The sequence below is a fragment of the Corynebacterium sp. ACRPS genome (assembly GCF_022346005.1).
Taxonomy (GTDB): domain Bacteria; phylum Actinomycetota; class Actinomycetes; order Mycobacteriales; family Mycobacteriaceae; genus Corynebacterium.
The window spans coordinates 1-45,192 of record NZ_JAKRMY010000017.1; the positions used below are offsets into that span (position 1 = coordinate 1).

Sequence of the window (45,192 nt, forward strand, 5' to 3'; positions counted from 1 at the left end):
GAGACAGCTTCCCCCACCGTCCCCCAGACGTCGTGGCCCAGGGACTCGTCGATGCGGCGCTGTTGCTGGCTCGTTAGCCCCTCCAGATCCAATTCGCGGGCTGGGCGCAGCGGCGCGAATTCCCCGGTGGACTGGGCCATGACCTTTGCATAGGACTCCGGCAGCAAAAGGTCCCGCGCTTGGTCCGCGGTATCGGCCACGGCGATATTGAGGGAGGAGATGATAGGTGGGGCATCGGCAAGCGCATGCTCGCGGTAGAGCCGCGCCGCCTTTTCCTGCATTTCTACGGGCCCGCCCAGGATGACACCCAATCCCAGCCGCGCGGCCACCCTGACCGACCGGAAGCCGGCGAGGATATAGATGGGCGTGCCCGCATACTCGGGCCGCACCGTCACCGCCGCCTCTCCGCGCAGGTAGCGCAACAGGGCCTCGACCTCGTTCTCGAACTGCGGCTTGAGCTCCAGCGGATCGCCCTGGCGCAGCGCCTTGCGCACTGGCGCCGTAAAGCCCACCGAGGAGCCCAACCCAATATCGATCCTGCCGGGGTACAGCGCCTCCAAGAGGTTAATCTGTTCCGCGACTAGAAACGGCGGGTGGTTGAGCACCATAATTCCTGCGGTACCCACGCGAATGCGCTGCGTGCGCGCCGCCACGTGCGAAGCCAACATGCCCGGCTGGCCCGCTGGGATGCCCGGCACCCCGTGGTGCTCGGCGAGGAAAAACCTGCGAAAACCCAGCCGCTCCACATGCTGCGCATGCTCGGCTATCCCATCGAGTCTGCCTGCCGCCCCGCGGTCCAAAATAGAAAAGCGCATGGCCACCACTGTAGCCATGCGCCTAAAAATTGTGCGGATTATTGATTAGCGTCCGCGTTGCCCTTGGACCATTCCTCCCAGGGCATATTCCAATCGCCCAAGCCGTCCAAGGGGTTAAGCGTCCCACCATAAGTATTGATTACGTGGACGATATCGCCGCGCTTGACGGTGTTCTGGAACCACTGCGCGGCCTCTGGCGTGACGTTGATGCAGCCGTGAGAGGTATTGGAATTACCCTGCGCCCACACGGACCACGGTGCGGAGTGCACGTAAATGCCGGAATAGGACATCTGGGTAGCCCAGTCCACCTCGGTGCTGTAGCCGCCCGCATCGTGCGCAAGCCCGAAGGTCTCAGAATCCATCAGCAGCGACTGGTGCTGATCGCCAATGACATAGCGCCCATTCGGGGTGTCATATTGATAATCGCGACCCAGCGATACCGGAATGGTGCGCAAGAGCTCCTTGTTCTTGTAGACCTTCATGGTCTTGGTGGCATTATCCACCAGCGTGACGGTGCGATCCCCGATGGTGAAATCCGTCCCGGTATTTTCCCCGCCGTAGATGCCGCCACCGAGGTCCTTGCCGTATTGATCGACCTTGACCTCAACCTTGGTGCCCGGCTCCCAATACTCCTTGGGGCGCCAGCGCACCTCTTGGTTATTCACCCAGTAGAACGCGCCTTCCACCTCTGGGTTGGTCTTAACCGTAATCGTGTCCTCTGCCGCCTTGCGGTCGGTGATATAGGTGCCGAAATTGACGCCGATAACCTGGCCCACACCCACCTCAGAGCCGGGGATAGGCGTCATCGCCACCTGGGCGACGCCCGCCGCCTGGGAGGTGGAAAAGCTCAGGTTCTTCTTATTGCCATCCTTGTCAGTGGCCACGATGGAATAAGTGTGGTTATAGCCAAGATCCTCCGCCGTAGTCCACTTCTTGCCGTCCTCAGAGAGTTTTTCTTCAACTTCCACGCCCAGCTCATTGGTCATGGTCACGCTCTTGAGCTCGGTGGTGGATTCCACGGTGACGGGCTTGGATGGATCGACGTCTTCTGCCCCATCCTTCACGGAGGCCGAAAGCTTCGACTTTTCTTTCTGCTCAGACTTCTCTGCTGAGCTCGAGGTAGATTCCTGGTCCCCCGAGCGGTTTTCAGCGGCGGAATTAACGGAGCACGAGGCTACTACCAGGGAAATGCACGCAATGCTCGCAGCAGCAATGCGGCGGGGTTTAGGGAGGGAAATAATCACTAAGTAGACCTTAGAAATACAGTAGTTCTTTCAAGACCAATCCAGACTATCGCCTTGCCACCCCAAATACCAGAAACAAGCGCACCATTATCCAAACTGTTATATTCCCCCAGAAATGTACTATGAGCTGGCGATTTTACAGTTTTTCAACCGGAGTGCTAAAGTTTCTACTCGTTGCACAGAGAGCCACACGGCAGGACGTCGACACTGCGCCATTAGCTCAATTGGCAGAGCAACTGACTCTTAATCAGTGGGTTCGGGGTTCGATTCCCTGATGGCGCACAACAGCAAAATCGCGAGGCAAGTACCTCGCGATTTTTTCGTTTTCAAAGCTAGCAGTTCAAGGCTAGCAAAAAGGCCGAGCATCTCGCTCGGCCTTTGCTTATTTCACGCGTTGGGGCGCGACGACGGGAACACCGCGGTGCTCCACGATGTCCGCCTCTACCCCATAAACACTTTCCACCAGTTCGCGCGTGAGCACGTCTCCAGGCGTGCCCTGGGCACGAATACGGCCGGATTTGAGTACCACCAGCTGGTCACACATGCGCGCGGCCAGGTTGATGTCATGGATGGCCACCAGCCCCAGGCTGCCTTCGCGCCTAGCCTTCTCGCGCACCTCCTCGAGGACGAAGAACTGGCGATGCAGGTCGAGCGCGGACGTCGGCTCGTCCAAGAGCATCAGGCCGGGATTTCCCACCAGCATCTGCGCCACGGCGACGAGCTGACGCTGGCCGCCAGATAGCTCGTTGAGGTAGCGCGAGGCAATGGCGTCCAGCCCCATCGCGTTCAGCACCTCGCCGGTGCGGGTAATAGGGTCCTCGCACGCTTCCCGACGCGCCGCGATCAGCACCGTCTCAAACGCCCGCAGCGCCGCGGTGCTGGGCAAATCCTGCGGGACGTAGCCAATCAGCTGGCGGCGGCGCTTGCCCCGCGGGCTTTCTCCTTCCACCAGGAAATCCACCTCGCCCTTGTACCCGCGGTGCACGCCGGCAAGGGACTTGATCAGCGTGGTTTTACCGGACGCGTTGGGACCTAAGAGGCCGACCAGTTGACCGCCTTGCAGCGTATCCACGTCTACCGCTTCGAGCACGGTGTGCTTGCCGTAGGCCGCGCTTATACCGCGCAGGGTAAGTTCTACGTCCACAGCGCCCTCCTTCGAGTCATCACGATGGCGATAAAGAACGGCACGCCCAAAAGCGAGGTCACGATGCCAATCGGAATGGCCAGACCCGGCTTAATCATCAGACTCGCCGCGTGCGCCGCGCACATCACGGCCGCACCGGCGGCCATGGAGGCGGGCACGAAATAGCGCTGGTCCTCGCCCACCAGCATACGAGCGATGTGCGGGCCCACGAGGCCGATAAAGCCGATGATGCCGGCGAAGGCCACCGTCGTTGCCGCCACGAGGGAGACCACGATGAGCACCACCACGCGTAGCCGCGCGGTATTAATGCCCATGGCGGCAGCGCGGGCATCGCCAAGCCGCAAGGCCGTAAGCCGCCACGACAGCGCCCACAAAATGGGCAGGGCAACCAGCAGCACACCCGCCAGCACGCCGTTGGCGGCCCAGTTCGCACGCGTGAGCGACCCCATGGACCAAAAGACGATCTGCTGGAGCGCCTCGGCCGAAGACTGGTACTGGATAAGCGCGAGCATGGCCTGGAAGAAAAAGACCAAACCAATGCCCAGCAGCACCATGGTCTCCGCTTTCGCACCCCGGATAATGGCCGCCACGACGATGATCGCCGTCGCCACCGCCGCAGACAACCACGCCACCAGCGCCAGGTTGAACTGCGGCTGGGTTAGCAGCTGCCACTTGAGCACGATGGAACTAGCGCCGCCGAAGGCCGCCGCGGCGGAAATACCGAGGGTAAACGGCTCCGCCAGCGGGTTATTCAAGATGGTCTGCATCTCCGCGCCGGCCAGCGAGAGGCTGACGCCGATGAGCAGGGCCATAACGGCCATCGGCAAGCGCAGCTTCCACAGCACCGTATGCGTCTGGTCATCCAGGCTCGAGGGATTCACGATGCCCCTGATGACCTCGCCGGGGCTGATGTCGATGGCGCCGACGAAGTTGCTGACCACAAACGCCACCGCCGCAATGAGGCACAGGCCCGCGACGATGCTGATGCGCTGCCAGGTGAGCTTCTTGTGTTGCTGCGTAAGGGCAGCTACCTCCGCACTCACCATTAATTCGTGCTAAAGAAGGTTCCCTCGCCAGCAACCGGCGAGTACTTTTCTTGCGCTTGCATCCACTGCTTGTCGATGTCCATATCCTCATACGCCTCCGGGTTGATCCATTCCGCGATCTGCAGCAGCGCCAGGTAGTTGAACGGCGAGTTGTAGAACTGGTGCCACATGCTGTGCAGTTTGTGTTCCTTGACCGCGCGCAGGTTCTCAAAACCGGGCTGGTGGCTCGGCAGCTTGGTAACGCTCGACTCCGCCTCATCTTCACCGATGCCATAGCCCACCGCGGCGTAGCCCACGGGGTTGCCCTCATCGTCTTTCATTTCGGACCAATCGCCGCCGGTGGCAATCACCATGTCTGGGTCAGTCTCGAGGACCTTTTCTGGGGTCAGGGCACCGGATTCGCCTGGGATGATGCCGTCGGCCACGTTTTCGCCGCCGGCGACGTTGACCAGCTGCGAGATATTGGAGTCATTCCACGAGCCACAGCAGTCCGAGACACCGGCCGCGCGCCAAACGAAGGTCTTGGGCTTGTCCTTTACCTTGTCCGCACGCTCCTTGACCAGGTCCACGGTTTCTTGCCACTCTTCGTTGAATTCCTTGGCGCGCTCTTCTTTACCGAAGATCTCACCGAAAATATCCATGGACTTGGTGGTGTTTTCCAGCGGCTTGGCGCGGAAATCGGTCACGGCGTACTTGAGGCCTGCCTGATCCATCTTCTCTGTCAGGCCTGCCTCTTGCGAGGCGTCGTACTGGTCCTTGGACAACACGATGAGGTCTGGATCCAAGCTCACCAGGTTTTCCACGGTGACATCGCCCTTGGTGAACCCGCCGATTTCCGGCAATTCATTGACCTTGGGCAGCTTTTCTTCCAAGACGTTGTAGTAGTCCGGCACGTTCTTCTTCAGGTCGGATCCGATGCCTACGACCTTATCCAGCGGATCCTCGGTATTGAGGATGCCGGTGGCGAAGATGGAGCGGCCCTCGCCTAACAGGACGCGCTCGGGGGCCTTGTCGAGTTCTACGTCGCGGCCCGCGAGGTCGGTGAAGGACAGGGCAGCATCGTCGCTGCCGCCGCCGTTGTTGGTTGTTTCTTCGTCGGTGCTGCAGCCTACAAGTGCGGTGGCGGAGGCCGCCACCACGGCCATTACCTTGGGGAATCTATATGCCATCTTGAGTCCTTGGTTAGTCGGATTCCTCGAATTGAGGATAAGTGCGAGCTTATCCTAGCTTAACCAAGTAAGGTGAACCAAACCTAAACTACCTCCTCGGCGATTGCGTAATCTTCCGGCTCACCCTTGGGCACCTCAGTGCCGTCCGCCATGGTACGGTCCTCCAATTCGCCGTCCGGATCCACGATGGCGATATCGAAACCAGCCTCGCGGATGCGCCGGAGGCCTTCCTTCAGCATGCGCCGGCCCATCCGGTTGGATCCGGTGATATGGGATAGCTCCAGCACCACCGTGCCCTCACCAAATTCGCATTCGGTGAGCTGATGCAAGATGGTCTCCGCCGCGTTGAAGTTGATAAGGCCCTGCAGGAAGATCACCGTGAGGTCGTCCTCGGTCTCCATCCTGCGCACGGGGTGCACGCCGTAGCGCTCATCCGTGGACATCAAGTGCAGCCCCATATCCTTCGACAGCAAGGTCAAGGCATCCACTCCGCGGACGGAATTGCCCTCCTTATTAAGCCGCGGCGAGAAGGTCGCGACCCCCAATTGGCCGGGCAGGGTTCCCAGCAGGCCGCCCGAAACGCCGGATTTCGCTGGGATTCCGACCTCGGCCATCCATCGCCCAGCGCCGTCGTACATGCCCGCAGAGCTCATGACAGAAAGCGTCAGGCGGCAGACATCGGCATCGAGGATCTTCTCCCCCGTCACCGGCTGCGTGCCACCATTGGCCAAGGTGGCAGACATCACGGCGAGGTCGCGCACCGTGACCTTAATCGAGCACTGCTCCACGTAGGTCGAAACCGCATCGTGGGCCTCGTCCTGGATGATGTCGTAATTGCGCAGCATGTGCGCCAAAGACAGGTTCCTATCAGAGACCTGCAGCTCGGAATCGCGCACCTTTTCATCGAGTTTCAGCTCGCGGCCCGCCAGCCGCGAAAAGTAGGTGCGCAGCTGTTCCACGCGCTCGGCCGGATCCGAATCCACGCCATTAATTAGCTGCGTTACCGCGATCGCGCCCGCATTAATCATCGGATTCACCGGCCGGTGATCATCGCGGTTGAGCGAAAGCTCATTGAAGGCCTCGCCGGACGGTTCCATGCCGACGATCTCGCGCACCGCATCCAAACCGAGCTCCTGCAGCGCTAGGGCATACGCAAAAGGCTTCGACACGGACTGCAGGGTGAATTCCACCTCAGCATCGCCGGCGGAATACACATGCCCCGTCGTGGTGCAGATGGCCACGCCGAGGTAGTCCGGTTCCGCCTTCGCGAGCTCGGGAATATAGTCCGCCACCGCGCCGCTGCGATTTCCTCGCACCCGAGTCAAAATTTCCTGCAAATAAAAAGGAATTGGAGTTTTCATCGCGACCTAGCATACGAAAAAAGCCCCCACGGCGCGCGTGGGGGTAAGGCGGGGAAAATTAGTGGCGCTCAGACAGCAGGCGCTGCAATTCCTTCAGGTCGCTCTTGCGGCGACGCGAGCGGAACACGGAAAAGGCAATCAGCCCAACGACGGCGGCGCCGACGCCACCGAGTACCAGCTGCACGTTGCGGTCCTGCAACTTTTCGGTGGCGGCATCCTTGGCGTCATCGACGAGGTTTTGCGGCTTGCTGCGATCCGCAATTTCATCCAGGGTGCTAGCCAGCTGGCGCCGGGTGCGTTCGATATCGCGTTGAATATCTTCAATATTGCGTGCCACGGAATTCTCCTCTTAGCTTAAGTTTCGCTCTTAACGAGCTTATCTTACCGTGCAGGGTCTCCACCGCGCAGGCTGGGGAGCACGTAAAGTGGGGTCCATGACTGAAACTCGTTTGAACGTAGGAGATACCGCCCCCGCTTTTTCGCTTGCCGATGCCACCGGCAACACCGTTTCCCTGTCCGATTACGCAGGCCAGCGCGTGCTGGTGTACTTCTACCCGCGCGCCAATACCCCAGGCTGCACCAAGGAAGCCTGCGATTTTCGCGATTCACTAGAAGAGCTCAATGAGCTCAATATCGCGGTGGTGGGCATCTCCCCCGATAAGCCCGAGGCGCTGGCGAAGTTCCGCGATGACCACGATCTCAACTTCCCGCTGCTTTCTGATCCAGATAAGTCCGTCATGACTGCGTATGGCGCCTTCGGGGAGAAGAAGAACTACGGCAAGGTGGTCCAGGGCGTTATCCGTTCTACCTTCCTCGTGGAGCCGGATGGCACCATCGGCCAGACCCACTACAACGTGAAGGCCACCGGGCACGTCGCGCGCGTGATGAAGGGCCTCGAGTAAGCCGGTGGAGGAAATCCTCGTCCCGCGGCGCCGGCCAGCGCAGGCGCGCAGCCGGGAGCGCTTTGCTCGCATCGTGCAGGCGGCGCGCGCCGTGCTTGTCGATGTCGGCTTTGAATCCTTCACCTTCGATGAAGTCGCCCACCGTGCTGGGGTCCCGATCGGCACGCTGTATCAGTTCTTTGCCAATAAATACGTGCTCATCTGCGAGCTCGACCGGCAAGATACTGCCACCAGCCTGGCCGAAATCGAGCGCTTTTCGCGCCTCGTGCCGGCCCCGCAGTGGCCGGATGTCTTGGATGAATTCATCGACCACTTGGCGCGGATGTGGCGCGAGGATCCTTCCCGGCGCGCCGTTTGGCACGCCATCCAATCCACCCCGGCGACACGGGCTACGGCCGCCGATACCGAGCTGCAGCTCTTGGAGCCGCTCGCCGAGATCCTCCGCCCGCTGGCCACCGAGCACAGCGATGCGCAACGCATTGAGCTGGCGCGCTTCCTTATCCACACCGTGGTTTCTCTGCTCAATTACGCTATTTCGGGCGAACCAGACAAGTTCGATTCCGTGGTCATGGAGCTAAAGCGCATGTTGATTTCGTATCTTTTTGCGGTGGCCGCGGGATAACTTTGTAGACGTTTATACAAGTTATCCACAGGTGGGCGCCGCGCCCGATTGGTACTGCGGTAGCGCGCGCCTAGATTTGCAGGCATGAACGCACTGCAGGCCTATGCCACCCAGATTTCCTCGGCGATGGATATCCTCGCCGAGGCCCACGGCATGCCTGAGAGCGACCTCATCGAGCTCGGATTGCCGGATGTCGAGGCCCGCGAGCTGCTCGCGCTGGCAGAGGTTTATTTCGGCACCACTTCCTTTAGCCGCAAGCAGCGCCTTGCCGCCGCGGGCGCGCGCCACCACGATTTGGTGACCCTGAAGCTCATCGAGAAGTACGCCACCCGTGCTGCCACCAAGCGCGCCGCGTGGAACCTGCGCGTAGAGCTGTGCCGGCAACACGGACCGGCCTCCGAGATTGCCCAGCTCGCTAAAAAACGCCTGCGCGAATGGCGCCCGCGCCGCCGGCCGCCGCGCGAGGGCGTACAACTCCTGCGCCGCCCGGATGGCCCGTGGACGATGCGCATTACTGCGCCCTCGTCCTTCCTCGCGGATCTCGATTCCGCCCTCGACCCCGATAACCCACTCGCATCCTTCCGCGAACTCCTCCGCGGCGAGGGCGCTGCCACGGTACAGACCACGACGAACGTGATTATCCCGCTCAACGCACTGGATCAAATACTGGAAGGCGATGGCGACGAGGTCACGCTTCGGCTCACCAACGGCTCGACCATTACCGGCGCGCAGCTCGTCGAGCGCACCTTTAGCGAACACGGGCTAGCCACGCTTATCCACCCAGTGAAGGGCCCGGTCAACCTGTATCGGACCTCGCGGTTCGCCTCGGAAAAACAGCGGCTGATGGCCGCCGCCGAAAACCCCACCTGCCCGTGGCCGCCGTGCAATCACCCGGCGGATAAGTCTCAAATCCACCACCTGCAGGCGTGGAAGCACGGCGGGATGACCAACGCGGACAACCTCACCGTGTGCTGCCCGTACCACAACGGGGTGAACCAAGACGATCCGAACGCCCCTCCCCTGCGCGGCCGCCTTGCCCGGGTAAACGGCAAGGTCCGCTGGGTCCGCTAGCGCTGCCTCATCGAGGTAGCGCTACTCGGCGTGCGCAAGCAACTCCGCACACACATCACCGGGAAAGAGCTCTCGGGTCATCCGGGCGAAGTCCTCCCGGCCCAGCGCTCCGGCCCCCTCCTGCACGCTGCCCCACAACCGGCAGCCCGTGACCGCAGGAAGCTCGTCCACGTTCAACCGCGTCGCCAGATCCGGCCTCGCGGGCAAACTGCCGCCGATAAGCCCCATCACGTTAATCCTGCGCCGCTGCGCCTCGCGGACGGTGAGCTCGGCGGCGTTGAGGCTGCCAAGACCGAGGGAGGTGACAATGAGGAGGTTGGTGGCGACATCGGCAAGCGTGTAGTCGTCTGCCAAACGCACCAGCAGGCCGCCGGCACCTTCCACCAGCACCACCCGGCCTGGTGCGTCCAACCCTGCGATCCAGTCCCAGAGTTCCTCTTTGCTCGGCGGAGTCATGCGGGCCCGGCGCGCCGAAAGGTTCGGTGCCAGCGGCTCGGGAACACGCACCATCTCCGTGACCTCGACCCCGGCCAGGGCCCGCACCGTCGCCGCATCGCCGCTATTGCCCGGCTCGCCGGTCTGCAGGGGCTTGGCATAGACGACCTCGCGCCCACTCTGGGCAAGGGCGCTGGCGAGCACCGCCGTGGCCACCGTCTTTCCCACGTCGGTATTGGTGCCGGTGACAAAGATAATCATCGCTTTCCTCCTCCTACCGCAGCGCGCACACCGCGGCAAATCTGCGCGACCTCGTCTTCGGTACTGATAAAAGGCGGCATGGTGTAGATAAGGCGGCCGAACGGGCGCAGCCACACGCCTTGGTCCACCGCCGCGTCCGTAGCACCTGACATATCGACGTCGCGCTCCATCTCCACCACGCCGATAGCCCCCAGCACCCGCACGTCCGCCACGCCCGGCTCGTCCTCTAGCCCGGAAAGCCCGGCGCGCAGCTGCTTCTCGATGCCCGCAACCTGCCCCCGCCACCTTCCCTCCAGGATCATGGAGGTCGCCTCGGCAGATACCGCGCAGGCCAGCGGGTTGGCCATAAAGGTCGGGCCGTGCATCAGCGCGCGTGGGTGCATACCCTCGGCAACCCGGGCGGTGGCGAGCGTGGCGGCCATCGTCATGAAACCGCCGGTCATCGCCTTACCCACGCACATGATATCCGGCACCACTCCCGCCGCCTGGGTGGTAAAGAGGTCCCCGGTGCGCCCAAAACCCGTGGCTATTTCATCCGCGATCAGCACGATTCCGTGGCGGTCGCAGATTTCGCGCGCCCCGCGCACCAGCTCGTGGTCGTGGAAGCGCATGCCGCCGGCGCCTTGGACGACGGGCTCGATGATCAAGGCTGCGACTTCGTTCGTAATGCAGCCTTCCAGCTCGCGTAGGTAATCCGCGCGCGCCTTCTCGCTCGCCCCGCGCGTGGGCGGTGCTGGGGCGAAAACCTGCTGCGCCAGGGTGCCGGTCCACATCGAGTGCATGCCGCCATCGGGATCGCACACGCTCATCGCGGCAAAGGTATCGCCGTGATAACCCGAGCGCCAGGTCAGCATCTTGGTGCGCTCCGGGTGGCCGATCCCCTGCTGGTATTGCAGAGCCATCTTGATGGCGACCTCTACCGAGACCGATCCCGAGTCCGCATAAAAGACCTGCGCGAAGTCGTGACACGTAAGCTCCATGAGATTGGCCGTCAGCCGCGCCGCCGGCTCGTGCGTGAGCCCGCCGAACATCACGTGGCTCATGCGATCGATCTGCTCCTTGGCGGCAGCGGTGAGCCGCGGATGGCTGTGGCCGTGGGCGGCGGCCCACCAGGAGGACATGGCGTCGATGAGGTGGGGGCCATCGGCAAGCGTGAGGTGGACTCCCGCAGCCGACTCCACGACGCGCGTGGGCGCGCCGGGCTCGGCGTAGGGGTGCCAGATGTGGTGGGCATCGATTGTAGCTATGTCGTTAGTAGAAATATCCACCAAATTAGATCTAGCACACACTGTCGGCCGCTATAGTCCTTTTTATGAAAGTTCTTGAACGGCGTTCAATTCGCCGCGTACCCGTGGTTTTGCCGGCGGTTGCGGGCATCGAAATGTGGGAGCGCTTCAGCTTTTATGGCATGCAAGCCATCCTCGCGTACTACCTCTACTCCACCTCCGGCGGGCTCGGCATGGAGCAAACGCAGGCCACCGCGCTCGTCGGCGCCTACGGCAGCCTGCTCTATCTTTTCACGTTTGTGGGCGGCTGGGTCAGCGACCGCCTCTTGGGCGCCGAGCGCACCTTGCTTACCGGCGCTGGGCTGTTGGTGTGCGGACACTTTGCCCTTTCGTTTATCCCCGGCACCGCTGGGCTCATCATCGGGCTCTTGCCGCTCGCGCTTGGCTCGGGGCTGCTCAAGACCGCCGCGATAACGATTCTGGGCGCCGCCTTCCCCGCCGAGGCCGGCGCGCGCGACGGGGCCTTTCAGATTTTCTACCTCGGCATCAATGTCGGCGCGCTTTTTGGCCCCATGTTGACAGGCTGGCTAGCCGAGGAATACGGCTACCACGCCGGATTCTTCGCCGCAGCGGTGCTCATGTGCTGCGGGTGTGCCACCTACGGCGCGCTGCGGAAAAAGATAGATGTGCCATCGCGCCCGCCTCACTCCACCCAGGCCCCAGGCAAGGCGGGGCTGGTCGCGCTGGCGGCGCTCCTAGCCGGCGTGCTGCTCATTATCACCGTTTCTCCAGCAACGCTGACGGTGCTGCTTCTTATCGCCACGGTGGCGGCCGCGGCGGGGCTTTTTGCCAGCATGCTGCGATCCCCGCAGATTAGCGCAGACGAGCGACGCCGCATCCTGGATTTTATTCCGCTTTTCGCTTGCTCAACGGCCTACTGGACCCTGCAACCGCAAATCTACGGAGTCCTCGCGGTCTACTCGGATCAGCGCCTCAACCGATCCATCGGGGGATTCGAAATCCCGCCGGCGTGGACGCAATCGCTCAACCCGCTATTCATCCTCCTGCTCTCGCTACCCTTGGCCGCGGGCATGACGCGCTGGGCCAACTCGCGGCGCGCGCTCATGGGTTGCGGCATCATCTTCGCCGGCGCAGGCATGTTCCTCCTACTGCCCTTTGTGGGAGGCGGGGAAAATTCCACGCCGTTCCTGGTGCTAGCGGGCACCATCTTGTTCATGTCGCTCGGCGAGCTCTTCATCGGCCCGGTGGGCATGGCCGCATCCGCCGCCCACGCCCCGCGGGCATATGCCACCCGCTTTTCCGCGCTGTACTTCCTCACCATGGCCATCGGCACCTCGCTGGCTGGTTCGATGTCGCAGCTGTACGACCCTACCTCGGCATCTGCCGAAACGACCTACCTCATCATCATAGGCGGCGTCCCCGTCCTCCTGGGGCTGGTCCTCCTCCTGCGGCGCAGGTAGGCTCCTATCGCCCGGCTGACTCATCCAGGGCGCGGTCCGCCATGAGCACGTCGCGCATGCCGCTGAACAGGTCGCCCATGCCCTGCGGATTGGACGGCATGTAGAGCACGGAGGCTCGGCCGTTATTCGAGACATCGACCATCGCGTCGAGGTACTGCGATACCAGCATGAGGACCTCGGGGGATTCCTGGACCCCGGCATCGCGCAGTAGCTCGTACTGCTGGGCGATGCCCTCTACAATCTCCTTGCGCTGCTCGGCAACACCCCTACCCTGCAGCTTCTTTGCCTCCGCGGCACCCTCGGCTTCTTTGACCACGCGGATTTTTTCCGCCTCCGCCTGGGCGATGGCCGCCTCGCGCTCGCGCTGCGCCGCGTTAATGGAGTTCATGGACTCGCGCACGCGGGAATCCGGGCGAATATCGGTTACCAGCGTATTGACGAAGTTCCAGCCGTATTCGGCCATATTATCCCGCAGCGAGGCCGCCACGTTCTGCGCGATGGTGTCCTTGGAGGAAAAAGACTCGTCCAAGCCCATATTCGCCACCGACGAGCGCACATTATCTTGCACATAGGCCACGATCTGCTGCTCGTGGTTGGAGAGCATATAAAAGGCCTCGCGCTCGCGGCCCTCTACGACCTCGTACTGCACCGCGACCGGGATTTGGACGAAGACATTATCCTTCGTCTTGGTTTCTACCATCACGTCTAGCTGGCGCACCTGCAGCGAAATCTTATCGCGCACGCGGTCGATCCAGGGCATCTTGAAGTGCAAGCCCGCGTGGGCGACCGTCTGGAATTTACCCAAACGCTCCAAGATGGCCGCCTCGCGGGTACGCACGATGTAATAGCCATCAAATACGGTGGCGAGAATCAGCAAGATGATGATACCGATGATGATTAAGCTCAACATTTCCTCTCCCTAACTACGTATGTGAAATTAATTTTCGCACAGGCGGAAAGCGTTCGCTAGTGGTCATCGATAAGCGCAAAGAGCTTGCCCATCACCTCCGCGCCGTTCTCGCCGATGCCATTGTGCTGGTACTCATTCGTCACCCACGGCCGCAGATCGCCCAAGTGCGCGGCGGTGGCCAAAGATTCCTCCAGGGGAACGAAGATATCGTCGAGGTAGATGGCGGCGGCGGTGGTGGGGGCATCGGCAAGCGCATAAGGCGCACTAAATTCCCGCTCCGCCAAGCCGTGCGCACCCTCCTTGAAGGCCTGCAGCGCCGGGTCCTCGTCGAACTGCCACGGGGAAATATGCTCGCCGGTCAGCCAGGTGCCGGACTCGGCAAACTCCGGGAACTCCTCGCGCACGCGGTGCGCCGACCACTGCGTCGACGCCTGCCCGCCGCTGCCGGCATAAATGGACTCGTGGATCGCCGCATAAAGCGGCGCCTCCGCAAAGCTCACGCGCTCGCCGATGCCCCACAGGAAATCATCCCGCAGCACCTTCTCTCCCCGCACGGTGCGGAAGGGCTCTTCCAGGAGGTAAGCCAGGCCGTCGAAGCCGGTGCCCCGCCCCAGATCGGTGCCGATGGTGCGAAAACGCAGCGAGGACAGCCGCTCGCCGGTGTGCAGGCGCTCGTCGGAATTATCGAGGTGGGCGATGATTTCCTCGATGCGGCGCTGCACCCAGGGGAACTCTCGGTAGAAGCGCTCCTGGCGGGCCTTGAGCTTGCTAAAAGTCGCGCGGTAAAGGTGATCCGCGCCCTGCAGCGTGGGGATGCCACCGGTGAAAAACGCGTGCTTGACGGACTCAGGAGCCTGAGACAGGTACGCAGTGATGCAAAAGCCGCCGAAGGATTGGCCGAACAGGGACCAGGTCTCAAGCCCCAGGTGTTCGCGGAGGCGCTCGGCATCGCGCACGATACTGTCCTGGTGCAATAAGGCCAGGTGCTCGGCGCTGCGCTCTTCTGCGGGGCTTAGCCTATCGATGCGGTGCGAGCGCCCCGTGCCGCGCTGATCGAGGAGGATGACGCGGTAGCGCTCGAGCGCCTTGCCGATAAGCCCCGTCGGTTTCACCGGCCGCGGGGCCGGAAAACCTGGGCCTCCCTGCAGGTACAGCAGCGCCGGCAAGTCCTCGCCGCCTGGCGGGATGATTTCGCGGGCATAGAGAGCAAAAGTCCCGCGCGGATTGTCATAATCCCACGGGACTTCCAGGGTGTGTTCAATAATATCGTGGCCGAAGCGGCGGTAGTGAGTCATGCCCACCCAGGTTAGTAAACCTCCAGACCCTTCGCGCGGAAAACGTCGCGGACTTTTTCCACGTCTTCCGGCTTTGGCGGCTTGGTATCTGCCAAGTGGTAGGTCATATCGAGCCCCTCCCACTTGTCCTTACCCATATTGTGGAAGGGCAAGACCTCGACGCGCTCCACATTGGACTTCCACCGCGCCACGATGGAGGCGACGTTTTCGACGTTCTCGGCCGAATCCGTCAGGCCCGGCACGACGACGAAGCGAATCCACACCGGCTTGCCTATCGCGTTGAGGCGGTCGCCAAAATCGAGCGTGGGCTGCAGCTGGCGCCTCGTTACGCGCTGATAGGTTTCCTCGTCGCCCGACTTCACGTCCAGCAGGACCAGGTCGATATTGTCTAGGTCCTCATCGCGCAGGCGCGAGCCCAAGAACCCAGAGGTATCGATTGTGGTGTGGATGCCGGCGTCGTGGACTTCCTTGAGCACACGCCGGGTAAACGCAATTTGGAAGAGGGGCTCACCACCGGAGATGGTCAGGCCGCCACCGGAAGCTTGGAAGATGGGCTTATAGCGCTTGATGCGTTTGACCACATCGTCGACCCGCTCCAAGGTGCCGGTCTTCATCTCCATGGTGTCCGGGTTATGGCAATACTGGCAGCGCAGGGGGCAGCCGGACATGAACATGGTCATGCGGGTGCCCGGGCCGTCGACGGCGGTTACCAGCTCCCAAGAGTGCACGAGGGCGATATCGCCGGTGCGGCGCGCCTCCATTAGCTCGGGGCGGGTAATCTCATCGAGTTCGTGGTCGGTTCCCAGGCCCGCGGCAACACCGCGAACGCGCTCGCCGGATTCCGGCGACAGGGTGACCACACCAGTAATGCCATCAGCCATGATTATGAACCCTGGTGGAAGGTGCGGGAGATGACGTCAAGCTGCTGCTCCTTGGTGAGCTTGACGAAGTTGACCGCATAGCCAGAGACGCGAACGGTGAGGTTCGGGTATTTCTCTGGGTGCTCGACGGCATCTTCCAGCGTGGACTTGTCCAGCACGTTGATATTGGCGTGGTACAGGCCAGAGTTCATCTTGTGCTCGTCGCGGCTGGCCTTCATGTCTGAAAGGCGTTCTGCAAAGGTTGGGGTTGCCATGATGGTTCTCCTTGTCGTGATTCTTATTGTTCCATGATGAAGCCGGCATCCAGCACGCCCACCAAGTTGGTGATGCGCTCTTCTGGGGTGCGGCCCAAACCGGACGGGGTGATGGTATTGGTCAGCGAGATGCCGTCCAGGGCATCCTTGTAATCCAACTTGCCCACCGACAGCATGGAGGCAACCATGCCGTGGTTATCCGCGCCGTTTTCGGGGTTAGCGCCCGGGGAGAAGGGGGTGCCGGCCTTGTGGCCCGACGGGAAGGAGCCTGTTGCCTTGCCGTAGACCACGTTGGAGGTAATGGTCAGCACGGACTGGGTGGGGATGGCATTGCGGTACATCGGGATGGCCTTAATTTTCTCCATCACGGTGTGCACGATGGTGGCGGCGATGTCATCAGCGCGGTCGTCGTCGTTGCCGTAGAACGGGAATTCGCCTTCGGTGATGTAATCCGTAATCAGGCCGGTCTCATCCCGGACCGGGGTGACCTTGGCGTACTTGATGGCGGATAGCGAATCGGCGACGATGGAAAGCCCCGCGATGCCGCAGCCCATGGAGCGGATGATATTGGAATCATGCAGCGCCATTTCCACGGCCTCGTAGGCGTACTTATCGTGCGAGTAGTGGATGATGTTTAGCGCCTCGACGTAGGTGCCAACCACCCAGTCCAGCATCTCCTCGTACTTTTGCCAGACCTCGTCGAAATCCAACGGGCCATCGCCTTGAATCGGCTCGTAGCCTTCAACGACTTGCTTGCCGGAGACCTCATCCCGGCCGCCGTTCATGGCGTAGAGCAGGGCCTTGGCGGCATTGACTCGGGCGCCGAAGAACTGCATCTGCTTGCCCACTTCCATCGGGGACACGCAGCAGGCAATCGCAGCGTCATCGCCCCACTCGTCGCGAATCTGGCGATCAGACTCGTACTGGATGGAGGAGGTTTCAATGGAGATGTGCGCGCAGAATTCCTTGTAGCCTGCAGGCAGCTCCGGATCCCAGAAAATGGTGATATTCGGCTCCGGTGATGGACCCAGGTTGATCAGGGTCTGCAGGAGGCGGAAGGAGGTCTTGGTGACCATGTGGCGGCCGTCGCTGCCGAAGCCGGCATCGGACCAGGTGGCCCAGTACGGATCGCCGGAGAAAATCTGGTCATAGTCGATGGTGCGCAGGAAGCGGACGATGCGCAGCTTCAGCACGAGCGCGTCGATGATTTCCTGTGCCTGTTCCTCGGTGATGATGCCAGCGGCCAAATCGCGCTCGAAGTAGCAGTCGAAGAATGCGGACAGGCGGCCGATGGACATGGCTGCGCCGTCCTGGGACTTGATGGAGGCGAGGTAGCCAAAGTAGGTCCACTGCACGGCCTCGTGGGCGGTGCGCGCCGGCTCGGAGATGTCAAAACCGTAGGACTCGGCCATCGCCTTGAGCTTCTTCAGGGCCTTGATCTGCTCGGAGTGCTCCTCGCGGTAGCGGGCCCAGTGCTCGGAAAAGCCGGCATCGGCAATGGCATCGCGGGCCTCAATCTTTTCCTGGATGAGATAGTCCACGCCGTACAGCGCCACGCGGCGGTAATCGCCGATGATGCGGCCGCGGCCATAGGCATCGGGCAGGCCGGTGATGATGTGTGATGAACGGGCGGCGCGGATGCGCGGGGTGTAGATATCGAAGACCGCATCATTGTGGGTCTTGCGGTAGCGGGTGAAGATCTTCTCCACCTCGGGATCTACCTCTTTGCCCGCCTCGCCGATGGCCTGCTTCACCATGCGCCAGCCGCCGAACGGCATCATGGCGCGCTTGAGCGGCGTATCGGTTTGCAGGCCGACGATGACGTCATCGTCTTCTGAGATATAACCGGCCGGGAAGGCATCGATATCGGTCGGGGTGTGCGTATCGACATCGTAAATGCGCTTTTCGCGCTCGACTGACAGGTAGTCCTTTTCCAGGGTGTCCCACACGCGTAGCGTCTTATCGGTGGGGCCAGCGAGGAAGCTGGAGTCGCCGTTATAAGGCGTGTAATTGCGCTGGATGAAATCGCGGACGTTGATGCCCTCGGTCCAAGGGCCGGGCGCAAAACCTTCCCACCCTTGATACTGCTGGGGCTTAGTTGCGGTAGTCATAATTCCCTTCTTCTGGGTCAAATTTCCCGGGGCGCATGCCGCCTTTTTCTTCCCGCAGCATCAAGCCCCGTCACCTCTTAATTGTCGGCTCGATTCGCGAAATTAACAACCGTAAACTTCCCTTTGAGCACCAGTTATAAACCGGTCGTCATACTTTGCTGGTTACCCGATTCATATAAACCACCCGTACGTTTTTGTTCGGGGGCAATCTAGCCCCGATCGTGGCTTTGCTCACGTACACTTTGGCGCCGACCTGCGTGTACCTCTACTGTTAAGGCGGTCAGCTTCGCTTCCGTAACAAGGAGGACTTCGTGGCGTCCCAGCCCAAGCACCCCGTAGACATCGTTCCCCCCGCGCCGAAACTCGCCGCCCTTGGGCTGCAGCACGTCCTCGCGTTTTATGCCGGGGCGGTCATCGTCCCGCTGCTCATCGCCAGCTCGTTAAACCTGGACGCGGAAACTACCATCCACCTCATCAATGCAGACCTTTTGACCTGCGGCATTGCAACGATCATTCAGTCGGTGGGCATCGGCAAGCATATTGGCGTGCGCCTGCCCATCGTGCAGGGCGTGACGACGACGGCGGTATCGCCCATCATCGCGATTGGGCTGGGTGCCACCGACGGCGAGGGCGGGGTGGCATCGCTGCCCACGATTTACGGCGCCATCATCGTCGCGGGCCTTTTTACCTTCTTCGCCGCGCCGGTCTTTGGCAAGGTGCTGCGCTTCTTCCCGCCGGTGGTTACCGGTTCAGTGCTGCTGGTGATGGGTACCTCACTGCTGGCGGTATCGGCCAATGACTTTGTCAAGTATGCCGAGGGTGTGCCGGCCACGCGCGATTTGCTCTATGGCTTTGGCACGCTCGCGGTCATCATTATGGTGCAGCGTTTTTCCTCCGGCTTCGTGGGCACGTTGGCGGTGCTCATCGGCTTGGTCCTGGGCACGGGCGTGGCGCTCGCGCTTGGCGATGCCTCCTTTAGCGAAGTCTCCTCCTCCCCCGCCCTCGGCATTACGACGCCGTTTTATTTCGGCATGCCGCAATTTGACCTCGTGGCGATCTTCTCGCTGATTATCGTCATGATCATCACGATGGTGGAAACGACCGGCGATGTGTTTGCCACCGGTGAAATCGTCAAAAAGCGCATCCGCCGCGATGACGTGGTGCGCGCCATCCGCGCCGATGGCGTTTCCACCCTAGTGGGCGGCGTCATGAATTCCTTCCCCTATACCTGCTTTGCGCAAAACGTGGGCCTGGTGCGCCTGACCAATGTGAAATCGCGCTGGGTGGCCGTAGCGGCTGCGGGGTTCATGATCGTGCTGGGCCTGTTGCCGAAGGCCGGCGCGGTGGTTGCCGCGATTCCGTCGCCGGTGCTCGGCGGCGCATCGCTCGCGCTTTTTGCCAACGTGGCGTGGGTGGGCCTGCAGACCATCGCAAAGTCGGATCTCAGCGATGGCCGCAACTCCGTCATCGTCACCTCCGCCCTGGGCCTGGCCATGCTGGTGACCTTCAAGCCGGAGGTTGCCACTGCCTTCCCGGAGTGGGCGCAGACCTTCGTCTCTTCTGGCATGTCCATCGGCGCGATTACCGCCATCCTGCTCAACTTGTTGTTCTTCCACACCGGCAGCGCGAGCGCACAGGTCTCGCGCGCCGATGGCAAGGGCGTGAGCCTCAACGAGCTGAACGAGGCCTCGCGCGAGGAGTTCACCGCCGCGCTGCGCCCGCTCTTTAATAATGAGACCTGGCCGCTGGATCTGGCCTGGCAGTCCCGGCCGTTTAGCGATGTCAACGAGCTGCGCGCCGCCATCCAGGTTGCCGTGCTGACCGCGGATGCTGAACGCCGCGATGCGCTCATCCACGACTACCCCGCGATGGACGAGCTGCTTTTGGCCTCGGCCGATGAGGCGGCGAATATTTCCGCCGACCGCGGCTCGCTGGGACTCAGCGAGCTTGACGACGTGCAAACCGAGCGCATTACCGAGCTGTCCGCCGCCTACCGCGAGCGCTTTGGCATGCCGTTTGTGGCTTATTTGGATACCAATGACACGGTGGAGCGCGTCATCGATGCCGGCGTGCGGCGCCTGGCCAATTCCGATGCGCAGGAATACCGCATTGCTCTCAGCGAAATCGTTGAGATCGCTAATGACCGCTTCGATATCCTGCTTGCCGATGCCAACCCCGTCCGCTCCTCCTGGGACCGCAAGTTCACCGAGGTGGACTAAGATCCGCAAAAGCACCGCAGTTCTTCAAGCAAGTACTGCGGTGCTTTTCTTGTGCGCCCGGTGAGACTTGAACTCACACGTCATAAGACACTAGAACCTAAATCTAGCGCGTCTGCCAATTCCGCCACGGGCGCGAGCAACGTTGAATAGTGTACACGGCGGGCTGATAAACAAGAAACCAGGGGCATTCCGTATTGCGGCGGTGGATAGGTAGGCTGGGTGGGGTGAGTATGCACGAGGATCAGAAGAAACGGCGCGTGAAGGTGCGGTGGTGGCACATCGCCCTCGTCATATTTTTCGTGGTGCTTTTCCTCTTCCTCGCCTATTGGCAGTGGACGCGCTTCCGCTCCGGCTCGGGCACCTTCCAAAACTTGGGCTACGCCTTCCAGTGGCCGCTTTTTGCCGTGTTCGTGATCTATGCTTATCGCACCACGCTGCGCTATGAAAATGAGCGCCTCGCCGCGGAAAACGAAGCCCGCGAGATGGATTCGCTGCAGGCCTCAGGAAACGCCTCTGAAAATGTCGGCGAAACCGCCGACGGAATAACAAATTCGACCGATGGTTCTGAGGTGAGGGACTCGGCGGAGAAAACCGCCATCGATGAGGATTTCTTGCCGCAGCGCCCGCAGCTGAATGTGGAAGAGTTTAATGCGTTGAATCAGCCTCGGCGCCGCCGCGGTTCCCCCGCAGAGGGACGCGACGAAGGCACAACAGATAAAAGGAGAAAGTAAATCATGACAAACCAGGTACACCCAGACCGCAAGGCGCGCATCCGCGGCCCGCTGAAGTTCTTTTCCATCGCGGCCACGGTGACCGGTATCTTCCTGATCATCCTGGTCATCCGCATGTTCTTCCAATACGTCATGGGAGCAGAGATCCCGGAATGGGCGACCTATATCGCCATCGTGCACGGCATCGCGTACATGACCTACCTGCTGTCCATCCTGATTCTGGGCCCGCGCGCGCTGTGGCCCGCCGGCAAGCTGATTACCACCGCGCTCGCCGGCGTGGTGCCCTTCCTGTCCTTCTGGATGGAGCACAAGCGCCGCAAGGAAATCGAGGAGCAATTCCAGCTCAACGCCTAATTAGCCGGCCAGCTCCGCGATGAACGGGGCTAGCTGGGAAAGGGCGCGGCCGCGGTGCGAGACCGCGTTCTTTTCCGCAGGCGACATTTCCGCCGCAGAACGCGACTCGCCTTCTGGTTGGAAGAGTGGGTCGTAGCCAAAACCATTAGCGCCGCGCGGCTCGCGCAAAAGCTTGCCCTCCCAGCGGCCCTCGGCCACGCGCTCTGTGCCTTCGGGGGTCACGAGGGCGCACACGGAGACGAAGGCAGCGGCGCGCCGATCATCCGGCACATCCGCCATCTGCGCCAAGACTAGGTCATTATTAGCCTGGTCGTTGCCGTGTTCGCCGGACCAGCGGGCCGAGAGCACGCCGGGCATGCCGTTGAGTTCCTCGATGGCCAGCCCAGAATCATCCGCGATGGTCACCAGACCCGTGGCGGAGGCGCCGGCACGGGCCTTGATGAGCGCGTTATCGGCAAAGGTGCGGCCGTCCTCGACGGGCTCTGGGTAGGGTTCGACCTCGGAAAGCAGGCGCAGCTCCACGCCCTCGATGCCGGCCTCGGACAGGATGCGATCGAGCTCGGCCAGCTTCTTCGGATTGCCGGATGCGACGAGGATTACCATCCCAGCGCCGCTTTCTGCGCCGCGATGAGCTCGCTGCAGCCCTTCTGGGCCACATCCAGCATGCCGTTGAGCTGCTCGCGGCCAAAGAGGCCGTGCTCGCCGGTGCCCTGGATTTCTACAAAGTCGCCGGATTCCTGCATCACCACGTTGAGGTCCACCTCGGCGCGGGAATCTTCCTCATAGGGCAAATCCAGACAGATTTCGCCGTCGATGATGCCCACGGACACCGCGGCGATGGGATCGAGCAGCGGCTCGCCGGGGACGACGCCTTCGGACTTGAGGTGGGCGATGGCATCGGCAAGCGCAACGTAGGCGCCCGTGATGGAGGCGGTGCGGGTGCCGCCATCGGCCTGCAGCACGTCGCAGTCGAGCTGGATGGTGTTTTCGCCCAGCTCCTCCAAGTCCACGGCGGCGCGCAGGGAGCGGCCGACTAGGCGGGAAATCTCGTGGGTGCGGCCCTTGACCTTGCCGCGCATGGACTCGCGCGGCATACGGTCGTGGGTGGCGGATGGCAGCATGGCGTACTCGGCGGTTAGCCAGCCCTCGCCGGAATCGCGCTTGAAACGCGGCACCCCGAGTTCGACGGAGGCGGTGCACATCACGCGGGTATTGCCAAATTCCACCAAGACGGATCCGGCCGGGTTGGTGGTGAAATTGCGGGTAATGCGGACGCTGCGCATTTGGTCGAGCGCGCGCCCATCGGCACGAGTAAATTCAGTCATGCCCTCCAGCGTAACTTAGAACTGCATGCCCGCAGTACCCAGCACGATCTCGCCGTCGAATTCCTCCCGCGCCGCCGCCACGGTGGCCTTAGCATCGCCCCAGGGCTGGATGTGGATCAACACCAGCGTGCCAACGCCCGCTTCCCGCGCCGCGCGCCCCGCTTCCGCGCCCGACATGTGCATGCCGGGTGCCATGCCCTCGGAGGAAGCACCCCAGGTGGCCTCGCAGAGGAAGAGATCGGCGCCCCGGGCGGCATCGACAAGCGCAGGCGTATAAGACGTATCGCCGGAATAGGTAATGGTCTGGCCGGTCTTGGCGTGCTCGATGCGCAGCGCATAGGCCTCTACCGGGTGGTTGACGGGGAAGGGGGTGATAAAGACGTCATCGACAAGCTGGCGCTCCCCCGCCACCCACGGGCTAAACGCCAAGGTATCGGACATATCGTCGATCCCATTTACCTCGTCGGAGGACAGGCGGCCCAAGTGCGTCGGCGTGGCAGACGGGCCGAAGCAGAAGTTGCGCGAGGCTGCCGGGGCGGTGGGATGGAAGCGGCGCCACACCATGAGGGAGGGAAAATCCGCGCAGTGATCCGCGTGCAGGTGGCTAAAGGCTACGTGGGCATCGCACGGATCCTGCAGTTGAGCTAGCTGGCCCAGCGTGCCCGAGCCCATATCCAGGATGATGGACGGTGCATTGTCGAAGGACACGACATAGCCGGAGGCAGGATTGTCTGCGGTGGGTACGCTACCGGAGCAGCCTAGGATGGTCAGCTTCATGGAACCAATAGTTCCATGAATCCGGACCGAATGCTGGTACCGCGCGCAAAAAGGGGGAGGAAATTCGGCTGTCTTAGCCGATCTGCGGGCCCAAAAAGCGCGTGGCCAGCTGGGCGAAGACCTCTGGATCGCCGGTGGATTCGAAGGAATGGACCGGCTGGTTGCCCTCGGGGGCGAGCATGTCCGTTTCCGTAAGAAGGCGCATGACGTCCTTCGTGGTCTCCTCTGAGGAGGCCACCAGGGACACGTTTTCGCCCATGGCGAGCTGGATGATACCGGTAAGCAGCGGGTAGTGCGTGCATCCCAGCACCAAGGTGTCCACGCCCTGGGCCTGCAGGGGCGCAAGGTACCCCTCGGCGACGCCGAGGATTTGGCGGCCTGCCGTAATCCCGCGCTCGACAAAGGGCACGAAGTCCGGACAGGCGGCGGCTACCGCCTCAACATTGGGGTTAACCGCGAAAAGGTCCTGGTACGCGCCGGATTTGATGGTGCCCTCAGTGCCGATAACGCCAATCTTGCCATTGCGCGTGGTGGACATGGCGCGGCGCACGGCCGGGTGGATGACCTCCACGATGGGGATATCGTAGCGCTCGCGGGCATCGTGCAGGAAGGCTGCGGTGGCGGTATTGCAGGCTATGACGAGCATCTTGCAGCCACGCTCTACCAGCTTATCGGCAATATCCTGGGAAAAGGCCCGCACCTGCGAGATGGGCCGCGGCCCGTAGGGGCCGTGGGCGGTATCGCCCATATAAATAACGGATTCTTGCGGCAGCTGCTCCATCACCGCGCGGGCCACGGTCAGCCCGCCGACGCCCGAGTCAAAGATGCCGATGGGAGACGATGCGTTAGGCATTATTTCCTCCCTGCCTTTGCCGGATCATCGGAGGTGATGAACATACCGGCCAGTACGCCGCCCAGGGCGCCGAAGAGGTGGCCTTGCCAGCTAATACCCTCGGCGACGGGCAGCACGCCCCAAATCAGTCCGGAATAGGAAAAGCCCAGGATAATGCCCAAAATGATCTGCAGCAGGGAGCGATTGAAGACGCCGCGCACCACGAGGTAGGCCAGCCAACCATAGACCAGCCCGGACGCGCCGATATGCGAGGTACCGGCCCCGCCCAAGAACCACGTTCCAAGGCCCGCTACCACGGTGGTGATCAAGGTGACCTCCCACCACACCCTGCGCCCGGACAAGCCAATGAGGAAGCAAAACAGGGCACCCGGCAACGAGTTGGACATCAAGTGCTCCAGGCTGCCGTGCAAGAGCGGCGCCGTGATAATGCCCCACAGGCCATCCACGTCGAGCGGGCGGATGCCGTAATTGGACAGCCCGCCGCCGAAGACGACGGCGTTGATGAGGTGGACCGACCACTCCACTGCGAGGAACCCCAGGGCCAAGGATAGGCCGGTGCTGATGCGGCCACGGCCGCGGTTGTTCGTGCTGGTCGACGCCAGCTGATTACGTGAAGTTCCACCCATAGTCATAATGGGCAATATCTTAGCCGAGCAAGTCGCGATACGCGCGAAGCCCCAGGCCAGGGCGTGCGGCGGTGACCGCGGTGACGATGGCCTCCTCCACCACGTCGGCTGCCGCAGCGCACAGCTGGATCTTGTCCACCTCGGCGGGTTCCTGCGCCGTCGACAAGGCGAAAATGGTATCTCCGTCCAGCGGCGAATGCGCGGGCCGAACGGCGCGCGCAATCCCGTCGTGGGCCGTCATGGCGAGGCGTTGGGCTTGGGCGGTGGTAACGGGGGCATCGGTAAGCACCGCGCCAATCGTCGTATTCAGCTTCGCGGCAGCGTGCGGCAGGTCGCGGTAGGCGTCCGCGTTGACCGGCGTGCGGCCCGGCGCGCCGTAGAGGCGGCCGGAGTGCGGGTCGATGACCTCGCCCACGGGATTGGCCACCATCGCGGCGCTGACCTCGTAGTTTCCCACCTTGCGGGTGGCCAGGCCGAAGCCGCCGCGCAGCTTGCCCGCCGTAGCGCCCACGCCCGCGCCGACCGTGCCCACCGTGTCGTCGTGGCCGGCCATTGCCGCCCGCAGCGCCGCCGCGCCATCCTCCGGCCCAGGGCGAGAAGGGCCCGCCAGCAGATCGAAAATCACCGCCGCCGGCACAATGGGCACGCGCGGGCCGGGCTTGTCCTCGCCAAAGACGGGGAAACCCACCCCGTGCGCTTCCAATTCGCGCATGACGCCATCCGCGGCGGCCAAGCCAAAGGCGGACCCACCCGCAAGCACGATCGCATGGACGCGCTCGACGGTATTGTGCGGCTGCAACAGATCGGTCTCGCGCGTACCGGGCCCGCCGCCGCGCACATCCACGCTGGCTAGCGCGCCCTTCGGGCCGCAGTAGAGCACGGTGGCACCAGTGTCCTCGGCGGAAAAATGGCCAATGCTAATGCCGTCAATCATTAATCCATCAACACTTCCAGCAGGGAATCCTGGCAATAGGCCAGCCATTCCACCAAGGTATCGCGGTCCGTCATGAGGTTTTCGTCGGTCGCGTCCCCAGCCGCGACGTATAAGCGCAGATCATTGAGCCCCGCCACGAAGGCTTGGGCTTCCTGCTCCGAAATGGAGACCTCTACCCCGCCGGTGGGGCCCAGCGCATTGCCGATGACCTGCAGGTTCTGCAGCTTCGCCCGCGCGATGTCGTTTTCGTGCAGCGAGCGCAAGAGGGAGGCGTCGCCGTCGTATTCCTCATCGCCGGGCTTTTGGAAGTCCGGGAACAGCCGCGCCAGGGAGGGATCCTCGGGGGCCTCGGTATGGCCGGTGGGCATGTCCAGCATTTCCGCGAGCTCATCCTTCGGCGCGGACTGGGCGCGGCCGATGATCGCCTCAGAGACGGTGGCGGTGAGGTTGCCGATGACTTCGCGCTCCATGGGCTCGAATACCGCCGTGATTTTGGACCCGCGCATGAGCGATTTCTTCTTTTTCCACGGTTGCATCTATCTACCCTGCCTGTTGCATTGTCGCCCACAGACCCGCGATCTGGAGCTTTTTAACGTCCGCCTCAACCTTGTCCTTCTCGCCGCTGGACACGGCGGCCTTGCCCTCCGTGTGGACCTGCATCATCAGCTCGTTGGCCCGCTTTTTGTCGTAGCCCAAAACGGTTTGGAATACGTAGGACACGTAGCTCATCAAGTTGACGGGATCGTCCCAGACGATGCACATCCACGGCAGGTTCTCGCTCGCGGCCACATCAACTTCGATTCCTTCATCCAAGTCGGGCGTGGCCATGGGAGAGCTCATACGGACTTCGGGGTTTTGCGGCTTCATGCCTTATAGCCTAATCATTTTTCGCTGGCATTTTGGGCATTGGGTCTCCCCACAGCTCACTAGGGTGGTGGCCCGGGTATGCTGAAAGCTTCTTAACCTGTGAGTAGTATCAGGCTCATGAATGACATAGCACGCCCTATCGATCGCTCCACCGCTTTGCTCACGGATAAATACGAGCTCACCATGCTGCAAGCCGCGCTTCGCGATGGCACCGCCCACCGCAACGTGACCTGCGAGGTCTTTTCCCGCCGCCTGCCCAATGAGCGTCGCTACGGCGTCGTCGCCGGCACCGACCGCGTGCTGCGCGCGGTGGAAGACTTCCGCTTCTCCCCCGAGCAGCTGGAACAGATGGATTTCCTGGATGAAGATACCCGCAAGTACCTGCGCGACTGGCGTTTTTCCGGGCAGATCGACGGCTACCGCGAAGGCGAGCTGTATTTTCCCAACTCTCCTATCTTGACGGTGCGCGGCACCTTTGGCGAGTGCGTGGTGCTCGAAACCATCGTGCTTTCTATCCTCAACGCCGATTCCGCCGTCGCCTCTGCCGCATCCCGCATGGTCACCGCCGCCGATGGCCGCCCCATTCTGGAGATGGGCAGCCGCCGCACCCACGAGTACGCGGCCGTGACCGCCGCCCGTGCCGCTTACCTCGCCGGGTTTACCGCCACCTCCAACCTGGAGGCCGGCTTCCGCTACGGCATCCCGGTATCTGGCACCGCCGCCCATGCCTGGACCTTGGCGCATACGAACCCGGATGGCACGAGCAATGAGGAGGCGGCCTTCCGCGCGCAAATCGATACCCTGGGCATCGATACCACCCTGCTGGTGGATACGTATGACATCACCAAGGGCGTCGAGACCGCGGTCAAGGTCGGTGGCCCGGAGCTTGGCGGGGTGCGCATCGATTCCGGTGACTTGGGCGCGGTGACCCGCCGCGTGCGCAAGCAGCTCGATGAGCTAGGCAATCACAATACCAATATCGTTGTTTCCTCCGATTTGGACGAGTTTGCCATCGCGGGTCTGCGCGGCGATCCCGTCGATGTCTACGGCGTGGGCACCTCCGTGGTCACCGGCTCCGGTGCCCCGACCGCGGGCATGGTCTACAAGGTCGTCGAGGTCGACGGGGTCCCGGTGGCCAAGCGCTCGTCGTCCAAGCAATCGGTGGGCGGAGCCAAGCGCGCGCTGCGCACCTACCGGTCTTCCGGCGTGGCGGTAGAAGAGGTGGTCTACCCCTTCGCCGCAGACGCGCCGGATACGGGCCAGCTGACCACCCGCGAGTTGACCATTCCCTTGATGCGCGATGGGCACATCGTGGAGGACCTGCCCGATCTTGAGGCCTCCCGCACCTACCTGGACGAGGCCCGCAAGACCCTGCCATGGGAGGGCCTGGCGCTCTCGCGCGACGACGCCGCCGTGCCCACGCGAATGGTGGGCTTTAAGGACTAGGTCGCTAGACTGTGTGGGGTGAGTGACCCCGCAGATGATCCCCTAAACCACGACACGGAAACGCTGCTCGGCGCGGCGGTGGATGCGCTCGGCGGCTCCCGCCGCGCCGGCCAGGTTCGCATGGCAAACGCGGTATCCAAGGCCTTGGAATCCGAGCGCCACCTCGCCGTCCAGGCGGGCACGGGAACGGGTAAATCCCTGGCCTACCTGGTTCCGGCTATCCGGCATGCAATGAACTCGGGTTCCACCGTCGTCGTCTCCACCGCCACGCTGGCCTTGCAGCGCCAGTTGGTGGAGCGCGACCTCCCGCGGCTGACGGAGGCGCTAGCCGATGTCATGGAGCGCACCCCCACCTTCGCCATCATGAAGGGCCGCAATAATTACGTATGCCTGAATAAGATCGCGGCCACCCCGGATGATCCGGAGGCTCTTATCGATGAGTCCGATATCTCCTACCGCGGCAAGGCCGTGCGCCGCATCCACGACTGGGCGCAGGAGACCGAAACCGGTGACCGGGACGATTTAGACTTCGGCGTGCCGGATTTGGTGTGGCGGGCGGTATCGGTGACCTCGAATGAGTGCTTGGGGGCTGGGCGCTGCCCGCACGGTGCGGATTGCTTCGCCGAAGAGGCCCGCCGGGCGGCTGCCGATGTCGATATCATCGTCACCAACCACGCCATGCTCGCCATCGACGCTATCTCTGAGGCCAATATCCTGCCCGACCACGATGTGGCGATCATCGATGAGGCCCACGAGCTCGATGGGCGCATTACCTCCGTGTCCACGGCGGAGATTACTTCCCGCTCCATTAAGATGGCGGCGAACCGGGCAAAGTCACTGGGCAATGCCGGCAACCTGGCGGAGTTGGCGGATGAATTCGATGATCTGCTGCGCGTGCAGGAGCCCGGCAGGTGGACGGATTTGGATGAGACGTCGCAGGCGCATTTGCGCGCGCTTGCCGACGAGTTCCTGCGCGTCAAATCCCTCATCTCCCGCGCCCCAGAAGGCGAGGCCAACGATGACCCCGAAAAGAATGCCGAGCGCCAAAACTTAAGTAATCACCTCACGGACCTGGCCGAGGCGATCGGGAGGATCTTGGAGGTCTTCGCCACCGACGATCCCGCCGCACAGGACGATGTCGTGTGGCTGGAGGGCACCGATACGCTCGCCGTCGCGCCGCTGTCTATCGCGCATATGCTGCGCGAGAACCTATTTGGGGAGCAAACGGTGGTGCTTACCTCGGCCACGCTGGCCCTAGGCGGGCGATTCGACGCCATGGCAGCACAATGGGGCCTACCGTCCGGCACGTATGACACTCTCGATGCGGGAACGCCCTTTGAACCGGCAAAATCCGGCATCTTATATACCGCCAAACACCTCCCGGCACCGGGGCGCGATGGCCTGTCCTCTGAAACCTTGGAGGAAATATACGAGCTCATCATGGCCGCCGGCGGGCGCACGCTGGGGTTATTCTCCTCGCGCCGTGCGGCGGAAGAAGCCGCGGAGGCCTTGGCGCCGCGGTTGCCGTTTGATTTGTATGTGCAGGGCGAAGATGCCATCGGCACGCTGGTGGACAAGTTCTCCACGAAGGAAAACTCCTGCCTCTTTGGCACCTTGACGCTTTGGCAGGGCGTGGATGTGCCGGGGCCGTCGTGCTCGCTGGTCCTCATTGACCGCATCCCCTTCCCGCGGCCCGATAACCCGCTGCTGCAGGCTCGATCCCAAGCAGCCGATGCCGCCGGGCGCTCCGGGTTCATGGAGGTCTCCGCCAATCACGCGGCCCTCCTCATGGCACAGGGATCGGGGCGGCTTTTGCGCCACGTAACGGACCGCGGGGTCGTCGCCGTGCTGGATAACCGGCTGGAGTACAAGCGCTACGGCGCATTCCTCAAAGCGTCCATGCCGCAGTTCTGGCAAACCACGAACCCGGAGACGGTGCGCGGGGCACTTAAGCGATTGGTCGCCGCAGCGCACACACGGTAGCCGAGTCGGGGGCGATCTCGGTAAACCCGGCATCGATGATGACCACGGCGTCCTCCTGCGCGCAGGCAGTGCCAAATACCTCCGCGTCCACCTCGCGAACGGAAAGCGGAAAACCCTCTGCTGCCCAGGCTGCGGCTTCCTCCTGGCTCATAGCTGCGGCGAGCATCATCGAGCCGTGGCTCACTTGGGCGGCGGCCTTGCCCGCGGTCATGGCGAGGCTGCGGTCGACGTAGATAATGGGGGCATCGGCAAGCGGAGGCCCTGGCTCGTCCATTGCGAGATCGGTATGGCCGATCTGCAGCTTCCTGATCAGCGGATCTACCTCCCTCACCGCCGAGGGCGCAAAAGCACGCGCGCGGTCATCAACGGTCACGCCAGGAAGCAGCTGCACATCGCGCCACGCTTTATTGCGCGCGCGGCGGGCGATCTTGCGGATGCGGTGGCCGTACCACTGCGCGAGCGCCGCGGCGAAGGCGCCATCCTCGCCGGCGCGGTCATCCAAGCAGGTGGCCACCACGGCGCGAGCGGCCGCGGCGAGCACCTCGCTGCGCGCCGGGGGATCCTGCTTGGGGAGGTGGAGGACTATCTGCATCGCTTGCACGGTGGACGGGTCAGCGGGATCCTCGTGGGAATCACGAGCCGTGCAGGCGGCGACGAGGCGCTGATGGGCTATCTCGAACTTAGTCATCGGCAATCCCCAGCATCGGTAGGACAGCGTCGAGGCGGCGCGGGGTGATGCAGGCATCAGCGGCCTCTCGCAGCGCAGGCTTCGCGTCAAAGGCAATACCCAACCCGGCAGCGGTGACCATGGCGATGTCATTGGCTCCATCGCCCACCGCGACGGTGGACTCCATCCCGATTCCGGAATCGGCGGCGAATTCGCGCAGGAAATCCTCCTTGGCCTGGCGGTCGACCACCTGCCCAATCACCTTGCCGGTCAACTTCCCATCGCGGATTTCCAAGGTATTAGCCCGCACGTAATCGAGCTGGAGGTCTGTGGCAAGGCCCTCGAGTACCTGAATGAAGCCACCCGAGACCACGGCGGTGCGGTGGCCCAGACGGTGGAGGGTACCGATCGCTTCCTTAGCGCCGGGTGTCAGCTCGATATCGCGGGCGACCTCATCGATGATGGAGGCATCGAGCCCCTCAAGCACCGCGACGCGCTCGCGCAGGGACTCCTCAAAGTCCAATTCGCCGCGCATGGCGCGCTCGGTCACCGCGGCCACTTCTGCTTCCTTGCCCGCGTGGGCGGCGAGCATCTCGATAACCTCGCCTTCAATCAGCGTCGAATCGCAGTCGAAACACACCAAGCGCTGACCGCGATTGCCCAAGCTCTCGAGGGAGATATCTATGCCACGGTCCTCTCCCACTTCCCGCAGCGCCTGCCGCGCCGAGTCTGCGTCTTCGAGCGCCACGGTAAGTTCCACCGCAGAAAGGGAATCCAATGCTATCCGGCTCATGCGAAACGTCTCCCCTTTCACGGTCTCCTGCACCGCGCTAATGTCCTCTGCGGTAATCTCCGCGCCGATGAGCGCGACGGCATAGCTTGGCGCAACGGACACCTCGTGCCCGAAGGGCGCCATGGCCTCGCGCACTCGTTCCTCTAGGGCAGCGTTACCGCACTGCGCGGTGAGGGTGAGGTGATTGGAGTGGGTGGCGAGGCGGACATCGGCAAGCGGGGCAGAGAAATCAGCCACCGCGGTAAAGAAAGCGGCGGCCGCCCCTGGCTCGTCCGGTCCGAAGCTAGTAATGGTCATGGTTTCAGCTTGAGTATTCACACCGGCCATTATCCCACACACGCCAAAGCCGCCCTCCCTACCTCTGAGAGGCTTGGGAAGGCGGCTGTAGTCAGGAGTTAAAGTGCGGGCTTAGTGCTTGCCCACGTGAGCTTCCTCGCGCATGCGCTCAACCATGTGCGGGTAGTGCAGCTCGAATGCCGGACGCTCGGAGCGGATGCGTGGCAGGGAGACGAAGTTATGGCTTGGAGGCGGGCAGGAGGTTGCCCACTCCAAGGAGTTGCCGTAACCCCATGGGTCGTCCACGGTAACGACCTCACCGTAGCGCCAAGACTTGAATACGTTCCAGACCAGCGGGATAACGGAGGCGCCGAGAACGAAGGAGAAGATGGTGGAAATCTGGTTGAAGACCGTGAAGCCATCGGACTCTAGGTAGTCGGCGTAGCGACGTGGCATACCCATGTTGCCGACCCAGTGCTGAATCAGGAAGGTGCCGTGGAAGCCGATGAAGGTCAGCCAGAAGTGAATCTTGCCTAGGCGCTCGTCCAGCATGCGGCCGGTCATCTTCGGGAACCAGAAGTACAGGCCACCGAATGCGGAGAACACAACCGTACCGAACAGGGTGTAGTGGAAGTGCGCAATCAGGAAGTAGGACTCAGCCAAGTGGAAGTCCAGCGCCGGAGAAGCGAGCATAACACCGGTCATACCACCGAAGAGGAAGGTAGCCATGAAGCCCATGACCCAAATCATCGGGGTATCCCAGGTGATGTGGCCCTTCCACATGGTGCCGACCCAGTTGAAGAACTTCACACCGGTAGGCACCGCAATCAGGAACGTCATGAACGAGAAGAACGGCAGCAGGATGGCGCCGGTGACGAACAAGTGGTGTGCCCACACGGCCATGGACAGCGAGCCGATAGCCAGGATGGCGAAGACCAGGCCGATGTAGCCGAAGACCGGCTTGCGGGAGAAGACCGGGACAATCTCGGAGACAACGCCGAAGAACGGCAGCGCGAGGACGTAGACCTCGGGGTGGCCGAAGAACCAGAACAGGTGCTGCCACAGGATGGCACCGCCGTTAGCGGAATCGTAGATGTGGCCGCCCAGCTTGCGGTCATACAGCACGCCCAAGGCGGCTGCGGTCAGCAGCGGGAAGATCATCAGCACGATGGCGGAGGCGGTGAAGACGCCCCAGCAGAAGACCGGCATGCGGAACATAGTCATGCCCGGTGCGCGCAGGGTCAAGATGGTGGTGATCATGTTGATGGCGGAGGCAATGGTACCGACACCGGTAGCGCCCACACCGACGATCCACATATCGGCGCCGATGCCGGGGGTGTGTACGCCATCGGCAAGCGGCATGTACATGGTCCAGCCGAAGTCAGCCGCACCACCAGGGGTGATAAAGCCAAGCAGCATGACGATACCGCCGAGCAGGGTCACCCAGAAACCAAAGGCGTTCAGACGCGGGAAGGCCACGTCCGGCGCGCCAATCTGGAGGGGCAGGATGTAGTTACCAAAGCCCCAGACAACTGGCGTAGCAAACAGCAGCAGCATCACGGTGCCGTGCATGGTGAACAGCTGGTTGAACTGCTCATTGGACAGGAACTGCAGACCCGGGGTGAAAAGCTCCGCACGGATCAGCAATGCCATAAAGCCACCGAGGAAGAAGAAGCTGAAGGCCATGATCAAGTACATGATGCCCAGCTGCTTGTGGTCGGTGGTGGTTAAAAATACCCAAGCCTTTGAACCGGTCTTTTCCCTACCGGTCGGCTCTGGACGTGTGGGAGCGACGTAATCGTCGACCCGTGGCGCCACAGCGGTCATAGAATCCTCCTGAATAACAAAGTGTCAGCGGACCGGGTCCACCTACACCTAGGTTTACTTCGATTATATTAGGACATTTTCCCCTGTTCTTGCCAGCTTCTCTTAAAGGTCTTTCAGCTTGGGGGTATCCCCCCCAATAACCACAACCGTCACATACCCCCAGCACGTGGGGCGGGCATCATTTAAGGTTTACATTCTTTGGGCTAGGTATGGGTGTCGCATGTCACAGCGGTTGCGAGATATGCAGGTCAAAAACCGGAAAACGCACCCCCGCTCGTTATCAACCTTTCGGTTGAGTGTGAAGCGAAGGTGCGCGGGGACTAGGAACGGCTAGAAGTCCCAGTCATCATCCGTGGTGTCCTCGGCCTTGCCGATGACATAGGACGAACCCGAGCCGGAGAAGAAGTCGTGATTCTCGTCGGCGTTGGGCGAAAGAGAGGACAGGATAGCCGGCGAGACGCGGGTCTCATCGGCCGGGAAGAGGCCCTCAAAGCCCAGGTTATTCAGGGCCTTGTTGGCGTTATAGCGCAAGAAGCGCTTGACGTCTTCGGTCCAGCCCAGCTCGTCGTAGAGATCCTCGGTGTAGTCGATCTCGTTGTCATAGAGCTCGAAGGCCAGATCGAAGGTATAGTCCTTCAATTCCTCTTGCCGCTTTTCATCCAGCTTCTTGTATTCCTGCTGGAACTTATAGCCAATGTAGTAGCCGTGCACGGCTTCGTCGCGGATGATCAGCCGGATGATATCGGCAGTATTGGTCAGCTTCGCGCGGGAAGAGAAGTACATCGGCAGATAGAAGCCGGAGTAGAACAAGAAGGACTCGAGCAGCGTGGAGGCCACCTTCTTCTTCAACGGGTCATCACCGTTGTAGTAGGCCAGGATGATCTTGGCCTTCTTCTGCAGGTTCTCGTTTTCCTCGGACCAGCGGAAGGCATCATTGATCATCGGGGTGGAAGCCAAGGTCATAAAGATATTGGAATAGGACTTGGCGTGCACCGACTCCATGAAGGCGATATTGGTATATACCGCCTCCTCGTGCAGGGTCTGCGAATCCGGAAGCAAGGAGATCGCACCGACTGTGCCCTGGATGGTATCCAGCAGCGTCAGGCCGGTAAAGACCCGCATGGTGGTTTCTTTTTCTTTTTCCGTCAGCGTCTTCCAGCTGGGGAGATCATTAGAGACTGGGACCTTTTCCGGGAGCCAGAAGTTACCGGTCAACCGCTCCCATACCTCGAGGTCTTTGTCATCGGGGATGGTATTCCAGTTGATAGCTTTTACCGGGCTGTCATGACTAGCAACGTAGTCATCGTATTCGTGCGACACGCGATGTCACTCCAATGCTTCACTGTGTAGAATTTCGAGTCCCAGCATACCCAATGCCGCCCTACCTCATCCCGCCGCACCGCGTCTATAATAAAAGCGCATTACACAGCCAGGAAAGGACGCCCGCGCCATGGCAGAAACCACTCCCCTTTTAGGCCCTGTAGTAGACCAGCTGGGCACGGATATCGTCAGCGGGGACATGGCGGAAGGCACGCGGTTTCGCCTTGGGGACATCGAAAAGCGCTTTGGCATCTCCCGCACCGTGGCGCGCGAGGCCATGCGCACCCTCGAGCACTTAGGGATGGTTTCTTCTGGGCGCCGGGTGGGCCTTAAGGTGCTGCCGCGCAGCAGCTGGGCGGTCTATGATCCCGCCGTCATTTCGTGGCGGCTGGGCCACGATAGAACGCGCGCGGAACAGGTCGCGCGCCTCAACGAGCTGCGCCTTGGCATCGAGCCGGTGGCGGCGCAGCTTGCCGCGCGCAATGCTAGCCCGCAGCAGCGCCGCGAATTGCTGCGGCTAGCAGAAAGGCTCAGCGAGCTCGAGACCACCCCTTCCCCACGGGTAGGCGAAGAACTCGAAACCGACCTGCAATTCCATACCCTCATCCTGGAGGCCTCCGGCAACGAGATGATCGCCGCGTTGGCGCCAGCCTTGCTGGCCATCTTGAAGGGCAAATCCGTCTTTGGTTCCCGCAAGCGGGATCCGATTCGCGGCACGACGCAGCTACATATGGATTTAGCGCGGGAGATCGACGCCGGCGAGGCCGAAGCCGCCGAGCGCACCTCCCGCGCTATCCTGGACCGCGCCCGCACTTAGAGCATGCAGGAAACGCAGCCCTCGATCTCGGTGCCTTCCAGGGCCATCTGGCGCACGCGGATGTAGTACAAGGTCTTAATGCCCTTGCGCCAAGCGTAAATCTGTGCCTTATTCACGTCGCGGGTGGTGGCGGTGTCCTTGAAGAACAGCGTCAGCGATAGCCCCTGGTCCACGTACTTGGTGGCCTCAGCGTAGGTATCAACGATCTTCTCGTAACCAATCTCGTACGAGTCCTTGAAGTACTCCAAGTTGTCGTTATCCATATGCGATGCCGGGTAGTACACGCGGCCAATCTTGCCTTCCTTGCGGATTTCAATCTTGGAGGCAATCGGGTGGATCGACGAGGTGGAATTGTTGATATAGGAAATCGAGCCCGTCGGCGGCACCGCCTGCAGGTTGCGGTTGTAGAGGCCGTGCTTGGCGACGTCCTCCTTCAACTCCGCCCAGTCCTCTGCGGTGGGGGTGTAGATAGAGGAGGCATCGAAAAGAGCCTTGACCTTTTCGGTGCGCGGCTGGAACTCCGCCGGATCATAGGAATCAAAGAACTCGCCGCTGGCGTAATCGGATTCGGGGAACTCGGTGAAGGTCGTGCCGCGCTCGCGGGCGATCTTATTAGAAGCGCGCAGGGCGGCGTACATGATGGCCGCGAAGTAGGCGTTAGTAAAGTCCAAGCCCTCTTCGGAGCCGTACTCGATGTGCTCACGGCCCAAGTAACCGTGCAGGTTCATCTGGCCCAAGCCGATGGCGTGCGAGTCATCGTTGCCCTTGCGCACGGACGGGACGGAATCGATGGAGGTCTTATCCGCCACCGAGGTTAGACCGCGAATCGCGGTTTCCACCGTTTGGGAGAAGTCCGGCGAATCCATGGTCATGGCGATATTCAGCGAACCCAGGTTGCAGGAAATATCGTTACCCACCTGGTCATAAGAAAGATCCGCATTGAGCTCGGAAGCGGAGTTGACCTGCAAGATCTCCGAGCACAGGTTGGACATGTTGATCCGGGAGGTCTTAACCGGGTTGGCGCGGTTCACCGTATCCTCAAACATCATGTACGGATAGCCGGACTCGAACTGCAGCTCTGCCACGGTTTGAAAGAAGTGGCGCGCGTTGATCTTCTTCTTCCGGATGCGCGGGTCCTCGACCATTTCTTCGTAGTGCTCGGTAATGGAGATATCGCCGAAGGCCTTGCCGTAGACGCGCTCGACGTCGTACGGCGAGAACAGGTACATATCGTCGTTGTTCTTGGCCAGCTCGAAGGTGATATCAGGGATCACCACGCCCAAGGACAGGGTCTTAATGCGAATCTTTTCATCCGCGTTCTCGCGCTTGGTGTCGAGGAAGTTCATGATGTCCGGGTGATGGGCGTTGAGGTACACCGCGCCCGCACCCTGGCGTGCACCCAGCTGATTGGCGTAGGAGAATGCATCCTCCAGCATCTTCATCACCGGAATAACGCCGGAAGACTGGTTCTCGATGTGCTTAATCGGCGCGCCGGATTCGCGGATATTAGACAGCAGCAGGGCCACGCCGCCGCCGCGCTTGGACAGCTGCAGCGCAGAGTTGATGGAGCGGCCGATGGATTCCATGTTGTCTTCGATGCGGAGCAGGAAGCAGGAAACCAATTCGCCGCGCTGCTGCTTGCCGGCGTTCAGGAAGGTCGGCGTAGCCGGCTGGAAGCGGCCGGTCATGATCTCATCGACGAGGCGCTCAGCCAGCTCACCATCGCCATCACCAAGGAAAAGCGCCGTCATGGAGACGCGGTCCTCAAAGCGCTCCAAGTACCGGCGGCCGTCGAAGGTCTTCAGCGTATAGCTGGTGTAGTACTTATAGGCGCCAAGGAAGGACTTGAAGCGGAACTTATAAGAGTAGGCGCGCTTGAATAGGGACTTGATGAACTCGAAGTCATAAGCCTCAATGACCGCTGGGTCATAGTACTTATTGCGCACCAGGTAATCGATCTTTTCTTCCAAGTCGTGGAAGTAGACCGTGTTCTGGTTAACGTGCTGCAAGAAGAACTGATTGGCGGCCTCGCGGTCCTTATCAAATTGAATCTTGCCGTCTCCGTCGTAGAGATTCAGCATGGCATTGAGCGCGTGGTAATCCAGCTGCTCTTCCTGCGATACTGGCTCTGCTACGGTCTTTCCCAATTGCGTACTCACAGCTGACGCGGCCTTTCTTAAAATCAGGATTCTATTAAGTGTGTCGCACCGCGGCTAGGCTGCCTCATCCAGTCCCAACTGGGAAGCATTAGCCAGCAGGCCTTCGCGACAAATTTTTATATCTTCATCGTTGCCGAGCAATTCGAAACGATACACATAAGGCACCTTACATTTGGCGCTGATAACGTCACCAGCTTTGCCAAAATCGGCGCCGAAGTTGCTATTTCCGCCGGCGATTACCGCTCTGATAAAACTGCGGTTGTGCTCATTATTTAAGAATCTAATTACCTGCACCGGTACGGGCCGGGAGTTTTGGTGACTTATGGAGGCTCCCCCGCCGTAGGTGGGACACACCAAGACGTAAGGCTCATTGACCACTAGCGGCTCATCAGTGCGGCGCAGGGGGATTCGTGCGCTAGGAAAACCTAGCTTCTGCACGAACCGGTGCGTATTTTCCGTAGTAGAGGAAAAATACACGACCAACATGACGGCACCTCCCTCCTCGGCTGCTTACGCAGAGGCGGCAAGCGCTGCGAGGTTCTTGATGCGGTCAGGGCGGAAGCCCGACCAGTGCTCGCCGTTTGCTTCCACGACGGGTGCCTGGACGTAGCCCAAAGCCATAATGTAGTCACGGGCCTCATCGTCCACGGTGACATCTACCACGTTGTAATCCAGGCCCGCGCGGTCAAGGGCCTTCTTGGTGGCGTTGCACTGAACGCAGGCAGGCTTGGTGTAGACGGTGATAGACATAATAACTCCCTAAAATCCTTTTGCGAGATAGCTTTTGCTCTTAAAAAGCGGAGGTTCTGACCCCTTTTCAGGCCACTTCCTGCACCGCTCTGAGCGACACCAACGACACTATACTTTGGGGGAATTGACCGCAACTGACACAACATATAGTAGTTACATCCATGATATTCCCAGGAGGGCCTGGGGTCAGACCCCACATGTTGACCACCGCGGCACCCAACCGTGAAACTACACGCCTGCCATTCCTGCAGGTTTACCTTCTGTTCACCTAAACATGTGGCAAAGTTCACATTCTGGCGTCGAACCGTAGAAAACGAAAAGTCCGCCCCGCTCCGAACACTCGGAGGAGGCGGACTTCCTTAAGTTTCAATTAACCCTGACGAGCCTTGAAACGGGGATCCTTCTTGTTGATCACGAAGACCTTACCGTGGCGGCGAATAACCTGGGCGCCCGGCTTCTTCTTCAGCGACCGAAGGGACTTACGGACCTTCATCGGGCGCTCCTTTCGTTATGCGCAATCTACATGCGGTTGAGTAAATAAAGCACGGACTGGGAATCCCCAGCCATGACACGAGGAATAATTTTACCTCACGCGGCCATTAAGACCAAAACACTAGGGCTTAATGGGGTGCGGATTCCCGTGAGTAACGGGTTTTCATCTCCTCGCCTACCTCATCCAGGCTACGTCCCATAGTCTCTGGCACCAAAATGCGGGTGTAGCCGATGGCTATGAGCCCCAGTACGCCGAAGACGCCAAAGGCCACCGGGCCGGTGAGCCACTCCACCAGCGGCAGGAAGTACTGGGCCACGGCCCAGTTGGTGGCCCACAGCGAGAGCCCGGCGATGCCCATGCCCAAGCCGCGTACCTGCAGGGGCACGAGCTCCGAGATGAGCAACCAGGTCGTCGGCGAGACCGCCGCTTGCTGGAAGGCAATAAACGAGGCCATAAATACCAGCGAGACCATCGCCATCGTGGTGGAATCGGCGGCGTGCGAGTATGCCACGGACAAGATGAATAGCGAAATCACGTTGCCGGTCAGGCCGATGAGCAGCAGGCGCTTGCGGCCGATGCGGTCGACCACCTTGAGGCCCACCCAACAGGCGATAACGGATACCACGCCAATGACAATCGAGGTATAGACCGAGTTGGTGGTAGAAATGCCAACCTGGCTCATCATGGTGGGAGCGAAGTAGACGATGGCATTAACGCCGGTGATCTGCTGGGTCAGGCCCATCAGCATGGCGAGCAATACCGTCACCTGCATCCAGCGATTGGCCTTCAGCGCCTTCCACTCGGAGCCGCTGGAGCGGCGCGCCGTTTCCTGGGAGGTAAGCTCCGCCAGGTCCATCCCGGCGCGGCCTGCGACCTCACGGGCCCGCGACATCTTATTGTGCGTGGCAAGCCAGACTGGGGTCTCTGGCAAGAAGAGCATGCCCACGGCGAGGGCCGCGCCCGGTACGGCCGCAAGCCCCAGCATCCATTCCCAACTTTCCGTGGGCGCGAGGGCCGAGTTGACCAAGTAAGCCAACAACTGGCCTACCACGATCAACAGGGTATTCAGGGAGACCATACGCCCGCGGATCTTGGCCGGCACCATCTCTGAGATATACATGGGCGAAACAATGGATACCGCACCAACGGCAAAGCCTAGGAAGGTACGGGCCGTGGCCAGCATGGTCACCGACCCCGCCAGCGCACACCAGATGGAGCCCAAAACAAAGATGATGCCGCCGGCGATCAGCGTAAAGCGGCGGCCAAACCGGTCCGCAATGCGGCCTGCGGTCAAAGCACCCACTGCGGCACCCACCAGCAGCATGGAGGTTACCCACCCCTCTTGGTGGGCTGTCATATTAAATTCCGGGGTGATATACAGCAAAGCACCGGACATCACGCCGGTGTCATAACCAAATAATAAACCGCCAAGGGCGGCAATTGCTGCAACTACCTTGACATAACTTTCTTTATTCACAGCACGCAATTGTGTCAGGAGACTACGATGAACGTCATGTCACCCGATGCCGAAAACTTGCAACAATCCATCATAAAACAGCTGGATGTACGCCCCTTTATCGATCCAGAAGAGGAAATTGCCCGCCGCGTAGATTTCCTCGTGGAATACTTGGAAACGACCCATGCCAAAGGCTACGTGCTGGGCATTTCCGGCGGCCAGGATTCCACCCTGGCGGGAAAGCTCACCCAGCTGGCAGTAGAGCGGGTAGAAGGCGCCGAATTTTGGGCCGTGCGCCTGCCCCACGGCACGCAGGCGGATGAGGACGATGCCCAGATCGCCCTCGATTTCATCCGCCCCGATCACCGGCTCACCGTTGATATTCAACCGGCCACCGCAGCGCTGAGCCACGAGGTCGCCCGTGCGGTGAACCAGGATTCCTTGAACGATTTCAATCGCGGCAATGCCAAGGCGCGCCTGCGCATGACCGCGCAATATGCCATCGCCGGCGAGGTGGGCGCGCTGGTTGTGGGCACGGATCACGCAGCGGAAAACGTCACCGCGTTCTACACCAAGTGGGGCGATGGCGCGGCAGACCTACTCCCCCTGGCCGGGCTAAATAAGCGCCAAGGCGCGGCATTGCTCAAGCACTTAGGTGCGCCAGAGTCCACGTGGTCCAAGGTCCCCACCGCGGATTTAGAAGACGATAAGCCGCAGCTTCCCGATGAAGAGGCGCTCGGCGTCACCTACGCCCACATCGATGACTACTTAGAGGGCAAGGCGGTTCCCGATGCCGCCCGCGAGCGCATCGAGACCCTGTGGCACCGCGGCATCCACAAGCGCCAGATGCCGCAAGGGCCAACCGCCTAAGCCAGCGCCTCTAGCGTGGCGAGTGCCGCGCGCTCCAGCGGCCGGTTATAGGCCGAGCCGTGGGTCAGCGCGTGCACAGCTAGTGGGTGCAGTTGATGCATGGGAATCCAGGTTTCAATATCTTTCGGCGCCCCATAGCCGCGGAAGATTTCCTCTATATAGGGCGCGCCGAATAGCGCCAACATGCCCAAATCAGTGTGCGGATGCCCGCCGTGAGCTGCGGGATCGATCATGATGCCACCCTGGGCATCGAAAAGCAGGTTGCCTGCCCACAGGTCACCGTGGATGCGCGCAGGCGCCACATCCCAGCTGCGGGCGGCAATCGCATCGCAAGCCCGCTTAACCAAGTCCCTTTGCGCAGTACTGATTCCGGCCGGCTCCGCAAACGGCAGCACGCGCTGCTGGGCATAGAATTCACCCCAGTTATCGGTGGGCGTGCACTCCTGTTCAATGGTGCCGATGAAGTTTCTTCCTTCCCACCCCTCCGGCGCGCTGCCAAAAGCCGGCGCCCCAGCACGGTGCACGCGCGCAAGCTCCGCACCAAATTTTCGCGCTGCCTCTGCAGTGGGCGCTACCTCGTTGATGCGTTCTGTAACGATTTCCTTGTCGTCGGCGCTAATTACTGTGGCTACCGCATCCGTGGCTTCACCCAACCACCGGAGGCCGGCAGCCTCAGCACCAGCTTGGTCTTTATCGCGTACTTGCTTAGCAAAGGTCTGCATATTGACCAGCATAACTACTTCGGTAGCACACCAGGTTGGGCCGGAAAACTTAGAATTACATGCCTCGCACTTTAATTGACAAAGTTTTTCAGTTAGTTAATTGGCCCACTGCGAATTAAGATGCTGTACATAAATAATTTACCGAATGGTAAATTCTCTCTCGAATTGAAAAGGATAACTATGGTCGGAATTAACGGCATTAAGAGAAAGTTCGTCGGTGGTCTCCTCGCGCTTGGTGCTGCCTTGACGATGGCCCAGTCTGCCAACGCAGCAGAACCCCACGGCAAGGAAATGGTCACTTTCGGCGACTCTTTCTCCGCTAACGGCGGTGCCCCTGGGGATCGCGCAGCGGTCAGCCCTTTCTCCGCTTCTACTCCCCTACCGAACACGTGCAGTAACGACAAGCACAACTGGGCACATCAAACTGCCCGGAATCTCGGTCACAGCCTGGCGGACTACACGTGCAACGGAACCAGCTATTGGGTAGCTGCCTTCGTCGAACACGCAGTCCGCTCTGGGAATATTGGCCCCGATACGAAGGAAGTCACCTTCATGTATGGCGGCCTGCAGCCTGGCACCTATGTCGATGCACTGGCTAACGCCGCCGCCCCAAATATCCCTAAGGGCTCGAGCTACCGCGGATTGCTGAACGCGCAATTCAGTAAAATTCGATCCGTGGCCCCGAATGCACGCATCACGATGGTCAACTACGTTCCAATGACGGTTAATGACACCCTCTGTGTGGTCAATGACGACCGGATGCAGCTGCCACTGTCCATCCCAGGTGTTACTCGCGCAGAAGAAGAGTTCAACCGCGAAATCGGACGTGCCGCAGACTCCCTTGGCGTGAACTTCATCGATCTTCACAACCAAGCAAAAACGCACGATCCTTGCCAGCCGGACACCAACCACCGGTGGGCAGTCATTGCTCAGACCCCGACGGCCCCTTCCGTGATGCCAATGCACCCAACTGATGTTGGACACACAGGAATGGCAGGTATTATTACGAATGGCCTAAGGAACTAGGCCTCACCTCCCCTATTCCCAGAAAGTAAACTCGGAGTAAAAGTGAAGCGTATTAATAAGCTCGCCGCGGCTGCCACTTTCATTACAGCACTTGCGGGCACGAGCACCGTTGCCACAGCTGCAGTCCCAGGAAACACCGTTCTCGTTGGTGACAGTATTGTAGCCAACCCAACCGTCGCTGACCATGCGCTGAACAAGGCGCATAAAACGGCCAATACCGGAGTGGGCTGCGTTACCGATAATGCCATTGCCACTGAGATGAGCAATGTTTCCGGTGCACACGTTGACCAGTACCAATGCGCAGGTGCTTCTTTAGCCACTGGAGGCGTTCACGTCGATAACTCTCTCCGCAAGGCAGCAGAAGACGGCAACCTTAACCACGAGACCAAAAATGTCGTTATCGTTGCCGGCGCTAATGACACCTACCCCCACAAAACGGATATCGCAGCCTCCGACCGCGCGATTCGCGGTGGTCTCCGCAGCGCACTCGATGTAGCCCACCAGCACGCACCGAATGCCAAGGTGACTGTCGTAGGTTACCCGCACGTGACCCGCGGCAACTCCACTTGCCTGACCTCTTCGATCATTCCCCTACCCATCGCAGCCGTCTCTGACACAGAACAGCGCCTCCAAAACACCCTGCGCGAAGTGTCCGAGCAAAACGGCGCAACCTTCTTAGATGCACAGCCCATGTCTGAAGGACATGACATGTGCTCGCCAGACCGCTGGTGGGTTAACCTCGTTGACCCAGTACCACCAGCTCCCGGCAACCTACCACTGCACCTTAATGCCCACGGCACCGCAGCTTATGGCCAGTTTATCGGCCACGCTCTGCAGTAAGTAGAAAGAAATTATCCCGCATAATTTTAAACTATGCGGGATATTTTTATGAGTTTTTCTGGTTAGTGGTTATTGATCCAATCGATACCTGCCTGAAATTCCGCCCCACCGTACTGCATATGGGCAAGTTGTCCGCGTAGCAGGTTTATATTATCCATTGCGCCATGGTGAGAGGCCTCACCTACGATCTGCTGCAAAGGCAGCTTGCCGTGTGCTGCGTCCACCTCCATGGACGGGGATACCAATCCCAGGTAATCCTCTGGGTAGTTACAAATAATATCCTGCGGGTTGCAAACCTCGAACACGTCAGACCCCAGTTCGCCGTACCCACCGTCGAGGTGGCCTAGAGCGCCGGTCGCATTGGACATGTCATCGTGATATTGCGCAGCACCATTGCCACCCTGGTACGGGTTGGCATAGAGGGCTGCAGATGCAAACCTTTCTTTATCAAGTGGTCCGCGCCCGTGCGCCGCATCGTTAATGATGCGTGCGGAAATATCTGCTCCCTCGGAATAGCCGACCAAGGAAATCTTGCTATTTGGGCAGTCATTCTGGATTTGCTGAATCTTAGCTGCGGTGCGGTTATATCCTTCGTTAGAAGAGTCAGAATATTTCGACACGGCAAATGGGAAGGCCTGGTAGCCCACAAAGGTGGCATTCGTATCCGGCTGGAGTCCGAGCGTAACGCCCATCTGTCCGGTAATTAGACCGTGTGGGGTTGCCCGCAAATCGTGGACACGTAGTGGAGCTACCTAGTGGTTAGGCAGCGATTTCTTTTCTGCTGGTGGTTAGGCTGGTGTGGTTTTCGAAATCGACGGGGCTGACCATCCCGA

Annotated in this window: 46 protein-coding genes and 2 tRNA genes; 14 read left to right on the forward strand and 34 right to left on the reverse strand. The window is 61.0% G+C overall.

The window, feature by feature from the left end:
* Together MHX65_RS09670 and MHX65_RS09675 are read right to left on the reverse strand one after the other, a co-directional pair.
* Positions 1–815, reverse strand: an 815-nt coding sequence (locus MHX65_RS09670; protein WP_239269883.1) for an MsnO8 family LLM class oxidoreductase, incomplete at its 3' end; no start/stop codon positions are given.
* Positions 816–853: 38 nt separating this feature from the next.
* Complete coding sequence (locus MHX65_RS09675) at positions 854–2,059, reverse strand: L,D-transpeptidase (RefSeq protein WP_239269884.1); 1,206 nt, start codon at positions 2,057–2,059, stop codon at positions 854–856.
* A gap of 209 nt (positions 2,060–2,268) precedes the next feature.
* Here MHX65_RS09675 and MHX65_RS09680 point away from each other — a divergent pair.
* Positions 2,269–2,341: transfer RNA gene (locus MHX65_RS09680), tRNA-Lys, on the forward strand.
* A gap of 100 nt (positions 2,342–2,441) precedes the next feature.
* On the opposite strand, the gene MHX65_RS09685 is transcribed toward MHX65_RS09680, so the two are convergent.
* The 5 genes from MHX65_RS09685 to MHX65_RS09705 all read right to left on the reverse strand — a co-directional run bounded on the left by MHX65_RS09685 (position 2,442) and on the right by MHX65_RS09705 (position 7,116).
* Positions 2,442–3,203, reverse strand: coding sequence for an ABC transporter ATP-binding protein (locus tag MHX65_RS09685; RefSeq protein ID WP_239269885.1), 762 nt, complete (start codon positions 3,201–3,203; stop codon positions 2,442–2,444).
* Positions 3,194–4,249, reverse strand: coding sequence for a FecCD family ABC transporter permease (locus MHX65_RS09690; RefSeq protein ID WP_239269886.1), 1,056 nt, complete (start codon positions 4,247–4,249; stop codon positions 3,194–3,196). Before MHX65_RS09690 ends, MHX65_RS09685 begins: the two co-directional genes overlap by 10 nt.
* On the reverse strand, positions 4,249–5,418 hold the full coding sequence (locus tag MHX65_RS09695) for an ABC transporter substrate-binding protein (protein ID WP_239269887.1): 1,170 nt from the start codon (positions 5,416–5,418) through the stop codon (positions 4,249–4,251). The genes MHX65_RS09690 and MHX65_RS09695 overlap by 1 nt, the downstream gene beginning before the upstream one ends.
* An 83-nt stretch (positions 5,419–5,501) precedes the next feature.
* Entirely contained in the window at positions 5,502–6,779 is a 1,278-nt protein-coding gene (locus tag MHX65_RS09700) for a glutaminase (protein ID WP_239269888.1), read from the reverse strand.
* A 58-nt stretch (positions 6,780–6,837) separates the two neighbouring features.
* Complete coding sequence (locus MHX65_RS09705; RefSeq protein WP_239269889.1) at positions 6,838–7,116, reverse strand: DUF3618 domain-containing protein; 279 nt, start codon at positions 7,114–7,116, stop codon at positions 6,838–6,840.
* 97 nt (positions 7,117–7,213) lie between these two features.
* Here MHX65_RS09705 and bcp point away from each other — a divergent pair, with 97 nt between their 5' ends.
* The 3 genes from bcp (at position 7,214) to MHX65_RS09720 (ending at position 9,374) form a co-directional block, all read left to right on the forward strand.
* Entirely contained in the window at positions 7,214–7,681 is a 468-nt protein-coding gene (bcp, locus tag MHX65_RS09710) for a thioredoxin-dependent thiol peroxidase (RefSeq protein WP_239269890.1), read from the forward strand.
* A gap of 4 nt (positions 7,682–7,685) precedes the next feature.
* On the forward strand, positions 7,686–8,303 hold the full coding sequence (locus MHX65_RS09715; RefSeq protein ID WP_239269891.1) for a TetR/AcrR family transcriptional regulator: 618 nt from the start codon (positions 7,686–7,688) through the stop codon (positions 8,301–8,303).
* An 84-nt stretch (positions 8,304–8,387) separates the two neighbouring features.
* Positions 8,388–9,374 carry an HNH endonuclease signature motif containing protein gene (locus tag MHX65_RS09720; RefSeq protein WP_239269892.1) on the forward strand — a complete coding sequence of 329 codons (987 nt, stop codon included), beginning with the start codon at positions 8,388–8,390 and terminating at the stop codon, positions 9,372–9,374.
* Between the two features lie 21 nt (positions 9,375–9,395).
* Here MHX65_RS09720 and bioD read toward each other — a convergent pair whose 3' ends face one another.
* The gene (bioD, locus tag MHX65_RS09725) at positions 9,396–10,070 is read right to left on the reverse strand and encodes a dethiobiotin synthase (RefSeq protein WP_239269893.1); all 675 of its coding nucleotides are present in this window, start codon (positions 10,068–10,070) and stop codon (positions 9,396–9,398) included.
* Positions 10,067–11,341 (reverse strand): adenosylmethionine--8-amino-7-oxononanoate transaminase, encoded by a 1,275-nt coding sequence (locus tag MHX65_RS09730; RefSeq protein WP_239269919.1) that lies wholly within the window; start codon positions 11,339–11,341, stop codon positions 10,067–10,069. Before MHX65_RS09730 ends, bioD begins: the two co-directional genes overlap by 4 nt.
* Before the next feature lie 41 nt (positions 11,342–11,382).
* On the opposite strand from MHX65_RS09730, the gene MHX65_RS09735 reads away from it, so the two are divergent.
* Positions 11,383–12,777, forward strand: a complete 1,395-nt coding sequence (locus tag MHX65_RS09735) for a peptide MFS transporter (RefSeq protein ID WP_239269894.1) — start codon at positions 11,383–11,385, stop codon at positions 12,775–12,777.
* Positions 12,778–12,781: 4 nt separating this feature from the next.
* Here the strand turns inward: MHX65_RS09735 and MHX65_RS09740 are convergent, their stop codons facing one another.
* From MHX65_RS09740 to pflB, 5 genes are read right to left on the reverse strand one after another with little or no spacing between them, the layout of a single operon-like run.
* Positions 12,782–13,687 carry an SPFH domain-containing protein gene (locus MHX65_RS09740; RefSeq protein ID WP_239269895.1) on the reverse strand — a complete coding sequence of 302 codons (906 nt, stop codon included), beginning with the start codon at positions 13,685–13,687 and terminating at the stop codon, positions 12,782–12,784.
* Between the two features lie 56 nt (positions 13,688–13,743).
* Positions 13,744–14,982 (reverse strand): alpha/beta fold hydrolase, encoded by a 1,239-nt coding sequence (locus tag MHX65_RS09745; RefSeq protein ID WP_239269896.1) that lies wholly within the window; start codon positions 14,980–14,982, stop codon positions 13,744–13,746.
* 11 nt (positions 14,983–14,993) lie between these two features.
* On the reverse strand, positions 14,994–15,863 hold the full coding sequence (gene pflA / locus MHX65_RS09750) for a pyruvate formate-lyase-activating protein (RefSeq protein WP_005277788.1): 870 nt from the start codon (positions 15,861–15,863) through the stop codon (positions 14,994–14,996).
* A 2-nt stretch (positions 15,864–15,865) separates the two neighbouring features.
* Positions 15,866–16,117, reverse strand: coding sequence for an autonomous glycyl radical cofactor GrcA2 (gene grcA2, locus MHX65_RS11550; protein WP_255716700.1), 252 nt, complete (start codon positions 16,115–16,117; stop codon positions 15,866–15,868).
* 23 nt (positions 16,118–16,140) lie between these two features.
* The gene (gene pflB / locus MHX65_RS09755; protein WP_255716699.1) at positions 16,141–18,228 is read right to left on the reverse strand and encodes a formate C-acetyltransferase; all 2,088 of its coding nucleotides are present in this window, start codon (positions 18,226–18,228) and stop codon (positions 16,141–16,143) included.
* A 311-nt stretch (positions 18,229–18,539) separates the two neighbouring features.
* On the opposite strand from pflB, the gene MHX65_RS09760 reads away from it, so the two are divergent.
* Entirely contained in the window at positions 18,540–20,447 is a 1,908-nt protein-coding gene (locus tag MHX65_RS09760; RefSeq protein WP_239269897.1) for a solute carrier family 23 protein, read from the forward strand.
* A gap of 52 nt (positions 20,448–20,499) precedes the next feature.
* On the opposite strand, the gene MHX65_RS09765 is transcribed toward MHX65_RS09760, so the two are convergent.
* A tRNA-Leu gene (locus MHX65_RS09765) sits at positions 20,500–20,581 on the reverse strand.
* Between the two features lie 96 nt (positions 20,582–20,677).
* On the opposite strand from MHX65_RS09765, the gene MHX65_RS09770 reads away from it, so the two are divergent.
* Both MHX65_RS09770 and MHX65_RS09775 read left to right on the forward strand, forming a co-directional pair.
* A complete protein-coding gene (locus tag MHX65_RS09770) occupies positions 20,678–21,178 on the forward strand; it encodes a hypothetical protein (protein WP_239269898.1) in 501 nt (166 codons plus the stop codon).
* Positions 21,179–21,181: 3 nt separating this feature from the next.
* The gene (locus MHX65_RS09775; protein WP_005277777.1) at positions 21,182–21,532 is read left to right on the forward strand and encodes a DUF3817 domain-containing protein; all 351 of its coding nucleotides are present in this window, start codon (positions 21,182–21,184) and stop codon (positions 21,530–21,532) included.
* Here MHX65_RS09775 and rdgB read toward each other — a convergent pair whose 3' ends face one another.
* From rdgB to clpS, 8 genes are all read right to left on the reverse strand, one after another.
* Positions 21,533–22,135: an RdgB/HAM1 family non-canonical purine NTP pyrophosphatase gene (gene rdgB / locus MHX65_RS09780; protein WP_239269899.1), complete on the reverse strand. Its 603-nt coding sequence runs from the start codon at positions 22,133–22,135 to the stop codon at positions 21,533–21,535. It abuts the gene before it with no gap.
* Positions 22,129–22,857: a ribonuclease PH gene (rph, locus tag MHX65_RS09785; protein WP_005277773.1), complete on the reverse strand. Its 729-nt coding sequence runs from the start codon at positions 22,855–22,857 to the stop codon at positions 22,129–22,131. The genes rdgB and rph overlap by 7 nt, the downstream gene beginning before the upstream one ends.
* Before the next feature lie 15 nt (positions 22,858–22,872).
* Positions 22,873–23,634, reverse strand: coding sequence for an MBL fold metallo-hydrolase (locus tag MHX65_RS09790; protein WP_239269900.1), 762 nt, complete (start codon positions 23,632–23,634; stop codon positions 22,873–22,875).
* Between the two features lie 73 nt (positions 23,635–23,707).
* On the reverse strand, positions 23,708–24,487 hold the full coding sequence (gene murI / locus MHX65_RS09795) for a glutamate racemase (protein ID WP_239269901.1): 780 nt from the start codon (positions 24,485–24,487) through the stop codon (positions 23,708–23,710).
* Positions 24,487–25,119, reverse strand: coding sequence for a rhomboid family intramembrane serine protease (locus tag MHX65_RS09800; RefSeq protein WP_239269902.1), 633 nt, complete (start codon positions 25,117–25,119; stop codon positions 24,487–24,489). The genes murI and MHX65_RS09800 overlap by 1 nt, the downstream gene beginning before the upstream one ends.
* A 13-nt stretch (positions 25,120–25,132) precedes the next feature.
* The gene (locus MHX65_RS09805; protein ID WP_239269903.1) at positions 25,133–26,047 is read right to left on the reverse strand and encodes a P1 family peptidase; all 915 of its coding nucleotides are present in this window, start codon (positions 26,045–26,047) and stop codon (positions 25,133–25,135) included.
* Positions 26,047–26,583: a DUF2017 domain-containing protein gene (locus MHX65_RS09810; RefSeq protein WP_023029180.1), complete on the reverse strand. Its 537-nt coding sequence runs from the start codon at positions 26,581–26,583 to the stop codon at positions 26,047–26,049. Before MHX65_RS09810 ends, MHX65_RS09805 begins: the two co-directional genes overlap by 1 nt.
* Positions 26,584–26,587: 4 nt before the next feature.
* Entirely contained in the window at positions 26,588–26,914 is a 327-nt protein-coding gene (gene clpS / locus MHX65_RS09815) for an ATP-dependent Clp protease adapter ClpS (RefSeq protein ID WP_239269904.1), read from the reverse strand.
* 117 nt (positions 26,915–27,031) lie between these two features.
* On the opposite strand from clpS, the gene MHX65_RS09820 reads away from it, so the two are divergent.
* Both MHX65_RS09820 and MHX65_RS09825 read left to right on the forward strand, forming a co-directional pair.
* Entirely contained in the window at positions 27,032–28,360 is a 1,329-nt protein-coding gene (locus MHX65_RS09820; RefSeq protein ID WP_239269905.1) for a nicotinate phosphoribosyltransferase, read from the forward strand.
* A gap of 18 nt (positions 28,361–28,378) precedes the next feature.
* A complete protein-coding gene (locus MHX65_RS09825; protein ID WP_239269906.1) occupies positions 28,379–30,343 on the forward strand; it encodes an ATP-dependent DNA helicase in 1,965 nt (654 codons plus the stop codon).
* Here MHX65_RS09825 and MHX65_RS09830 read toward each other — a convergent pair.
* From MHX65_RS09830 to nrdF, 4 genes are all read right to left on the reverse strand, one after another.
* The gene (locus MHX65_RS09830) at positions 30,309–31,031 is read right to left on the reverse strand and encodes a peptidyl-tRNA hydrolase (protein WP_239269907.1); all 723 of its coding nucleotides are present in this window, start codon (positions 31,029–31,031) and stop codon (positions 30,309–30,311) included. The two genes, MHX65_RS09825 and MHX65_RS09830, sit on opposite strands and share 35 nt — an antisense overlap.
* Positions 31,024–32,130, reverse strand: coding sequence for a phosphoserine phosphatase SerB (serB, locus tag MHX65_RS09835; protein WP_239269908.1), 1,107 nt, complete (start codon positions 32,128–32,130; stop codon positions 31,024–31,026). The genes MHX65_RS09830 and serB overlap by 8 nt, the downstream gene beginning before the upstream one ends.
* 81 nt (positions 32,131–32,211) lie before the next feature.
* Positions 32,212–33,906 carry an aa3-type cytochrome oxidase subunit I gene (ctaD, locus tag MHX65_RS09840; protein ID WP_239269909.1) on the reverse strand — a complete coding sequence of 565 codons (1,695 nt, stop codon included), beginning with the start codon at positions 33,904–33,906 and terminating at the stop codon, positions 32,212–32,214.
* 330 nt (positions 33,907–34,236) lie between these two features.
* The gene (nrdF, locus tag MHX65_RS09845) at positions 34,237–35,226 is read right to left on the reverse strand and encodes a class 1b ribonucleoside-diphosphate reductase subunit beta (protein WP_239269910.1); all 990 of its coding nucleotides are present in this window, start codon (positions 35,224–35,226) and stop codon (positions 34,237–34,239) included.
* Positions 35,227–35,356: 130 nt separating this feature from the next.
* Here nrdF and MHX65_RS09850 point away from each other — a divergent pair, with 130 nt between their 5' ends.
* Positions 35,357–36,043: a FadR/GntR family transcriptional regulator gene (locus MHX65_RS09850; protein WP_239269911.1), complete on the forward strand. Its 687-nt coding sequence runs from the start codon at positions 35,357–35,359 to the stop codon at positions 36,041–36,043.
* Here the strand turns inward: MHX65_RS09850 and nrdE are convergent.
* The 5 genes from nrdE to MHX65_RS09875 all read right to left on the reverse strand — a co-directional run bounded on the left by nrdE (position 36,040) and on the right by MHX65_RS09875 (position 40,922).
* Positions 36,040–38,202 (reverse strand): class 1b ribonucleoside-diphosphate reductase subunit alpha, encoded by a 2,163-nt coding sequence (gene nrdE / locus MHX65_RS09855; RefSeq protein ID WP_239269912.1) that lies wholly within the window; start codon positions 38,200–38,202, stop codon positions 36,040–36,042. The two genes, MHX65_RS09850 and nrdE, sit on opposite strands and share 4 nt — an antisense overlap.
* A 54-nt stretch (positions 38,203–38,256) precedes the next feature.
* Entirely contained in the window at positions 38,257–38,688 is a 432-nt protein-coding gene (nrdI, locus tag MHX65_RS09860; protein WP_239269913.1) for a class Ib ribonucleoside-diphosphate reductase assembly flavoprotein NrdI, read from the reverse strand.
* Between the two features lie 24 nt (positions 38,689–38,712).
* Positions 38,713–38,952 (reverse strand): glutaredoxin-like protein NrdH, encoded by a 240-nt coding sequence (gene nrdH / locus MHX65_RS09865; RefSeq protein ID WP_005284554.1) that lies wholly within the window; start codon positions 38,950–38,952, stop codon positions 38,713–38,715.
* A gap of 370 nt (positions 38,953–39,322) precedes the next feature.
* Positions 39,323–39,445 (reverse strand): type B 50S ribosomal protein L36, encoded by a 123-nt coding sequence (gene ykgO / locus MHX65_RS09870; RefSeq protein WP_003847162.1) that lies wholly within the window; start codon positions 39,443–39,445, stop codon positions 39,323–39,325.
* 127 nt (positions 39,446–39,572) lie between these two features.
* Positions 39,573–40,922 (reverse strand): sugar porter family MFS transporter, encoded by a 1,350-nt coding sequence (locus MHX65_RS09875; protein ID WP_023023726.1) that lies wholly within the window; start codon positions 40,920–40,922, stop codon positions 39,573–39,575.
* A gap of 27 nt (positions 40,923–40,949) precedes the next feature.
* Between MHX65_RS09875 and nadE the strand changes: the two genes are divergently transcribed.
* Positions 40,950–41,771 carry an ammonia-dependent NAD(+) synthetase gene (gene nadE, locus MHX65_RS09880; protein ID WP_239269914.1) on the forward strand — a complete coding sequence of 274 codons (822 nt, stop codon included), beginning with the start codon at positions 40,950–40,952 and terminating at the stop codon, positions 41,769–41,771.
* Here nadE and MHX65_RS09885 read toward each other — a convergent pair.
* Entirely contained in the window at positions 41,768–42,505 is a 738-nt protein-coding gene (locus tag MHX65_RS09885) for a fructosamine kinase family protein (RefSeq protein WP_239269915.1), read from the reverse strand. The genes nadE and MHX65_RS09885 overlap by 4 nt on opposite strands.
* Before the next feature lie 168 nt (positions 42,506–42,673).
* Between MHX65_RS09885 and MHX65_RS09890 the strand changes: the two genes are divergently transcribed.
* Both MHX65_RS09890 and MHX65_RS09895 read left to right on the forward strand, forming a co-directional pair.
* A complete protein-coding gene (locus MHX65_RS09890; RefSeq protein ID WP_239269916.1) occupies positions 42,674–43,519 on the forward strand; it encodes a GDSL-type esterase/lipase family protein in 846 nt (281 codons plus the stop codon).
* A gap of 42 nt (positions 43,520–43,561) precedes the next feature.
* Positions 43,562–44,359: a GDSL-type esterase/lipase family protein gene (locus MHX65_RS09895; protein ID WP_239269917.1), complete on the forward strand. Its 798-nt coding sequence runs from the start codon at positions 43,562–43,564 to the stop codon at positions 44,357–44,359.
* Positions 44,360–44,421: 62 nt separating this feature from the next.
* Here MHX65_RS09895 and MHX65_RS09900 read toward each other — a convergent pair whose 3' ends face one another.
* Positions 44,422–45,051 carry a cutinase family protein gene (locus MHX65_RS09900; protein WP_239269918.1) on the reverse strand — a complete coding sequence of 210 codons (630 nt, stop codon included), beginning with the start codon at positions 45,049–45,051 and terminating at the stop codon, positions 44,422–44,424.
* Positions 45,052–45,192 lie beyond the last annotated feature (141 nt).

Excerpts from the sequence above, each read along its gene's own strand:
- MHX65_RS09690 (WP_239269886.1), bottom strand. The coding sequence starts at position 4,249 with ATGGTGAGTGCGGAGGTAGCTGCCCTTACGCAGCAACACAAGAAGCTC.
- MHX65_RS09695 (WP_239269887.1), bottom strand. The coding sequence starts at position 5,418 with ATGGCATATAGATTCCCCAAGGTAATGGCCGTGGTGGCGGCCTCCGCC.
- MHX65_RS09700 (WP_239269888.1), bottom strand. The coding sequence starts at position 6,779 with ATGAAAACTCCAATTCCTTTTTATTTGCAGGAAATTTTGACTCGGGTG.
- bcp (WP_239269890.1), top strand. The coding sequence starts at position 7,214 with ATGACTGAAACTCGTTTGAACGTAGGAGATACCGCCCCCGCTTTTTCG.
- MHX65_RS09720 (WP_239269892.1), top strand. The coding sequence starts at position 8,388 with ATGAACGCACTGCAGGCCTATGCCACCCAGATTTCCTCGGCGATGGAT.
- bioD (WP_239269893.1), bottom strand. The coding sequence starts at position 10,070 with ATGATTATCTTTGTCACCGGCACCAATACCGACGTGGGAAAGACGGTG.
- MHX65_RS09735 (WP_239269894.1), top strand. The coding sequence starts at position 11,383 with ATGAAAGTTCTTGAACGGCGTTCAATTCGCCGCGTACCCGTGGTTTTG.
- MHX65_RS09740 (WP_239269895.1), bottom strand. The coding sequence starts at position 13,687 with ATGTTGAGCTTAATCATCATCGGTATCATCATCTTGCTGATTCTCGCC.
- MHX65_RS09745 (WP_239269896.1), bottom strand. The coding sequence starts at position 14,982 with ATGACTCACTACCGCCGCTTCGGCCACGATATTATTGAACACACCCTG.
- pflA (WP_005277788.1), bottom strand. The coding sequence starts at position 15,863 with ATGGCTGATGGCATTACTGGTGTGGTCACCCTGTCGCCGGAATCCGGC.
- grcA2 (WP_255716700.1), bottom strand. The coding sequence starts at position 16,117 with ATGGCAACCCCAACCTTTGCAGAACGCCTTTCAGACATGAAGGCCAGC.
- pflB (WP_255716699.1), bottom strand. The coding sequence starts at position 18,228 with ATGACTACCGCAACTAAGCCCCAGCAGTATCAAGGGTGGGAAGGTTTT.
- MHX65_RS09770 (WP_239269898.1), top strand. The coding sequence starts at position 20,678 with ATGCACGAGGATCAGAAGAAACGGCGCGTGAAGGTGCGGTGGTGGCAC.
- MHX65_RS09775 (WP_005277777.1), top strand. The coding sequence starts at position 21,182 with ATGACAAACCAGGTACACCCAGACCGCAAGGCGCGCATCCGCGGCCCG.
- rdgB (WP_239269899.1), bottom strand. The coding sequence starts at position 22,135 with ATGGTAATCCTCGTCGCATCCGGCAATCCGAAGAAGCTGGCCGAGCTC.
- rph (WP_005277773.1), bottom strand. The coding sequence starts at position 22,857 with ATGACTGAATTTACTCGTGCCGATGGGCGCGCGCTCGACCAAATGCGC.
- MHX65_RS09790 (WP_239269900.1), bottom strand. The coding sequence starts at position 23,634 with ATGAAGCTGACCATCCTAGGCTGCTCCGGTAGCGTACCCACCGCAGAC.
- murI (WP_239269901.1), bottom strand. The coding sequence starts at position 24,487 with ATGCCTAACGCATCGTCTCCCATCGGCATCTTTGACTCGGGCGTCGGC.
- MHX65_RS09800 (WP_239269902.1), bottom strand. The coding sequence starts at position 25,119 with ATGACTATGGGTGGAACTTCACGTAATCAGCTGGCGTCGACCAGCACG.
- MHX65_RS09805 (WP_239269903.1), bottom strand. The coding sequence starts at position 26,047 with ATGATTGACGGCATTAGCATTGGCCATTTTTCCGCCGAGGACACTGGT.
- MHX65_RS09810 (WP_023029180.1), bottom strand. The coding sequence starts at position 26,583 with ATGCAACCGTGGAAAAAGAAGAAATCGCTCATGCGCGGGTCCAAAATC.
- clpS (WP_239269904.1), bottom strand. The coding sequence starts at position 26,914 with ATGAAGCCGCAAAACCCCGAAGTCCGTATGAGCTCTCCCATGGCCACG.
- MHX65_RS09820 (WP_239269905.1), top strand. The coding sequence starts at position 27,032 with ATGAATGACATAGCACGCCCTATCGATCGCTCCACCGCTTTGCTCACG.
- MHX65_RS09830 (WP_239269907.1), bottom strand. The coding sequence starts at position 31,031 with ATGACTAAGTTCGAGATAGCCCATCAGCGCCTCGTCGCCGCCTGCACG.
- serB (WP_239269908.1), bottom strand. The coding sequence starts at position 32,130 with ATGGCCGGTGTGAATACTCAAGCTGAAACCATGACCATTACTAGCTTC.
- ctaD (WP_239269909.1), bottom strand. The coding sequence starts at position 33,906 with ATGACCGCTGTGGCGCCACGGGTCGACGATTACGTCGCTCCCACACGT.
- MHX65_RS09850 (WP_239269911.1), top strand. The coding sequence starts at position 35,357 with ATGGCAGAAACCACTCCCCTTTTAGGCCCTGTAGTAGACCAGCTGGGC.
- nrdI (WP_239269913.1), bottom strand. The coding sequence starts at position 38,688 with ATGTTGGTCGTGTATTTTTCCTCTACTACGGAAAATACGCACCGGTTC.
- nrdH (WP_005284554.1), bottom strand. The coding sequence starts at position 38,952 with ATGTCTATCACCGTCTACACCAAGCCTGCCTGCGTTCAGTGCAACGCC.
- ykgO (WP_003847162.1), bottom strand. The coding sequence starts at position 39,445 with ATGAAGGTCCGTAAGTCCCTTCGGTCGCTGAAGAAGAAGCCGGGCGCC.
- nadE (WP_239269914.1), top strand. The coding sequence starts at position 40,950 with ATGAACGTCATGTCACCCGATGCCGAAAACTTGCAACAATCCATCATA.
- MHX65_RS09885 (WP_239269915.1), bottom strand. The coding sequence starts at position 42,505 with ATGCTGGTCAATATGCAGACCTTTGCTAAGCAAGTACGCGATAAAGAC.
- MHX65_RS09890 (WP_239269916.1), top strand. The coding sequence starts at position 42,674 with ATGGTCGGAATTAACGGCATTAAGAGAAAGTTCGTCGGTGGTCTCCTC.
- MHX65_RS09900 (WP_239269918.1), bottom strand. The coding sequence starts at position 45,051 with ATGGGCGTTACGCTCGGACTCCAGCCGGATACGAATGCCACCTTTGTG.